Origin of the sequence: Embleya sp. NPDC050493, from assembly GCF_044458105.1 — a bacterium.
In the GTDB taxonomy this organism is placed as follows: Bacteria; Actinomycetota; Actinomycetes; order Streptomycetales; family Streptomycetaceae; genus Embleya.
Genome location: NZ_JBITHP010000001.1, coordinates 262,789 through 320,459, shown reverse-complemented (window position 1 = coordinate 320,459; position 57,671 = coordinate 262,789). Strand labels below are relative to the sequence as shown.

General features: G+C 70.7%; 44 protein-coding genes, 5 tRNA genes and 1 pseudogene (2 of these 50 only partly in view). 22 read left to right on the top strand and 28 right to left on the bottom strand.

All coding sequences use genetic code 11. From position 1 onward, the window contains the following. Together pafA and ACIBM5_RS01170 are read right to left on the bottom strand one after the other, a co-directional pair. Positions 1–1,048: the 5' portion of a Pup--protein ligase gene (pafA, locus tag ACIBM5_RS01175; protein WP_360306344.1), read on the bottom strand. It extends 314 nt beyond the left edge of the window; 1,048 of the gene's 1,362 nt are visible here — the first part of the coding sequence; it begins with the start codon at positions 1,046–1,048; its stop codon lies off the left edge, out of view. 9 nt (positions 1,049–1,057) lie between these two features. Beyond that, positions 1,058–2,287 (bottom strand): MFS transporter, encoded by a 1,230-nt coding sequence (locus ACIBM5_RS01170; RefSeq protein WP_396004778.1) that lies wholly within the window; start codon positions 2,285–2,287, stop codon positions 1,058–1,060. A gap of 155 nt (positions 2,288–2,442) precedes the next feature. Between ACIBM5_RS01170 and ACIBM5_RS01165 the strand changes: the two genes are divergently transcribed. Beyond that, on the top strand, positions 2,443–3,465 hold the full coding sequence (locus ACIBM5_RS01165; RefSeq protein ID WP_396004777.1) for a LacI family DNA-binding transcriptional regulator: 1,023 nt from the start codon (positions 2,443–2,445) through the stop codon (positions 3,463–3,465). Between the two features lie 76 nt (positions 3,466–3,541). On the opposite strand, the gene prcA is transcribed toward ACIBM5_RS01165, so the two are convergent. The 6 genes from prcA to arc all read right to left on the bottom strand — a co-directional run bounded on the left by prcA (position 3,542) and on the right by arc (position 9,684). Continuing rightward, positions 3,542–4,330 carry a proteasome subunit alpha gene (gene prcA, locus ACIBM5_RS01160; RefSeq protein WP_391581973.1) on the bottom strand — a complete coding sequence of 263 codons (789 nt, stop codon included), beginning with the start codon at positions 4,328–4,330 and terminating at the stop codon, positions 3,542–3,544. Positions 4,331–4,394: 64 nt separating this feature from the next. Further along, positions 4,395–5,240, bottom strand: coding sequence for a proteasome subunit beta (gene prcB / locus ACIBM5_RS01155; protein WP_391581972.1), 846 nt, complete (start codon positions 5,238–5,240; stop codon positions 4,395–4,397). Beyond that, positions 5,192–5,797 carry an endonuclease VII domain-containing protein gene (locus ACIBM5_RS01150; protein WP_396004776.1) on the bottom strand — a complete coding sequence of 202 codons (606 nt, stop codon included), beginning with the start codon at positions 5,795–5,797 and terminating at the stop codon, positions 5,192–5,194. The genes prcB and ACIBM5_RS01150 overlap by 49 nt, the downstream gene beginning before the upstream one ends. Positions 5,798–5,803: 6 nt before the next feature. Next, positions 5,804–6,013, bottom strand: a complete 210-nt coding sequence (locus ACIBM5_RS01145; protein WP_391581970.1) for a ubiquitin-like protein Pup — start codon at positions 6,011–6,013, stop codon at positions 5,804–5,806. A gap of 175 nt (positions 6,014–6,188) precedes the next feature. Further along, positions 6,189–7,694 carry a depupylase/deamidase Dop gene (gene dop / locus ACIBM5_RS01140; RefSeq protein ID WP_391581969.1) on the bottom strand — a complete coding sequence of 502 codons (1,506 nt, stop codon included), beginning with the start codon at positions 7,692–7,694 and terminating at the stop codon, positions 6,189–6,191. A gap of 220 nt (positions 7,695–7,914) precedes the next feature. Then, a complete protein-coding gene (arc, locus tag ACIBM5_RS01135) occupies positions 7,915–9,684 on the bottom strand; it encodes a proteasome ATPase (protein WP_391581968.1) in 1,770 nt (589 codons plus the stop codon). Positions 9,685–9,908: 224 nt separating this feature from the next. On the opposite strand from arc, the gene ACIBM5_RS01130 reads away from it, so the two are divergent. Beyond that, a complete protein-coding gene (locus ACIBM5_RS01130) occupies positions 9,909–10,196 on the top strand; it encodes a ferredoxin (RefSeq protein ID WP_396004775.1) in 288 nt (95 codons plus the stop codon). A gap of 33 nt (positions 10,197–10,229) precedes the next feature. Here the strand turns inward: ACIBM5_RS01130 and ACIBM5_RS01125 are convergent, their stop codons facing one another. Together ACIBM5_RS01125 and ACIBM5_RS01120 are read right to left on the bottom strand one after the other, a co-directional pair. Beyond that, positions 10,230–10,994, bottom strand: coding sequence for a hypothetical protein (locus tag ACIBM5_RS01125; RefSeq protein WP_396004774.1), 765 nt, complete (start codon positions 10,992–10,994; stop codon positions 10,230–10,232). 80 nt (positions 10,995–11,074) lie between these two features. After that, on the bottom strand, positions 11,075–11,983 hold the full coding sequence (locus ACIBM5_RS01120; protein WP_391581965.1) for a tRNA (adenine-N1)-methyltransferase: 909 nt from the start codon (positions 11,981–11,983) through the stop codon (positions 11,075–11,077). 94 nt (positions 11,984–12,077) lie between these two features. Between ACIBM5_RS01120 and ACIBM5_RS01115 the strand changes: the two genes are divergently transcribed. Then, the gene (locus ACIBM5_RS01115) at positions 12,078–13,253 is read left to right on the top strand and encodes a M50 family metallopeptidase (protein WP_396004773.1); all 1,176 of its coding nucleotides are present in this window, start codon (positions 12,078–12,080) and stop codon (positions 13,251–13,253) included. A 92-nt stretch (positions 13,254–13,345) separates the two neighbouring features. Here ACIBM5_RS01115 and ACIBM5_RS01110 read toward each other — a convergent pair whose 3' ends face one another. After that, positions 13,346–14,782, bottom strand: coding sequence for a cellulase family glycosylhydrolase (locus ACIBM5_RS01110; protein WP_396004772.1), 1,437 nt, complete (start codon positions 14,780–14,782; stop codon positions 13,346–13,348). Positions 14,783–14,920: 138 nt separating this feature from the next. On the opposite strand from ACIBM5_RS01110, the gene ACIBM5_RS01105 reads away from it, so the two are divergent. Next, the gene (locus ACIBM5_RS01105) at positions 14,921–15,835 is read left to right on the top strand and encodes a RecB family exonuclease (protein WP_396004771.1); all 915 of its coding nucleotides are present in this window, start codon (positions 14,921–14,923) and stop codon (positions 15,833–15,835) included. Between the two features lie 39 nt (positions 15,836–15,874). Here the strand turns inward: ACIBM5_RS01105 and ACIBM5_RS01100 are convergent, their stop codons facing one another. The 5 genes from ACIBM5_RS01100 to metH form a co-directional block, all read right to left on the bottom strand. Continuing rightward, the gene (locus ACIBM5_RS01100) at positions 15,875–16,552 is read right to left on the bottom strand and encodes a response regulator transcription factor (RefSeq protein ID WP_020552051.1); all 678 of its coding nucleotides are present in this window, start codon (positions 16,550–16,552) and stop codon (positions 15,875–15,877) included. Then, positions 16,549–17,922 carry a sensor histidine kinase gene (locus ACIBM5_RS01095; RefSeq protein ID WP_391581961.1) on the bottom strand — a complete coding sequence of 458 codons (1,374 nt, stop codon included), beginning with the start codon at positions 17,920–17,922 and terminating at the stop codon, positions 16,549–16,551. Before ACIBM5_RS01095 ends, ACIBM5_RS01100 begins: the two co-directional genes overlap by 4 nt. 558 nt (positions 17,923–18,480) lie before the next feature. Next, positions 18,481–19,185, bottom strand: coding sequence for an HAD family hydrolase (locus ACIBM5_RS01090; RefSeq protein ID WP_396004770.1), 705 nt, complete (start codon positions 19,183–19,185; stop codon positions 18,481–18,483). A 129-nt stretch (positions 19,186–19,314) separates the two neighbouring features. Next, the gene (locus ACIBM5_RS01085) at positions 19,315–20,163 is read right to left on the bottom strand and encodes a putative RNA methyltransferase (RefSeq protein WP_396004769.1); all 849 of its coding nucleotides are present in this window, start codon (positions 20,161–20,163) and stop codon (positions 19,315–19,317) included. Positions 20,164–20,239: 76 nt separating this feature from the next. Then, positions 20,240–23,716, bottom strand: coding sequence for a methionine synthase (metH, locus tag ACIBM5_RS01080; protein ID WP_396004768.1), 3,477 nt, complete (start codon positions 23,714–23,716; stop codon positions 20,240–20,242). Between the two features lie 347 nt (positions 23,717–24,063). Between metH and ACIBM5_RS01075 the strand changes: the two genes are divergently transcribed. Continuing rightward, positions 24,064–24,915, top strand: a complete 852-nt coding sequence (locus tag ACIBM5_RS01075) for a PAC2 family protein (protein ID WP_391581957.1) — start codon at positions 24,064–24,066, stop codon at positions 24,913–24,915. Positions 24,916–25,036: 121 nt separating this feature from the next. On the opposite strand, the gene ACIBM5_RS01070 is transcribed toward ACIBM5_RS01075, so the two are convergent. The 4 genes from ACIBM5_RS01070 to ACIBM5_RS01055 form a co-directional block, all read right to left on the bottom strand. Then, a complete protein-coding gene (locus tag ACIBM5_RS01070; RefSeq protein ID WP_396004767.1) occupies positions 25,037–25,576 on the bottom strand; it encodes a group III truncated hemoglobin in 540 nt (179 codons plus the stop codon). A gap of 264 nt (positions 25,577–25,840) precedes the next feature. Beyond that, complete coding sequence (locus ACIBM5_RS01065) at positions 25,841–27,631, bottom strand: glycosyl hydrolase family 18 protein (protein WP_396005104.1); 1,791 nt, start codon at positions 27,629–27,631, stop codon at positions 25,841–25,843. Between the two features lie 311 nt (positions 27,632–27,942). Continuing rightward, positions 27,943–28,563 carry a hypothetical protein gene (locus ACIBM5_RS01060; protein WP_020552059.1) on the bottom strand — a complete coding sequence of 207 codons (621 nt, stop codon included), beginning with the start codon at positions 28,561–28,563 and terminating at the stop codon, positions 27,943–27,945. A 45-nt stretch (positions 28,564–28,608) separates the two neighbouring features. Beyond that, complete coding sequence (locus ACIBM5_RS01055) at positions 28,609–28,938, bottom strand: hypothetical protein (protein ID WP_391581955.1); 330 nt, start codon at positions 28,936–28,938, stop codon at positions 28,609–28,611. 200 nt (positions 28,939–29,138) lie between these two features. Here ACIBM5_RS01055 and ACIBM5_RS01050 point away from each other — a divergent pair, with 200 nt between their 5' ends. From ACIBM5_RS01050 to ACIBM5_RS01020, 7 genes are all read left to right on the top strand, one after another. Continuing rightward, the gene (locus tag ACIBM5_RS01050) at positions 29,139–30,119 is read left to right on the top strand and encodes an NAD(P)/FAD-dependent oxidoreductase (protein WP_396004766.1); all 981 of its coding nucleotides are present in this window, start codon (positions 29,139–29,141) and stop codon (positions 30,117–30,119) included. Between the two features lie 878 nt (positions 30,120–30,997). Continuing rightward, the gene (locus ACIBM5_RS01045; protein ID WP_396004765.1) at positions 30,998–32,644 is read left to right on the top strand and encodes an ABC transporter substrate-binding protein; all 1,647 of its coding nucleotides are present in this window, start codon (positions 30,998–31,000) and stop codon (positions 32,642–32,644) included. Beyond that, complete coding sequence (locus ACIBM5_RS01040) at positions 32,644–33,576, top strand: ABC transporter permease (protein ID WP_396005103.1); 933 nt, start codon at positions 32,644–32,646, stop codon at positions 33,574–33,576. The genes ACIBM5_RS01045 and ACIBM5_RS01040 overlap by 1 nt, the downstream gene beginning before the upstream one ends. Before the next feature lie 2 nt (positions 33,577–33,578). After that, positions 33,579–34,439 (top strand): ABC transporter permease, encoded by an 861-nt coding sequence (locus ACIBM5_RS01035; RefSeq protein WP_396004764.1) that lies wholly within the window; start codon positions 33,579–33,581, stop codon positions 34,437–34,439. Positions 34,440–34,576: 137 nt separating this feature from the next. Further along, on the top strand, positions 34,577–36,265 hold the full coding sequence (locus tag ACIBM5_RS01030; RefSeq protein WP_396004762.1) for a dipeptide ABC transporter ATP-binding protein: 1,689 nt from the start codon (positions 34,577–34,579) through the stop codon (positions 36,263–36,265). Further along, positions 36,262–37,317 carry an LLM class flavin-dependent oxidoreductase gene (locus ACIBM5_RS01025; protein ID WP_396004761.1) on the top strand — a complete coding sequence of 352 codons (1,056 nt, stop codon included), beginning with the start codon at positions 36,262–36,264 and terminating at the stop codon, positions 37,315–37,317. The genes ACIBM5_RS01030 and ACIBM5_RS01025 overlap by 4 nt, the downstream gene beginning before the upstream one ends. 553 nt (positions 37,318–37,870) lie before the next feature. Continuing rightward, positions 37,871–38,815, top strand: coding sequence for a glutathione S-transferase C-terminal domain-containing protein (locus ACIBM5_RS01020; protein ID WP_396004760.1), 945 nt, complete (start codon positions 37,871–37,873; stop codon positions 38,813–38,815). 57 nt (positions 38,816–38,872) lie between these two features. On the opposite strand, the gene ACIBM5_RS01015 is transcribed toward ACIBM5_RS01020, so the two are convergent. From ACIBM5_RS01015 to ssuE, 3 genes are all read right to left on the bottom strand, one after another. Beyond that, positions 38,873–40,339 (bottom strand): NtaA/DmoA family FMN-dependent monooxygenase, encoded by a 1,467-nt coding sequence (locus ACIBM5_RS01015; protein WP_396004759.1) that lies wholly within the window; start codon positions 40,337–40,339, stop codon positions 38,873–38,875. A gap of 13 nt (positions 40,340–40,352) precedes the next feature. Beyond that, complete coding sequence (locus ACIBM5_RS01010) at positions 40,353–41,480, bottom strand: LLM class flavin-dependent oxidoreductase (protein WP_396004758.1); 1,128 nt, start codon at positions 41,478–41,480, stop codon at positions 40,353–40,355. Between the two features lie 72 nt (positions 41,481–41,552). After that, complete coding sequence (ssuE, locus tag ACIBM5_RS01005; protein ID WP_396004757.1) at positions 41,553–42,197, bottom strand: NADPH-dependent FMN reductase; 645 nt, start codon at positions 42,195–42,197, stop codon at positions 41,553–41,555. Between the two features lie 1,448 nt (positions 42,198–43,645). Between ssuE and ACIBM5_RS01000 the strand changes: the two genes are divergently transcribed. From ACIBM5_RS01000 to ACIBM5_RS00970, 7 genes are all read left to right on the top strand, one after another. Beyond that, a complete protein-coding gene (locus ACIBM5_RS01000; RefSeq protein WP_396004756.1) occupies positions 43,646–45,544 on the top strand; it encodes an FAD/NAD(P)-binding protein in 1,899 nt (632 codons plus the stop codon). Further along, complete coding sequence (locus ACIBM5_RS00995) at positions 45,541–46,440, top strand: glutathione S-transferase C-terminal domain-containing protein (RefSeq protein ID WP_396004755.1); 900 nt, start codon at positions 45,541–45,543, stop codon at positions 46,438–46,440. The genes ACIBM5_RS01000 and ACIBM5_RS00995 overlap by 4 nt, the downstream gene beginning before the upstream one ends. A gap of 220 nt (positions 46,441–46,660) precedes the next feature. Beyond that, positions 46,661–46,731 (top strand) — tRNA-Cys (locus tag ACIBM5_RS00990). Positions 46,732–46,820: 89 nt separating this feature from the next. Continuing rightward, positions 46,821–46,891: transfer RNA gene (locus tag ACIBM5_RS00985), tRNA-Cys, on the top strand. Positions 46,892–46,980: 89 nt separating this feature from the next. Further along, positions 46,981–47,051 (top strand) — tRNA-Cys (locus tag ACIBM5_RS00980). Between the two features lie 92 nt (positions 47,052–47,143). Then, positions 47,144–47,214, top strand: a tRNA-Cys gene (locus ACIBM5_RS00975). A gap of 341 nt (positions 47,215–47,555) precedes the next feature. Continuing rightward, positions 47,556–49,997 carry an endonuclease/exonuclease/phosphatase family protein gene (locus ACIBM5_RS00970; RefSeq protein WP_396004754.1) on the top strand — a complete coding sequence of 814 codons (2,442 nt, stop codon included), beginning with the start codon at positions 47,556–47,558 and terminating at the stop codon, positions 49,995–49,997. Between the two features lie 255 nt (positions 49,998–50,252). On the opposite strand, the gene ACIBM5_RS00965 is transcribed toward ACIBM5_RS00970, so the two are convergent. The 4 genes from ACIBM5_RS00965 to ACIBM5_RS00950 form a co-directional block, all read right to left on the bottom strand. Next, on the bottom strand, positions 50,253–51,536 hold the full coding sequence (locus ACIBM5_RS00965; protein ID WP_396004753.1) for a M28 family peptidase: 1,284 nt from the start codon (positions 51,534–51,536) through the stop codon (positions 50,253–50,255). A gap of 524 nt (positions 51,537–52,060) precedes the next feature. After that, positions 52,061–52,981 (bottom strand): DMT family transporter, encoded by a 921-nt coding sequence (locus tag ACIBM5_RS00960; RefSeq protein WP_396004752.1) that lies wholly within the window; start codon positions 52,979–52,981, stop codon positions 52,061–52,063. A 37-nt stretch (positions 52,982–53,018) separates the two neighbouring features. After that, a complete protein-coding gene (locus ACIBM5_RS00955) occupies positions 53,019–53,804 on the bottom strand; it encodes a helix-turn-helix domain-containing protein (protein ID WP_396004751.1) in 786 nt (261 codons plus the stop codon). 265 nt (positions 53,805–54,069) lie between these two features. Further along, positions 54,070–55,044 (bottom strand): hypothetical protein, encoded by a 975-nt coding sequence (locus ACIBM5_RS00950; RefSeq protein WP_396004750.1) that lies wholly within the window; start codon positions 55,042–55,044, stop codon positions 54,070–54,072. Positions 55,045–55,157: 113 nt separating this feature from the next. Here ACIBM5_RS00950 and ACIBM5_RS00945 point away from each other — a divergent pair. After that, positions 55,158–55,231, top strand: a tRNA-Pro gene (locus ACIBM5_RS00945). Positions 55,232–55,660: 429 nt separating this feature from the next. Beyond that, positions 55,661–55,984: pseudogene (locus ACIBM5_RS00940) on the top strand (SDR family NAD(P)-dependent oxidoreductase); the annotation flags it as partial. 432 nt (positions 55,985–56,416) lie between these two features. On the opposite strand, the gene ACIBM5_RS00935 reads toward ACIBM5_RS00940, so the two are convergent. Next, entirely contained in the window at positions 56,417–57,301 is an 885-nt protein-coding gene (locus ACIBM5_RS00935) for a helix-turn-helix domain-containing protein (RefSeq protein ID WP_396004749.1), read from the bottom strand. A 207-nt stretch (positions 57,302–57,508) separates the two neighbouring features. Here ACIBM5_RS00935 and ACIBM5_RS00930 point away from each other — a divergent pair, with 207 nt between their 5' ends. Then, positions 57,509–57,671: the beginning of an aldo/keto reductase gene (locus ACIBM5_RS00930; protein WP_396004747.1), read on the top strand. Its footprint extends 818 nt past the window's final position; the window shows 163 of its 981 coding nt (coding positions 1–163); the start codon lies at positions 57,509–57,511; its stop codon lies beyond the right edge, outside the window.

The following is a 57,671-nucleotide window of genomic DNA, read 5'->3' as shown; positions in this document are numbered from 1 at the left end:
TCGGCGAGGACATGGGCAGGTTGTGCTTGGCCCGATACCGCTCGATCAGCTGGTACTTGATCACCCAGTCGATCTCGCGCCCGACCAGGTCCAGGTTGCCGGAGTCGATCGCGTCGAGCGTGCGCTCCCACAGGTCGAGCACCTTCTCCACGGTGCCGGTGCGGATGCCCCGGCGGTCCGCGAACTCCTGGGCCTTGGTCAGGTATTCCCGCTGGATGTCCAGCGCGCTGGCCTCGCGGCCGTTGGCGAGCCGGACCTTGCGCGAGCCGGTCATATCGTGACTGACCTCGCGGATCGCCCGGATCGGGTTCTCCAGGGTCAGGTCCCGCATGACGATCCCGGCCTCGATCATCCGCAACACCAGGTCGGTGGAACCGACCTTGAGCAGCGTGGTGGGCTCGGCCATGTTGGAGTCGCCGACGATCACATGCAGCCGCCGATAGCGCTCGGCGTCGGCATGCGGTTCGTCGCGCGTGTTGATTATCGGACGGGAACGGGTCGTGGCCGAACTGACGCCTTCCCAAATGTGCTCGGCACGCTGGCTGACGCAGTACACCGCACCACGCGGCGTCTGCAGCACCTTGCCCGCGCCGCACAACATCTGACGGGTCACCAGGAACGGGATGAGCACATCGGCGAGCCGGGAGAATTCCCCGTGCCGCGCCACCAGATAGTTCTCGTGGCAACCGTAGGAGTTGCCGGCGGAATCGGTGTTGTTCTTGAAGAGATACACGTCACCCGCGATGCCCTCTTCGTGCAGCCGCCGTTCGGCGTCGACGAGGAGGCCCTCGAGAATGCGCTCACCGGCCTTGTCGTGCACGACAAGTTCCGGCACCGAGTCGCACTCGGGCGTCGCGTATTCGGGGTGGCTGCCCACGTCGAGATACAGCCGGGCCCCATTGCGTAGGAAGACATTGCTGCTTCGGCCCCACGAAACGACTCGGCGGAAGAGGTAGCGCGCCACCTCGTCCGGGGAGAGCCTGCGCTGCCCCCGGAACGTGCAGGTGACGCCGTACTCGTTCTCCAGCCCGAAGATGCGGCGGTCCATGCGGCAACATTACGCCGACGACGTGCCGTTCCGGGACAACTCCGCGTCGGTGGTTTCCACCAAATGGATCACGTTTGAAATCAGCCGGCCCCGACCGGCCAGCAATACCAGCAATCCGAGCCCCGCGCCGACGCTCGCGACCGCGAACGCGCCCCGCGCGCCGGCCACTTCACCGGCCCAGCCGGCCAGCCCCATGCCCAGCGCCGAACCGGCCCCGATCGCCGCCACCAGCCACGCGAACGCCTCGGTCACCGTGCCGCGCGGCGCCAGCTCGTCGATCAGGGTGAACACGCAGGCGATCGCCGGCGCCAGGAACACCCCGGAGAGCACCGCGAGCGGCACCATCACCCACGGCCCGGGCACCGCCATCAGGGGCAGGTAACACACCGTCAGCCACCCCATGAACCACAACAACCGCCGGGCCGGCGGGGTCCGCCAGGCCCGCACCCCGTGCACCAGACCACCCAGCAGCGCCCCGAAGGACATCGCCGCCAGGAACACCCCGGACAGCGCGCCGGAGTCCTCGTGATCCGCGTAGGCCACGGCCGCGACGCTGAGCACACCCAGCGCGATGCCCGCCAGCGTGAATGCGACCAGGACCACGCGCAGGCCCGCCGAGCGCAGCGCGCCCGCCCAGTGCGGGGTGTGCTGCTCGCCGCGCCAGACCCGGGACGGCCGCGCGGTGGCCACGATCACGGTGCCCGCAACCCCGATCAGCCCGGTCAGCAGCACGGCCAGCTGCGCCGAGGCCACCTGCACCACGACCACCACGATCAGCGGCCCCACGGTGAACAGGACCTCCTGCGCGGCGGCGTCCAGGGCGTACGCCGCCTGCACCCGCTCGGGAGTGAGCACCGAGGGCCACAACGCGCGCAGCCCCGCCTCCAGGGGCGGCGTGGTGAAGCCCGCGACCAGCACCGAGGCCACCGCGAGCGGCAGCGGATACGCACCCACCAGCGCGAAGACCGCGTACGCCAGCGCCGAGACCACCGCCGAGCCCAGCAACACGCCGGTCTGTCCACGACGATCCATCCACCGGCCCAGCACCGGTTGCCCGGCCGCACTGGCCAGGCCGTAGACCGCGGACAGCGCGCCCGCGAGCCCGTAGCCGCCGCCGTCCGCGCGCACCAGCAACAGCACCGCCAACGCACCCATGCCGTTGGGCAATCGGCCGAACAGCGTGCCACCGAGCAACCGCGCCGCGTACGGCACCCGAAGCAGGTCCAGATAGGTCCGCATCCGCGGTACCGCCCTCCCGTGCCGCGGCCGGCACACTCTCAGCACCCCAAGTCATACGTATGACTCCCGAAGACCACTGTGCCGCCGAGCCGACACGATGGCAAGCGGGTTCTACGCTTGGCCCGCACCGTCCGCCGACACCGCCCGAGGTCCCCTTGCCGTCGCCCCAGCCCCCCGCCGGTCGCCCGACCAGCAAGGACGTCGCCAAACACGCCGGCGTGTCGCAGTCCACCGTGTCCCTGGTGCTCGCCGAGAAATGGCGCGGCCGGGTCTCCCCCGCCACCGTCGAGGCGGTCCGCGACGCGGTCGCGGCGCTCGGCTACCGGCCCAACAGCTCGGCCCGCTCGCTGCGCCTGGGCCGCACCCACACCGTGATGCTCGTCGTGCCCGTGCTCACCTCGCCGTTCTTCGGCGCCGTGCACACCGGGGCCGCGCAGGTCGCGGCCGAGCGCGACTTCGGCGTGGTGGTCTACCCCACCCGCGACGGCGTCGACCTGGCCCCGAACCCGTTCTCCTCGGCCGCCATCGACGGCGTGCTGGCCTCCTCGATGGCCGCCGAGCCGCTGGACGTACTGCGCTCGGCCGGACCCGGCACCGAGGACCTGCCGCTGGTGATGCTGGACAGCGAACCCGGGCGCGGCGTGCCGACCGTGAACGACGACGTCGCCGAGGGCATGCGCACTCTCGCCGAATACTTGGTCGGCCTGGGCCACCGCCGGGTCGCCCGACTGTGCTCCGCCGTGCAGACCTGGACCTTCCGGGCCCGGGACGCCGCCTTCCGCGCCGCACTCGGGCCCGCCGAGGTGGTCGCCGAGGCCACCGCGCCACTGACCCTGGACGGCGGGCGCGCGGCCGCCCTGACGCTGCTCGCCTCGCCCGCCCGGCCCACGGTGCTGGTGTGCGACGACGACCTCCAGGCGGCCGGCGCCTACAAGGCGGCCCGCGCGCTCGGTCGCCGGGTGCCCCGGGACGTCTCCGTCACCGGCTTCGGCGACCTGCGCTACGCACGCGTGGTCGAGCCGGAGCTGACCACCGTGCGCCTGCCCGCCGTCGAACTGGGCGCACGCGGCATGACCGCGCTGCTCGACCTGCTGGACACCGGCGACGCGGGCCCGGACGTGGTGCTGCCCGGCGAGCTGCTGGTCCGCGGCTCGACCGCACCCCCGGCGTGCGGCTGAACCCGCCGCCGGGGCCCGACACGCGTCAGGGCCCGCGTACCGACGCGGTACGCGGGCCCTGTGACGTGCGCGGGACCTACTCCTCGCCGGTCTCCGGCGTGGCCTCGGGCGCGGTCTCGGCCGCTCCCTCCTCGACGACCTCGACGGCCCCCTCGCCCGCCGGCTCCGCCTCGCCGAGCAGGCGGGTCAGCTGACCGCCCACCAGGCGCTTGAACTTGCGCTGCTGGGGCCGGGTCCGGTCCAGCGTGGCGACCTCCAACTGCGAGGCCGTGATCGAGCGCTTCTCACCGACGCCGTCGCGCGAGAGCGCGTCGACCGCGACCTTGAGCGCGGCTTCGAGGGTGAGCCCCTCGCGGTGGTGGCGCTTGAGCTGCTCGGTGATCTGCTCGACGTTGCCGCCCATGGCGACATAGTTGTGCTCGTCGGCCACCGAGCCGTCGTAGGTGAGCCGATAGATCTGGTCGTCCTCGGGGGCGCTGCCGACCTCGGCGACGATCAGCTCCACCTCGTACGGCTTCTCGCCGCCGCTGGAGAAGATCGTGCCCAGCGTCTGCGCGTACACGTTCGCCAATCCGCGGGCGGTGACGTCGTTGCGCGCGTACGAGTAGCCGCGGATGTCGGCGTAGCGCACGCCGCCGATCCGCAGGTTCTCGAACTCGTTGTACTTGCCGACCGCGGCGAACGCGATGCGGTCGTAGATCTCGCTGATCTTGTGCAGGGCGCGAGAGTAGTTCTCCGCCACGAACAGGATGCCGTCCGCGTAGGTCAGCACGACCACACTGCGGCCGCGGGCGATGCCCTTGCGGGCATAGTCGGCCCGGTCCGCCATGGCCTGCTGCGGCGACACATAGAAGGGCGTCGTCACCGTGGAGTCCTTTTCGTCGGAGCCGGTCTCGAAGGGTCGGCTGGTCGGGTCCTCGACATCGGGGTCACGTCAGCGGCGAGGTCGGGCCGTTGGGGTTGTCCATCCGGGCGTCGACCACGGTGCGGACGATCCGGCCGACTTCCTCCGAGGAGAGCCGGCGGATGCCGTCCTCGGTCACCAGGGTCACCACCGGGAAGATCCGCCGGGTCAGGTCCGGCCCGCCGGTGGCCGAGTCGTCGTCGGCCGCGTCGTAGAGCGCCTGGATGCACACCGTCACGATGCCGTCGGCGTCCAGGCCGGGGCGGTACAGCTTCTTCAGCGCGCCCCGGGCGAACAGCGAGCCCGAACCCACCGAGTGGAAGCCGTGCTCCTCGGATCGGCCACCGGTGATGTCGTAGCTGAAGATCCGCCCGATTCCGCCGTCCACGTCGAAGCCGGCGAACAGCGGCACCACCGCGAGACCCTGCATGGCCATCCCGAGGTTGCCGCGGATCATCTGCGACAGCCGGTTGGCCTTGCCCTCGAGGGACAGCGTGGTGCCCTCGATCTTCTCGTAGTGCTCCAGCTCGACCTGGAACAGCCGAACCATCTCGACCGCGAGGCCGGCGGTGCCGGCGATGCCCACGACCGAGTACTCGTCGGCCGGGAACACCTTCTCGATGTCCCGCTGTGCGATCAGGTTCCCCATCGTGGCCCGCCGGTCGCCGGCCATCACCACGCCACCGTCGAACGTCGCGGTCACGATCGTCGTGCCGTGCGGCGCCTCGATCGTCACGGGCTGCACCGGAGGCGTCCTACGCGCGGGCAACAGTTCGGGCCGGTAGGCGTCGAGAAATTCGGCGAACGAGGACGACCCGGGGGTCAGGAAGGCAGCCGGTAGACGCCCGGTGCCACGAGTGTTGGCTTCCACACGATCCCTTCCACATAGGTTGCGGCCCGGCGCAACGCGTCGGGTCGATCCTTGAACATGCCCAGTGCGGCATTGCAGTTGAAGCAGAGTACGGCTCGGACCTTACCGGTTTCGTGATCATGATCGACGTGTTCGGGCCTGGTGGCCACACAGATCGGACATACGCCCATTTGGTCGGTGAGCATGCGCTGCAGGTCGGCCTCGGTGAGGCCGTATTTGCGCATGAAGTATCCGGCTCGGCCGTCGACTTTACGACAGGATTTACAGCGTGCCGCGAGGCCGTCCCATTGTCGCGAACTTTTATGCCACTCGGAATGCGGTTTAATCTGTTCACACTTCGGACAGCGCTTGTGGCCGTCCGGCACATCGATCTTGGGACGCACCTTGTGTCCCGCGCGCTCGCGCCGGACACGATAAGAATCCGCGTCGCGCTTACGAAAGCACTCACGGCAATACCATGAAAGCCCGTCAGGATTCCTCGCGCTGCGCCTGAAATCCTGAGCAGGCTTCCACGCCTTGCAATCAGGGCATTCCTTGCCCGATTCCAAATCGGACATTTAGTGCTATTCCCCACCTTTCTGGACAAATCCCCTCACGAATTCCTCCGCATTCTCCTCGAGCACCTCGTCGATTTCGTCCAATACCGAGTCGACGTCATCCGTCAACTTCTCGTGGCGTTCCTGCACGTCGGACTGAGTCTCGGCAGTGGTCTCCTCGACCTCTTCCGAGCGCTTAGTCGCGCGCTGTTGACCGCCGCTGTCCTTAGTGGCCATGACACTCACCCCACCTTGTGATCATTTCCTTGAACCGGTGCCTATCCATTCCTCGGAGCATCCACACCCCCGATCCCGAAGGATCGGGGGTGTAAGTGCCAACGAGTGTCGGATGCCAGGTGTTCCGGAACGGGATTTATCCGTTCATTCGCTTTGTTCCCGCGAACGAACGAGGTCACCCACCCGTGAGGGCGCGGACCAGATCCTCGGCCGTGCGGCAGCGGTCGAGCAGGTCCTTCACGTGAGCCTTCGTCCCGCGCAGCGGTTCCAGGGTGGGTACCCGCTGGAGCGAGTCGTGACCCGCGACGTCGAAGATCACCGAGTCCCACGACGCGGCCGCGACCTCGTCGGCGTACTGCTCCAGACATCGACCGCGGAAGTAGGCCCGGGTGTCCTCCGGCGGCAGGTGCACGGCGCGCTGCACCTCGGCCTCGCCGGCGATCCGCTCGAAGCGGTCCTCCAGCTTGTTGTACAGGCCCTTGTCCGGCCGTACGTCGGCGTACTGGAGGTCGACCAGGTGCAGCCTCGGCGCGTCCCAGTCCAGCGCGTCGCGCTGGCGGTAGCCCTCCAGGAGCTGGAGCTTGGCCACCCAGTCCAGCTCGCGCGCGAGCGACATCGGATCGGTCTCCAGCCGGGCGAGCACCGATTCCCAGCGGTCGAGCACGTCGGTGGTGTCCTCGTCGACGTCCTTGCCGAACCGGTTCTCGACGTACTTGCGGGCCAACTCCAGGTATTCGAGCTGGAGCTGGATCGCGGTCAGTTTGCGACCGCTGCGCAGCGTGATCAGCTGCTTGAGAGTGGGGTCGTGGGAGACCTCGTGCAGCGTGCGCACGGGCTGGTCCACGGTCAGGTCGTTGCCGAGGAAACGATCCTCGATCATCGACAGGACCAGCGCGGTGGTACCGAGCTTGAGGTAGGTGGACACCTCGGAGAGGTTGGCGTCACCGATGATCACGTGCAGGCGCCGATACTTCTCGGCGTCCGCGTGCGGCTCGTCGCGGGTGTTGATGATCGGCCGCTTGAGCGTGGTCTCCAGGCCCACCTCGACCTCGAAGTAGTCCGCTCGCTGGCTGATCTGGAAGCCGTGCGCGGAGCCGTCCTGGCCGATGCCCACCCGGCCCGCGCCGCAGATCACCTGCCGGGAGACGAAGAACGGGGTCAGGTGTCGCACGATGTCGGCGAACGGCGTGGCGCGCTGCATGAGGTAGTTCTCGTGCGTGCCGTAGGACGCGCCCTTGTTGTCGGTGTTGTTCTTGTACAGCAGGATCTGCTGCCCGCCGGGCAGCTCGCCGGCCCGCCGTGCGGCCTCGGCCATGATGCGTTCGCCGGCCTTGTCCCAGATCACCGCGTCGCGGGGATTGGTGGTTTCGGGCGCGCTGTACTCCGGGTGGGCGTGGTCGACGTAGAGCCGAGCACCGTTGGTCAGGATCACGTTGGCGAGACCGACGTCCTCGTCGGTCAGCTGGCTGGAGTCGGCCAGCTCGCGCGCGAGGTCGAACCCGCGCGCGTCGCGCAGCGGATTCTCTTCCTCGAAGTCCCAGCGGGCCCGGCGGGCCCGCTGCATCGCTGCGGCGTACGCGTTCACGATCTGGGAAGACGTCAACATCGCGTTGGCGTTCGGATGTCCGGGTACGGAGATCCCGTACTCGGTTTCAATGCCCATCACACGCCGGACGGTCATGCGACCCCCTCGTCCCTCACCCGGCCGGTACCCGATCCACACTCACCGTGATCCGGGTACACCCTGGTCATGCTGCCGAGCCTATTGCCGTCGGATTGCCTTGGGGATACGGCCGGAACTATTGCCCTGTGCGGAAATGTCGTCCCGGCACGGCGCCGCGGCCCGTGTTCGACCTGAACACGGGCCGCGGCATCGGTGGTCAATCGGTACTCGATCGGGATCAGAGGTACTGACCGGTGTTGGCCACGGTGTCGATGGAGCGCCCGGCCTCGTCGCCCTGCTTGCCCGAGACCAGAGTGCGGATGTAGACGATCCGCTCGCCCTTCTTGCCCGAGATCCGCGCCCAGTCGTCGGGGTTGGTGGTGTTGGGCAGGTCCTCGTTCTCCTTGAACTCGTCGACGCACGCGGCGAGCAGGTGGGCCACCCGGATGCCCTTCTGGCGGTGTTCCAGGAAGTCCTTGATCGCCATCTTCTTCGCGCGGCCCACGATGTTCTCGATCATCGCGCCGGAGTTGAAGTCCTTGAAGTACAGGGTCTCCTTGTCACCGTTGGCGTAGGTGACCTCCAGGAAGCGGTTCTCGTCGTTCTCGGAGTACATCCGCTCCACGGCGACCTGGATCATGCCGGTGACGGTGGCGGCCCGGTTGCCGCCGTGTTCCACCAGGTCGTCGTCGTGCAGGGGCAGCGAGACCTTGAGGTACTTGGCGAAGATGTCCTTGGCCGCCTCGGCGTCCGGACGCTCGATCTTGATCTTCACGTCGAGCCGACCCGGTCGCAGGATGGCCGGGTCGATCATGTCCTCACGGTTGGAGGCGCCGATCACGATGACGTTCTCCAGGCCCTCCACGCCGTCGATCTCGGACAGCAGCTGGGGGACGATGGTGTTCTCCACGTCCGAGCTGACGCCCGATCCTCGGGTGCGGAAGAGCGAGTCCATCTCGTCGAAGAAGACGATGACGGGTGTGCCCTCGCTGGCCTTCTCGCGGGCCCGCTGGAAGACCAGGCGGATGTGCCGCTCGGTCTCGCCGACGTACTTGTTGAGCAGCTCGGGGCCCTTGATGTTGAGGAAGTAGCTCTTGCCCTGTTCGTTGCCCTGGGCCTCGGCGACCTTCTTCGCGAGCGAGTTGGCCACCGCCTTGGCGATCAACGTCTTGCCGCAGCCGGGAGGGCCGTAGAGCAGGATGCCCTTGGGCGGGCGGAGCTCGTGCTCCTTGAACAGGTCGGGGTGCAGGTAGGGCAGCTCGACCGCGTCCCGGATCATCTCGATCTGGTTCCGCAGACCGCCGATCTTGGTGTAGTCGATGTCCGGGACCTCTTCGAGGACCAGCTCCTCGACCTCGCTCTTGGGGACCCGTTCGTAGACGTAGCCCGATCGCGAGTCGAGCAGCAGCGAGTCCCCCGCACGCAGCGGGGAGTCCAGGAGCGGTTCGGCGAGGCGCACCACGCGCTCCTCGTCGGTGTGCCCGATGACCAGCGCTCGTTCGCCGTCCTCCAGCAGCTCCTTGAGCATCACCACGTCGCCGACGCGCTCGAACTCCATCGCGTCGACCACGTTCATGGCCTCGTTGAGCATGACCTCTTGGCCACGCCGGAGTTCGTCGAGTTCGATGTTGGGGCTGACGTTCACCCGGAGCTTGCGCCCACCGGTGAAGATGTCCGCCGTGCCGTCCTCGTTGGCCTGTAGGAACACGCCGAACCCCGAGGGGGGTTGGGCGAGTCGGTCCACTTCCTCCTTGAGGGCCACGATCTGGTCGCGGGCCTCCCTCAAGGTCGCGACCAATCGCTCGTTCTGTGTGGTCATGCCGGCCAAGGACGTCTGGAGATCGACGACCCGCTCCTCGAGCAAACGGCTCTGGCGCGGTGAGTCGGCGAGCTTGCGACGCAGGACGGCGACTTCCTGCTCTAGAAAAGAAACCTGGCTTACGAGGTCGTCCGTACCCCGAGCCGGCCTCCCACCACCACGGTTCATGTCGTCGTCGTGGACTGCCACGGCCCTCACCTCCTCCTGGGAGCTGCGACGTCTCCGACCCTACCTACGGCAGGAGGGGTTGAAACCCCTTGATCAGCAAGACTGTCCGGGCGTGTCCGATCTTCACCCGTGCGATTGCCCCCACGCTTGTGAGGATCAGATACCCACCTCATCACCTCGGGAAGCAGGCGCGAGTAGGGTCTGTCGAGCGCGTGTCGATACGAATCGGTGAAGAGTGAGGCCCCATGTCCGCAGAAAACGAACCCCTCGAGGTCTGGATCGATCAGGATCTCTGCACCGGGGACGGCATCTGCGTCCAATACGCGCGAGAGGTTTTCGAGCTGGACATCGACGGGCTGGCGTACGTCAAGGGTGCCGACGACGAGCTGCGCACCGAACCGGGAGCGGTGGTTCCGGTGCCCGGGTCGTTGCTCCTGGAAGTGATCGACGCCACACGCAAGTGCCCGGGCGAGTGCATCCACATGCGCCGGATTTCCGACGGCGTCGAGGTGTTTGGCCCGGACGTGGCCTGAATTCCGCTTCGTACACCGGTGTTTGGCGACGCGTCAGATTCGCTGGGCACCGAGCGGGGTCAGTCGCCAACGAAGCGTCGCGTCCAGATCGGGGCAACAGCGGGGCCCGTCGGGGACGGACCAGCCCTGGGTGCGGGCGGTGATCGTGTCGCCGCTGCGCGTGACATCGCTCACCAGGAGGCCCTCGTCGATGTCGAGCAGGGTGGCCACCAGTCGCGGTGGGCCGGTGTCCGCGTCGCCGTAGGCCAGCAGCGCCGCAGGCGGGCTGCCGGAGCCGGCCGCGCACTCGACCCGGACCACGGTGGGACCCGTGGGGTCGGTCAGCACGGTCTTGATCCGTGTGCCCACGCCCGGGCAGTCGAGCGGGAACGCGACATTCGCAAGCTCCGCCTCGGTGGGGCCGGCGGCGATTCGGCTGCGGCTGCCGGCGAGCGGCACGGTCTGCGCGGCTCCGGGGGCGGGGCCCACCGATCGGCCCTGGTCGGACGTTTCCGCGGTGTGCTCGCCCGGTTGGATGGTGCGCGGCGCGGCCGGTGGGTCCTGTGGGTTGGTGCGGTGCCTGGCCGGTGCGGTGACGCCGGGTATGCCACCGTCCAGCGAGGCCGCGGCCCAGATCACCAGGCCGGTGCCCACGATGAAGACGAACACGACGGCCGCGGCGGCGAAGGCGATGCCGTTGCGTACGTCGGGGACCTCGACGTGCCTGGGCGCGGAGGTGTCGGGTGGTGCGTCGGTGGTCACGAGCCCGCGGGTACTGTCGCCGCGCGCGGGCCGGGTCTCGAAGTGATCGTCCGCCACGGTGGACGACCCTATGCGGCGGGCCGGGCCCTGGTATAGAGTCCCGGCCCGCCTTGTCTCAACCATTGCCTGACGATGGGTCAGGATTCCAGCGGGGCTCCGGCTTCCGCGCCCGGGCCGGCGTAGTCGTCGCCGTAGGAGCCCTTGGAGGGGCGGCGCCGGCGCAGCGGCGGCTCGACGCCGTCGGCGAGGCGTCGGGCGGTGACCAGGAAGCCGGTGTGGCCGATCATCCGGTGGTCGGGGCGGACCGCGAGGCCTTCGACGTGCCAGGAGCGGACCATCGACTCGAACGGCTGCGGCTCGGTGAAGCAGTTCATCACGCGCATGGTCTCCACGGTGCGCGAGAGCTGCGTGGTGGTGGCCACGTAGCAGCACACCAGGCCGCCGGGGGCGAGTGCCTTGTAGACCGCGTCCAGGCATTCCCAGGGGGCGAGCATGTCGAGGATGACCCGGTCGACGTCGGTCTCCACGAGGTTGTCCTGGAGGTCGCCGACGGTGAGCTTCCACGCGGGGTGCGGGGCGCCGAAGTAGCGCTCGACGTTCTTGCGGGCGATGTCCGCGAAGTCCTGTCGACGTTCGTAGGAGGCGAGCTGCCCGGTGTCGCCGATGGCGCGGAGCAGGAAGGTGCTCAGCGCGCCGGAGCCGACGCCGGCCTCGACGACGCGGGCGCCGGCGAAGATGTCGGCCATCGCGAGGATCTGGCCGGCGTCCTTCGGGTAGATCACCGCGGCACCGCGGGGCATGGACAGGACGAAGTCGGGGAGCAGAGGTCGCAGCGCCAGATAGTCGGTGTTCCCGGTGGACCGTACGACGGTCCCTTCGGGAGCGCCGATCAGCGCGTCGTGTTGAAACGAGCCCTTGTGGGTGTGGAACGCCTTGCCCGCTTCGAGCGTGAAGGTGTGGTGGCGGCCCTTGGGATCGGTCAGCTGAACCTGGTCCCCGACCTGGAAGGGTCCGCGCCTGCGCGCGGCACCGGTCGGTTCGGACATGGGGGTCAGCCTAGTCGGTCGGGGGCGACGCTCCGACGCGTGGGTGCGGGCCCGTGGGGGTCAAACCCGGACTCGGTTGCATAGCATCTTGGACGTGACTGATTCGAGCAGGCCGCAGGGACGCAGGATGCGGCAGGGCGAGGCCCCGCGCCGGGAACCGAGGCGTGGCCTGCTCATGGGGCGCCCCTTCGGGGTGCCGGTCTATGTCGCGCCGACGTGGTTCGTGATCGCCGCGGTGATCACGGTGTTGTTCGCGCCGACGTTCGAGAGCCTGTTCCCGGATCTGGGTCCGTGGCGGTTCGTGTTGTCGTTCGGCTTCGCGGTGCTGTTGTACGTGTCGGTGCTGGTGCACGAGTTGGCGCACGCGGTGACGGCGCTGCGGCTGGGCCTGCCGGTGCGGCGGATCACCATCCAGTTCCTGGGCGGGGTGTCCGAGATCGACAAGCCGGAGACGGCCCGGCACGAGTTCCTGGTGTCGGCGGCGGGTCCGGCGCTCTCGCTTGCGCTCGGTGGCGGGTTCTGGGTGATCGGCCTGGCCCTGGACGTGGACACGTTGGCGGGGCGCATGGTCGCGTTGCTGGCGGTGTCCAATCTGCTGGTGGCGGCGTTCAATCTGCTGCCCGGGTTGCCGTTGGACGGTGGCCGGATGTTGCGGGCGGTGGTGTGGCGGGTCAGCGGGCGGCCGTTGGCCGGCACGATCGCCGCGTCCTGGGCCGGGCGGGTACTGGCCGTGGTGGTGCTGATCTCGTCGGTGCTGTGGTCGCTGGGTGCGGACGCGGGGGCGCGCACGTACACGTTGATCTTCGGTGCTCTGGTGGCCGGATTCATGTGGGCGGGCGCGGTGCAGTCGCTGCGCGCGGAGCGGCTTCGGGAGCGGTTGCCGGAGTTGCGGGTGCGGTTGTTGACCCGGCGGGCGATTCCGGTGGCGGCGGATGTGCCGTTGTCGGAGGCGCTGCGGCGGGCGCACGAGGAGGGCGCGCGCGGGTTGGTGGTGGTGGACCGCGGTGGGGATCCGGTGGCCCTGGTGCGCGAGTCCGCGGTGCTGGCGACGCCGGAGCATCGCCGACCGTGGGTGGCGGTGGGGCCGTTGGCGCGGGATCTGGTGCCGGGGATGAAGGTGGGCGCGGATCTGGCCGGGGAGGACCTGCTGGTGGCGATGCGGGCGGCGCCTGCGAGTGAGTACCTGGTGGTGGAGCCGGACGGCGGGGTGTACGGGGTGCTTTCCCGGACGGATGTCGAGCATGCGTTTTTGGCCATGATGCGGGGTTGAGGGCGGGACTCTCGGCCTCATTCGCCGGCCGGGCTGAGGGGTTTGCCCGGCCGGGCTCGGTGGTGTGTTCGGTAGAGGCTCGGCGCCGGGGGTCAGGGGGTTGGGGTGATGGTGAGGATGTAGCGGCCCGCTTTCGTGGTGGTGATGCGGGCCGTGTTGTTGCGGGTGTCGGTGCGGGTGTGGCCGGGGCCGGTGACGTGGACGGTGGGGGGCTTGGCGTAGACGTCCTCGGGGAGGACGATCTCGGTGGGGCCGTCGGCGTCCCGGCGGGTGGTGAAGGTCAGCGTGTAGGTGCGGGTGTCCGGGTCGTAGCGGTAGCTCTCCGGGTTGCCGGCCACGGCGCGCGCGTAGGGCTGTACCAAAAGTTTGTTGTTGGGCTTCATTCGGCCGGCGGCGTCCAGGGTGCAGTAGCCGCCGCCGTTGCACCATTGCCAGCCGGCCCAGCCGCTGCCGAATCGGTCCATGGCCGCGGTCATCCGCTTGTAGAACAGCGGGATGTTGGGCAGCGACTGGTCGGGCGGGCCCCACTCCCCCACGATCACCGGGAGTTTGTTCGCCTTCGGGTAGGCGCTGATCGCGGCCTCGTAGTTCTCGATGAAGCCGCCGTCGGGGTCGTAGTCGGCTCCGGTCTCCATCGCGCTCTCGTAGAAGTGCGGGGCGTAGGCGACCTTGTCGTCGGTGATCGGGCCGAGCGCGGTGGGCAGGCCGAGGCCGACCACGGGGGTGGGTTCGACGAGGATCCAGTTGCGTTGGTCGACCAGGCGGATGGCGTCGGTGAGCCGGTTCCACGTGTCGGTGATCTGCGTCGATTCGAGCCGGGCGGCGGCGGTGGGGATGTCCTCGCCGTCACGGAAGCGGCCCATCGGTTCGTTCATCAGGTCGTAGCCGAGCACGGCGGGGTGTCGGCCGAAGGCCGCGGCGACCTTGATCCACATCGCGGCGTGCGCGCGCTGGAGGTCGCGGTCCGCGTAGAGGTGGTCGAACGCGGCCTGCACGCCGGGTGTGTAGTACTCGGCGAACCAGTCGCCGGGGACCGGCTCGTACGGCAGGCCCTCGTCGCGGGTGGTCCATTCCGGGTTGCCCCGGTGGTCGTTGAAGTACGGCCCGTAGATGTCCTGGTGGGCGTCCAGGACGACCTTGATCCGGTATTTGTCGGCCCAGCCCAGGATCCGCTCGATCCGGGCCAGGTAGTCGCGGCTGTACCGGCCCGGGCGCGGTTCCAGGTCGTCCCAGAAGAACAGCACGCGGGCCAGGTTGAAGCCGCGTTCGGACAGTTCGCGGAACTGGGTCTCGGTGACGTTCTTGAACGCGTCCGCGCCGCGGTGGTCCTTGTCGCCGATGTTGAAGCCGCGCCACTGGGTCGCCCGGCCGTGCTCGTCGGCGATGAAGGTGCGGTCGCCGACGGTGACCTTGTCCGGTGTGCGGCCGTGCCGGTCGCCGTGCGCGTATGCGGGCGCGGGCAGGCTCGCCAGGAGCAGGCCGGCGGCGATCGCGGCGGCGTGTGTGCGGGGGCGGGTGAGGACGCGCATGGGGCCTCCGTCGAGGTGCGGAAGGGGGTGCCTGGGACTCGCGGTGCCGGGACTCTACTGAGCGGTAGCAGCGATTGACAGGGGTGCGCGGCCCCTCGGGTGCACAGGGTGTCGCCCCACGCGCTTAGGGTGGTCGGCATGAGCGTCAGCCCCTCCGAAACCACCTCCGCCGAGGAATCCTCCGTCGTCGGGCCCGCGGTCGAGACCACGAGTGTCGTGGTGCCCGCTCCGGCCGGCGAGCGGGCGCCGCGGCCGCCGGTGTCGTTGTCGCCGTCCCGGGCCGCGGACTTCATGCAGTGTCCGCTGCTGTATCGGCTGCGGGTGATCGACAAGCTGCCGGAGAAGCCGAGTGCGGCGGCCACCCGCGGCACGGTGGTGCACACGGTGCTGGAGCGCCTGTTCGACCTGCCCAGCGGCGAGCGCACCCCGGAGCGGGCGTTGGCGATGGTGCGGCCGGCGTGGGACGAGTTGTTGGCCGAGCGGCCGGAGCTGGCGGAGTTGTTCGGCGCGGACGCCGCGAGCCTGGGCACGTGGTTGCAGGACGCGGACAAGCTGGTCGAGCGCTATTTCACGCTGGAGGATCCCAACCGGCTGGAGCCGGCCCGGCGGGAGCTGTATGTGGAGACGACGCTGGACGACGGCCTGGTGCTGCGCGGGATCGTGGACCGGCTCGACGTGGCGCCGGCGGGCGATCTGCGGGTGGTGGACTACAAGACGGGCAAGGCGCCGTCGCCGATGTTCCAGGACAAGCCGCTGTTCCAGATGAAGTTCTACGCGCTGGTGTTGTGGCGGCAACACGGGCGGGTGCCGCGTCGGTTGCAGCTGGTCTATCTGGGCAGCGGCGACGTGATCACCTACGACCCGGACGAGGGCGAGTTGTTGGCGGTGGAGCGCAAGTTGCGGGCGCTGTGGCAGGCGATCGACCTGGCCACCCGGACGGGTGAGTGGCTGCCTCGGAAGTCCAAGCTGTGCGGGTGGTGCGATCACCGGGAGGTGTGCCCCGAGTTCGGTGGCACACCCCCGGTGTATCCGCTGCCGGTGGTGCCGGCGTAGGTCCCCTGCGCCGCTCCCCCGCCGGCGGCCCGGCGGGGGTCAGATCGCGCCGGGGCGGACCAGGCCGCTCTCGTAGGCGTAGACGGCGGCCTGGACCCGGTCGCGCAGGCCCAGTTTGGTCAGGACGTGGCCGACGTGGGTCTTGACCGTGGTCTCGCTGACGTAGAGTTCGGCGGCGATCTCGGCGTTGGACATGCCGCGGGCGACCAGCCGCAGCACCTCCACCTCGCGTTCGGTGAGCATCGCGAGCGTGTCGGGGGTGGGGTCCTCGGCGGAGGGCAGGCGCGCGGCGTACATGTCCAGGAGCCGCCGGGTGATGCTGGGCGCGAGCAGCGCCTCGCCCTCGGCGATCACCCGGATCGCGGTGACCAGGTCGTCGGCGGGCACGTCCTTGAGCAGGAAGCCGCTCGCTCCCGCGCGCAGCGCCTCGACCACGTACTCGTCCAGGTCGAACGTGGTGAGCACGAGCACGCGTGCGGTGTTCTCCCCGTCCCGGCCGGAGCCGGCGATCCGCCGGGTGGCCTCGACGCCGTCCATGCGGGGCATGCGGATGTCCATCAGCACGACGTCGGGCTGTAGGGCGCGGACCTGTTCGACGGCCTGTTCGCCGTCGGCGGCCTCGCCGACGACGGCGATGTCGGGCTCGGCCTCCAGGATCATCCGGAAGCCGGTGCGCAGCAGTGGCTGATCGTCGACCAGGATGACGCGGATCGTCATGGGCGGGTCTGCTCCAGTCGGTCGGGGGCGGCACCGTCCGGCGGGGCGGCGGTGTCGGCGGTGTTCGTGGTGGACAGGGGGATGCGCGCGAGGACCTCGAAGCCGTCCTGGGCCCGTGGTCCCGCGTACAGGCGTCCACCGTAGAGGGAGACCCTCTCACGCATGCCGAGCAGGCCGTGTCCGGTGCGGTCGCCGGTGGCCACGGTGCTGCCGCCCCGGCCGTCGTCGGCGACGCGCACGAGCAGTTCGCTGCGGCTGTAGCGCAGCAGTACCCGGGCCTCGGCGGGGCCGGCGTGCTTGAGCGTGTTCGTGAGCGCTTCCTGGACGATCCGGTAGGCCGCCAGGTCGATGCCCGGTGGGAGTGCGCAGGGGGCGCCTTCCAGGGACAGTTCGACCGGGAGCCCGGCCTCGCGGACCTGGGTGACCAGCGTGTCGAGCTGGTCCAGGCCCGGCTGGGGCGCGTTGTGGCCTTCGTTGGGGCCGCCCACCGCGTCGGTGGTGTCGCGCAGGATGCCGACCAGGCGGCGCATCTCGACCAGGGCACCCCGGCCGGTCTGTTCGACCGCGGCCATCGCCTCCTTGGCCCGGTCCGGGTTGCGCGCGACCATGCGCTGCGCGGCGGAGGCCTGCACGGTCATCACCGAGACGTGGTGCGCGACGACGTCGTGCAGCTCGCGGGCTATGCGGCCGCGTTCCTCGGCGATCGCGGCCCGGGTGTCCGCCTCGCGGGTGCGCTCCAGGCGGTCGGCGCGGGCTTCCAGCTCGGCGGTGTAGGCGCGTCGGAAGCCGACGCTGCGGGCGAAGGCCCAGACCGCGAACATCGCGGCCAGGTTGGCGACCAGGTCGAGGAAGACGATGTCGCTGTTGCGCATCAGCAGCCACACGACGGTGGCGCTCTCGGTGAAGGCCAGTGCCACCGCGGCGGGCACGCGGGAGCGGCCGACCGCGACCGCGTACAGCGCGACGATCTGGCCGAGCCCGGCGCCGGCGGATTCGTAGTGCGAGCCGGCCAGGATCAGCCCGGCGACGCTGACCCAGATCAGCACGCGCAGCGAGTGGGCACTGCGCCACAACAGCGGGAAGGCGGTGAGCAGCGCGAGCAGGACGCCCCACACGTCCGGTTCGCGGACGTCGCGCATGCCCAGTTCGTGGAAGTACAGGCCGCCCACGGCGAAGACCGCCAGGAGCAGCACCAGGGCCACGTCGAGCACGGTGGGGCGCGGCCACGGTTGGCGTGCGTCGCGGCCGAGTTCCCGGACGATGTCGGCGAGGCAGGCGCGTGCTCGGGCGAGCCCGGGCAGGCATTCGCCGGCTGCGGGTGGGGCTGGGGTCCCGGCGGGGGTGTCCGGGTCGGGGGTCACTGCGCGCACACCCTTACGGTAGGGCCCCCGGCCGGGGGTTTTGACCCCCTGGGGGCCCGGTCTCGTCCCCTGGGAGGAGCGGTGGGCCGATCTCCTCCTGCGGGCGGAGCCGCGGTCCGTACTCAACGGTCTGGCGGGAGGGGCGAGGGGGTGCGGAGAACACGAGGGACTTCCCTGAAGCCCTGGTCTTCCCGATCGCCAACACTGGACAACACACGGGGAACCCGGAAACGGGAATCCCGGGGATGTACTACGGGGGTAGTACGGGGGTCCGAGCCCTTCGGGGTTCGGGCGGAGCACGGCCGACCTCTCGGCGGTCACGGGGACGGGGGAAACCGCCGCCGGGAGGTCGAGCAGGACCGACGGGGATGCAGTACGGGTCGGAGCACGGGGGCTCCGGCACGGGGGAAACGCAGTACACGGGGAAAACGCAGTAACGCAATACACGGGGAAAACGCAGTACGGGGGAAGCACGGGGATGTGGGAGCGGGCGGGCCTTCGGGCCCGTCCGCTCCCGCCCGTTTGTGCCGGTCGACCGGCGGCGGGTGGCCCCCGGGGGGCGCGGGCTCAGCGTGCCACGCGGGCCCGGACCAGGTCGCCCAGGAAGTCCAGGTCGACCTCTTCGAGGGATTCCACGACGGTGCGCGTCGGCGCGGCCGGGATCGGCGTCATGCTGGGCACCGCGAGTACGGCGCAGCCGGCCGCCTCGCCGGAGGCGATGCCGGTGGGCGAGTCCTCGACGACCACGCAGGCCCACGGCTGGGCGCCGAGCCGGCGGGCCGCGGTCAGGTACGGGTCGGGGTGCGGCTTGGTACGGGCGATCTCGTCGCCGGCCAGGGTGAAGCGGAAGTGGTGGGCGCCGATGGAGGGCAGCACCGCGTCCACGATCACTCGCTGGGAGGCGGTGACCAGTGCGCAGGGCACGCCTGCCTCGTCGACCTCGGCGAGCAGCCGCTTGGCGCCGGGGCGCAGGTCCACGCCGTCGCGCAGCGCGGCGACCATGCCGGCGTTGATCCGGCGTTCGAGTTCGGCGGGGGCGACGTCGAGGCCGGAGACCGAGAGCAGGTAGGCGACGGCGGGCTCCATCGGGCTGCCGAGCAGGTGTTCGGCGTGCTGCGCGGTGAGGGTGAAGCCGAGGTCGGCCATGACGGCGGTCTCGGTGGCGAACCAGTTGCGTTCGGTGTCGACCAGGGTGCCGTCCATGTCGAACAGGACCGCCGCGAGGCCGTGGCCCGGGCGTGATCCGGTCGTGGTCGTGAGCGCTGCCGTCATCGTGTGGCCGCCTCTCCCCCGGTACGGGAAATCGTGGTGTGGATGGGGTGGGTGAATCTCCTCACGCGGGTTCTCCATGGGGTCGGATCCGCCGGTTGGCTCCGGCGGGTCCTCGATTGTGCGGCGCCGTCAGGGATTGGGCAACCGCCGAACGGGGTCGTATGCGGAAACGGTGACCGAAGCGGTCACGGCGAGTGGGTCGGCCAGGTCCGCGATGGCGGAGCGCAGCCGGGCGGGGTCGGTGTGCCAGGCGCTGGGGCCCATCGCCACCACGCCGGCGATCGCGGTGTGGTCGAGCGCCATGGTGAAGGTGACGCTCTGCCGTGCGCGCACGGTGAACCACGGCGCGAGCTTGGCGTCGATGCGTGTCTGCTTGTCGGCGTCGACCTGGAGCAGGTCGAGTGCGGGCACCAGCTCGGCCAGGTGGCCCGCGGTGGGTGCGGCGACCACGAGGGTGCCTTCGGGGGCCAGGATCCGATGCAGTTCGGGCGGGTTGCGCGGGGCGAACACGTTGAGCACTCGGGCTGCGGCGCCGGTGCGCACCGGCAGGGGGCGCCACGCGTCGCATACGGCGGCGCCCATCCGCGGGTGGGCGCGGGCGGCCCGGCGCAGCGCGTATTTGGAGATGTCCAGGGCCAGTCCGTATCGGCCCGGTAGTGCGTCGAGCACGCGCGCGAGGTGGTGTCCGGTACCGGCGCCGACGTCGACGAGGGTTCCGGGGGCGGCGTCGGCGCAGGCGGCGGTCAGCGCGTCGGCGATCGGGTCGTAGTGGCCCGCGCCGAGGAAGTCGACGCGGGCGGCGACCATGGCGGCGGTGTCGGCGGTGCCCACCGAGCCCGTCCCGGTGAGCAGGTTGACGTAGCCCTGTCGGGCGATGTCGAAGGTGTGTCCGGCGGCGCAGCGCAGGCCGGCTGTGTCTCCCGCCAGGTCCGCGCCGCAGTGCGGGCAGGCGAGGGTTTCCACGACGTCGCCGAGCATGTGCCTCGTTCGTGCCGCCGGTGCGGCCGGGGCGGGTGTGGCCCCGGCCGTGGCCGGTTCGGATGGGTGGGGTGGGTCAGCGGGCGTTGAAGTAGTTCGCCTCGGGGTGGTGCAACACGATCGCGTCGGTGGATTGTTCCGGGTGCAGCTGGAACTCCTCGGACAGCTCGACGCCGATCCGCTCCGGCTTCAGCAGCTCGGTGATCTTGGCCCGGTCCTCCAGGTCGGGACAGGCGCCGTAGCCGAGCGAGAAGCGCGCGCCGCGGTAGTGCAGCTTGAGCATGCCGTCCAGGTCGTTCGGGTCCTCGCCGGCGAAGCCGAGTTCGGCGCGTACCCGGGCGTGCCAGTATTCGGCCAGTGCTTCGGCGAGTTGCACGGACAGGCCGTGCAGTTCGAGGTAGTCGCGGTAGGCGTTGTCGGCGAAGAGCTTGGCGGTGGCGTCGGACAGGCGCGGGCCCATGGTGGCGATCTGGAAGCCGACCACGTCGATCTCGCCGGATTCCTCCGGGCGGAAGAAGTCGGCGAGGCACAGGTGCCGGTCGCGGCGCTGGCGCGGGAAGCTGAAGCGGGTGCGCTCGTTGCCGGCGTCGTCGAGCACGATCAGGTCGTCGCCCTTGGACACGCACGGGAAGTAGCCGTAGACCACGCCGGCGTCGAGCAGGTTGTCGGTGACGATCCGGTCCAGCCAGTAGCGCAGCCGCGGGCGGCCCTCGGTCTCGACGAGTTCTTCGTAGGAGGGTCCGTCGCCGCCTCGGGTGGGCTTGAGGCCCCACTGGCCCATGAAGGTGGCGCGTTCGTCGAGCCAGGAGGCGTAGTCGTGGAGCTGGATGCCCTTGACGACGCGGTCGCCCCAGAACGGCGGGGTGGGCACGGGGTTGTCGATCGCCACGTCCGAGCGGGCGGGCATTTCCTCGGGTTCGGTTTCGATCACCTTGGCGGCGGCCACCTTGCGCCGGCGCAGCGCGGGCAGTTCCGCGCCGGGTACGCCGCGCTTGACGCCCATCAGGGCGTCCATCAGGCGCAGGCCCTCGAAGGCGTCGCGGGCGTAGCGGACCTCGCCGGCGTAGATGTCGTAGAGGTCCTCTTCGACGTAGGCGCGGGTGAGGGCGGCGCCGCCGAGGATGACCGGGTAGCCGGCGGCCAGGCCGCGGGTGTTCAGTTCCTGGAGGTTTTCCTTCATGATCACGGTGGACTTGACCAGGAGGCCGGACATCCCGATCACGTCGGCGCGGTGTTCCTCGGCGGCTTCCAGGATGGCCGAGACCGGCTGCTTGATGCCGATGTTGACCACGTTGTAGCCGTTGTTGGACAGGATGATGTCGACCAGGTTCTTGCCGATGTCGTGCACGTCGCCCTTGACGGTGGCCAGCACGATGGTGCCCTTGCCGTCCTCGCCCTCGACCTTTTCGATGTGCGGTTCCAGGTGGGCGACGGCGGACTTCATCACTTCGGCGGACTGGAGTACGAAGGGCAGCTGCATCTGGCCGGAGCCGAACAGTTCGCCGACGACCTTCATGCCGGCCAGGAGCGTGTCGTTGATGATCACCAGGGCGCTGCGCTCGCGCAGTGCCTCGTCCAGGTCTTCTTCGAGGCCGGCTCGCTCGCCGTCGATGATCCGGCGTTCCAGCCGCTCGTTCAGCGGCAGCGCGGCGAGTTCCTGGGCGCGGGTGGCGCGCACCGACTTGGCGTCGACGCCCTCGAACAGTTCCAGGAAGCGCTGGAGCGGGTCGTAGCCCTCGCGGCGGCGGTCGTAGACCATGTCGAGGGCGACCTCGCGCTGTTCCTCGGGGATGCGCGCCATCGGCAGGATCTTGCTGGCGTGCACGATCGCCGAGTCCAGGCCGGCTTCGATGCATTCGTTGAGGAAGACCGAGTTGAGCACGATGCGCGCGGCCGGGTTGAGGCCGAAGGAGACGTTGGACAGGCCCAGGGTGGTCTGTACGTCGGGGTGGCGGCGCTTGATCTCGCGGATCGCCTCGATGGTCTCGATGCCGTCGCGCCGGGTCTCCTCCTGGCCGGTGCCGATCGGGAAGGTGAGCGCGTCGATGATGATGTCGGAGACCTTGATCCCCCACTCGCCGGTGAGGGCGGTGATCAGCCGTTCGGCGACTCGGACCTTCCATTCGGCGGTGCGGGCCTGGCCCTCCTCGTCGATGGTCAGCGCGACGACGGCGGCGCCGTGTTCCTTGACCAGCGGCATGATCCGGCGGAACCGCGAGGTGGGTCCGTCGCCGTCCTCGTAGTTGACCGAGTTGACGACGGCGCGTCCGCCGAGCAGCTCCAGGCCGGCTTCGAGCACTTCGGGCTCGGTGGAGTCGAGCATGATCGGCAGCGTGGAGGCGGTGGCCAGGCGGCCGGCCAGGGCCTTCATGTCGGCGACGCCGTCCCGGCCGACGTAGTCGATGTTCAGGTCGAGCATGTGTGCGCCGTCGCGGGTCTGGTCGCGGGCGATGTCGAGGCAGTCGTCGTAGCGGCCTTCGAGCATGGCCTCGCGGAACGCCTTGGAGCCGTTGGCGTTGGTGCGCTCGCCGATGGAGAGGTAGGACAGGTCCTGGCGGAAGGGCACCGACTGGTAGAGCGATGCGGCGGCGGGTTCGTGCCGGGGGTTGCGGGGGGTGAGTTCGCGGCCGTGCACGCGCTCGACCACGGCCTTCAGGTGCGCGGGTGTGGTGCCGCAGCAGCCGCCGACCAGGGCGAGGCCGTATTCGCGAGTGAAGCTGTCGTGCGCGTCGGCGAGTTCCTCGGGGCTGAGCGGGTAGTGCGCGCCGTCCTTGGTCAGGATCGGCAGGCCGGCGTTGGGCATCGCGGTGACGCCGATGCCGGCGTGCTTGGCCAGGTGGCGCAGGTGCTCGCTCATCTCGACCGGGCCGGTGGCGCAGTTGAGTCCGATGAAGTCGATGCCCAGCGGTTCCAGGGCGGTCAGCGCGGCGCCGATCTCGGAGCCCATCAGCATCGCGCCGGTGGTCTCGACGGTGACCTGGGCGAAGATCGGCAGGTCGACGCCGGCCTTCTTGAGCGCGCGCTGTGAGCCGATGATCGAGGCCTTGGTCTGCAGCAGGTCCTGGCTGGTCTCGATGAGCAGGGCGTGTGCGCCGCCGTCGATCAGGCCGGCCGCGTTGACCTCGAAGGCGTCGCGCAGGGTGGCGAAGGGCACGTGGCCCAGGCTGGGCAGCTTGGTGCCGGGGCCGATCGAGCCGAGCACCCAGCGCGGGCGGTCGGGGGTGGAGTAGCCGTCGGCCACTTCACGGGCGATCCGCGCGCCGGCTTCGGCGAGCTCGTAGATGCGGTCCTGGATGTCGTACTCGCCCAGGTTGCCGAGGTTGGCGCCGAAGGTGTTGGTTTCGACGCAGTCGACGCCGACGTCGAAGTATTCCTTGTGCACGTTGCGCACGATGTCGGGACGCGTGACGTTGAGGATTTCGTTGCAGCCTTCGTGGCCCTGGAAGTCGTCCAGGCTCGGGTCCTGAGCCTGGAGCATGGTTCCCATTGCTCCATCGGCGACGACGACGCGGGTGGCGAGTGCTTCGCGAAGCTGCTGCGGGGTGGCTGTCATGAGAATGCGTCTCCGATGGGTGCGACGGCTGTCGGCTTGCCCGGGGCCGCCGAGACGGCTCGGGCCAGAGCGCCAGCTTAATGCGATTCGCGCGCGGAGCCCGGTGGCGCGCGGGTGACGTCGCCCACTGATCACGGAATGCTCACTCGTGCTCACCCGCGCGTTCGGGGTGTGTTTGCGGTTCGGTTGCCCGGCGGCGCCCGGATTTCACTGTGGGCGAAGTCGACGCGGGCGGGTCTGGCCGAGGGTGCCTCAACCCGTAATGTGGGGACCGTACAGCTCTCGCGGCCCCGGGGACGGGTGCCCGCGGCGCACGGATCCCGGCCCCGGCCGGAAGGAGGCACTGGGTGATCGAGCTCGACGACCTGCCCGAGCTGATCGACCCGGTCATGGTGGCCGCATTCGAGGGGTGGAACGACGCGGGCGATGCCGCTTCCGCCGCGATCGAGCACCTCGACCGGGTCTGGAAGGGCGAGGTGTTCGCGGCCCTGGATGCCGAGGACTACTACGACTTCCAGGTGAATCGTCCGACGATATGGCTGGATGGGGACACCCGGCGGATCACCTGGCCCACCACCCGGCTCTCGGTGGTCCGGCTGGCCGAGCCGCGCCGGGACCTGGTGCTGGTGCACGGCATCGAGCCGAATCTGCGCTGGCGCTCGTTCTGCAACGAACTGTTGGGCTTCGCGCACGAGTTGGGCGTGGAGACGGTGGTGGTGCTCGGCGCGATGCTGGGCGACGCGCCGCACTCGCGGCCGGTCCCGGTGAACGGCACCACGTCGGACCCGGTGGTGGCCGCGAACGTGGGCCTGGAGCAGTCCCGGTACGAGGGGCCCACGGGCATCGTGGGCGTTTTCCAGGAGGCCTGCGCGCATGCGGGGATGCCCGCGTTGACGTTCTGGGCGTCGGTGCCGCACTACGTGGCGCAGCCGCCCTCGCCGAAGGCCACGCTGGCGCTGTTGCGCAGGCTGGAGGACTTCCTGGACCTGACCGTGCCGATGGGCGAGCTGGCCGAGGACGCGCGGGCTTGGCAGGTGGGGGTGGATCAGCTCGCGGCCGAGGACACCGAGGTCGCCGAGTACGTGCGCTCGCTGGAGGCCGCGCGCGACACCGAGGACCTGCCCGAGGCGTCCGGCGATGCGATCGCGGCCGAGTTCGAGCGGTATCTCAAGCGCAAGGGTGATCAGCCGGAGGGCTGATCGGGCGCGGCGCGACAAGGCGCGGGGCGCCGGTCCGGTGGTCGCGGGCGGGGTGCGTGGGCCGTCGCCGGCCGGGCCTTCCCCTCCCCTGCCGGGCCTCGGGGCGCGGTCCCGCGGGTGTTCAGGCCGAGCGGCGGCGCAGTTCCAGCGTCGCGAGGGGGATGAAGCCGCCGGGGCCGGGCTCGGCGGGGGCGTCGGCGCCGGCGAGTCGGCGCAGCATGGCCAGGGCGATGCGTTCGCCCTGCCCCTTGGCGCGTTCGGCGCGTGGTCCGGCGTAGCCGCCGTCGACGCAGGCCCGCCAGAGCTGGACCCAGCGGCCGAAGTGTCGGGCGGTCAGCGGTTCGGCGCGGTGCAGTGCGTGGTGCACGGCGAACGCGTCGCCGCGGTAGTCGGCGGTGCGCAGCAGGGCGCGTTCCCAGAAGTCGGTGATCCGGGGCAGGTGTGCGTCCAGGTCGGTGCCGGCGATCTCGGTGAAGTAGGCGCCGATCACCGGGTCGGCGAAGGCCGCGCCGTAGAAGCGGCGGAGCAGGGCGTCGATGTCGGCGCGGGTTTCGATGTCGGCGCGGCCGACGGCCGGCTGCGCGGTGTGCGGGGGCGGCGCGTCCCGGTCGGGAGTGGTCCGCGGTGTGAGGTGCATCGGTGGTCGCCGGTCGCCGTCCATACCGCCAGCTTAGGGCGCGGGTGTCGGGGGCGGCTCGGGCCGAACGGCCCGGGCGGGGGGGGGGGGGGGGGGGCGCCGCCGCCGGCGGGGGGGGGGGGGGGCCCCCCCCCCCCCCCCCGCCCGGTCTGTGCCGGAACCGCCGTCCGCGCCGGTGGACGACGGGTCCGCTCGTGGTGTCGTGACCGGGCACCCCGGTGGGCCCGGTCACGACCTTGCGGTCACGAAGCGGTGAAGGCGGCCGCGTTCGTGGCCGCGTCCCGGGGGCTAGCCCAGGCCGCTGTGGATCGCGGCCGCGAGTTCGCCGTTGGTGGTGTCGCCGCTGAACTCCCAGAAGAACGCGCCGCGCAGGTTCTGCGCCTTGGCCCAGCTCATCTTGGAGGCGACGGTGGCCGGGGTGTCGTAGCTCCACCAGTTGCTGCCGCACTTGGCGTACGCGGTGCCCGCGATGGTGCCGGTGGTGGGGCAGCTGCTCTTGAGGACCTTGTAGTCCTCGATGCCGGCTTCGTAGGTGCCGGGGGCTGCGCCGGTGGCGGTGCCGCCGGGTTCGGCCTGGGTCACTCCGGTCCAGCCGCGGCCGTAGAAGCCGATGCCGAGCAGGAGCTTGCTCGCCGGGACGCCCTTGGTCTTGAGCTTGGCGATCGCGTCGGCGGAGTTGAAGCCGTCCTTGGGGATGCCGGTGTACGAGGTCAGCGGCGAGTGCGGGGCGGTCGGGCCCTTGGCGTCCCACGCGCCGAAGAAGTCGTACGTCATCACGTTGTACCAGTCGACGTACGCCGAGGCGCCGCCGTAGTCGGCCGCGTCGATCTTGCCCGCGGAGGACGCGTCGGCGGTGATCGCCGCGGTGACCAGGTTGTTCGTGCCGAACTTGGCCCGGGTGGCGGCGAGCAGCGTCTTGATCGAGGCGGCACCGCTGGTGTCGCAGGTCAGGCCGCACGCGTTGGGGTATTCCCAGTCCAGGTCGATGCCGTCGAACACGTCGGCCCAGCGCGGGTCCTCGACCAGGTTGTAGCAGGACTCGGCGAACGCGGCGGGGTTGGCCGCGGCCTGGCCGAAGCCGCCGGACCAGGTCCAGCCGCCGAAGGACCACAGGATCTTGATGTTGGGGTACTTGGCCTTGAGCTGGCGCAGCTGGTTGAAGTTGCCGCGCAGCGGCTGCTCCCAGTTGTCGGCCACGCCGCTGACGCTTTGATCGGCCGTGAACGCCTTGTCGTAGTCGGCGTAGGAGTCGCCGATGGTGCACTTGCCGCCCTGGACGTTGCCGAAGGCGTAGTTGATGTGGGTGATCTTGGCGGCCGAGCCGGACGTGACGATGTTCTTCACGTTGTAGTTGCGGCCGTAGATGCCCCAGTTGGTGAAGTAGCCGAGCTTGACGGCGCTGCCGCCGGGGTTGCCTCCGCCGCCGGTGGTGTGCACGGTGACCGCGGCACTGGCCGGGCCGGTCTGGTCGACGGTGTCCCGGGCGACCACGCTGTACGAGTAGTCGGTGCCCGCGGCCAGGCCGCTGTCGGTGTAGGTGGGCGTGGTGACGGTGGCGATCTTGCTGCCGCCGCGCAGCACGTCGTAGTTCTTGATGCCGTGGTCGTCGGTCGCCGCGGCCCAGGTCAGCTTGACGCCGTTGTCGGTGACGTTGCTCGCCACGGGCGTGCCGGGGGCCGAGGGCGGGTTGTCGCCGGGGTTCGTGGGTCCCCCGTCGCAGGAGCCGCCGTTGATCTTGCAGCCGGTGGGGTTGCCGGGGCCGGTGCCGTTGAAGCCGAACGTCACCGATGCGCCGGGTCCGACCGTGCCGTTCCAGCCGACGTTCTTGGCGGAGTAGTGGTCACCCGTGCGGGTGACGGTGGCGTCCCAGGACGAGCCGACGGCGGTGCCGGCCGGGAAGTCCCATTCCAGGGTCCACGAGGTGATCGCCGCGGTGCCGGTGTTCTTGATGGTCCAGCTGCCGCCGAAGCCGGAGCCCCAGTCGGAGGTCTTCACGAATGTGGCGGTGGTACCGGCGGCCTGTGCGGGGGACGCGAGGCCGACCATCGCTGCCAGGGGGAGCAGCAGGGCACTCATCATGGCGACAAGGGTGCGCCGGGACAGGGTGGTGCGTCGTTTGGTTCCTGTGCTCAAGGGTGCTCCTCGAGTGGGGCCAGACATGCGGGGACGTGGCACCTCCCGGTGGGGAAACGATTCGACTGCCACCCCACCGCGGGTCCCAGTGAGAGTAGGAAAGGTCTGGACCAGGGGTCAATGGTCTGTACCAAAATGGTCTGGACCAACCGCCGTGCCCGACGCCGGAAATGCCGCACGCGGGCCCCGAAGGGCCCGCGTGGTCAGGGGTTTTGCCGAACTTGCCGAAATTTTCCGCGGGTTCGGCGAATCCGAAGTCAGCGCCGAGCGGGGGCGTACGGCGCGCCGGGTGCCGGTGCGGTGCCGTCCACGGCGGCGCGCCAGCGGTCGTGCAGCCACATCTGGGTGCGCCGCCGGGCGGCCCGTTCGTCCCATTGCACGTCGCGCTCGTAGGTCAGCACGGACAGGTCGCCGGCGAGCACCGCCCACGTGTAGAGCCCGTTGATGTGACGCGCGTTGACCCGCATTCCGCTCACCGAGGCGGCTCGACCGGCCGCGGTGCCGATGGTCTCGTCGTGCTGCGCGACCCACTGCACGGTCAGCCCCTCGGCGTGCAGCGGGTCCACGTGGTGCCAGAACGCCTCGGCGGCGGCGTGTGCCTCCTCGGTGCCGGGCAGCGGGCCCGGGCGCGGGCCGTCCAGCCGGGTCCAGCCCAGCAGGGTGCCGTCGGCGCGGTCGACCACCACGCTGGCGTGCGGGCCGCCCGGGTGCGGGTGGGTGGCCGGTTGGTGGCGCACGACCACGACGGGGCGTTCGTCGTGCCAGGCGTAGTCGAGCGCCGTGAGTATCCAGGTGCGGGGTATCGACAGTCGGCACTTCGCCAGCAGAGCGGCGACGGCGGTGGTGACGTCGGTGTCCCTGCCGGGGAACAGGGTCATGGTGCATCCTCGCGGTCGTGCGGGACTCGAACGGGTCGGAGCGGATCAGGACGGTGCGGCGGCCACGGCGAACGCGGTGGGCTCGCGCACCGGGTCGGGACCGACGGGCCAGGAGAGGGCGTCGGCGCCGCTCGGAACCGCGAGCGCCGCCAGTTTGCCGCACACCTGTTCGGCGCCGCCGTCGAGGGTGAGTCGACCGGTCGGCGCGGGGGTGCTCCGGGCGGCGCGGTGGGGTGTCGGCGTCGGGGCGTCGCGGGCGTCGCCGGGGCGGGTCGACGCGTCGGGGGGCGGGGTCCGGGCGTGGCCTGGAGCCCTGGCGTCCGCGACCCGTGCCGGGGTGGCGGCCGAGGGAGGCGGCGCGCAGGAGTTCTCCATGAACCGGACCCTAACGATCGGCGGGCCGGATGAGAACAAGTTCCATCGCTTCCATACGCAACCGTACGGACATTTGCCCGTGGTTGGGCGAGCTCGTGCCCCGTCGGTGCTTCCGTTCGTGTGACGCGGGGCACGAACTCGAAGAAGCCTGTGTGCCGTTGGACTAGGGTCCGGTCAACCCCGCTCGGGAAGGAGCGCGCGTGTCCTCCACCGTCGACACCGATCTGCTCGTCATCGGTGCGGGCCCCACCGGCCTGTACGCCGCCTACTACGCGGGCTTCCGGGGCCTGCGCACCGCACTCCTGGACTCGTTGCCCGAACCCGGTGGGCAGATCTCCGCGATGTACCCGGAGAAGATGATCTACGACGTTGCGGGTTTCCCGGCGATCAAGGGTCAGGACCTGGTGGACGCGCTGGTCGAGCAGGCCGCGTCGTTCGAGCCGAGCTATCTGCTCGGCCACCGCGCCGAGCAGCTGGAACAGGACGACGACGGCGTCACCATCACCTGCGCGAGCGGCCTGGTGGTGCGCGCCAAGGTGGTGCTGATCAGCGGCGGGATCGGTACGTTCAGCCCCCGCCCGCTGCCCGCCGCCGACGCGTTCACCGGCGAGGGTGTGCGCTACTTCGTACCGCGCCTGGCCGATCTGGCCGGGCTGGACGTGCTGATCGTGGGTGGCGGCGACTCGGCGTTCGACTGGGCGACCAGCCTGGAGCCGGTCGCCAAGTCGATCACGCTGGTGCACCGCCGGGACAAGTTCCGCGCCCACGAGCACACCGTGCGCCGGGTCTTGGCCTCGACCACCGAGGTGATCACCTCGGCCGAGGTCACCGTGCTGCACGGCGACGGACAGGTCCGGGCCGCGGACGTGGTCGCCAAGGCCGACGGCGCGGTGCGCACCCTCCCGGTGCAGGCCGTGGTGGCCGCGCTGGGTTTCATCGCCGACCTGGGCCCGATGACGCACTGGGGCCTGGAGCAGCGCAAGCGGCACATCGTGGTGGACCAGGCGATGCGCACCAATCTGACGCGGGTCTTCGCGGCCGGTGACATCGTCGACTACGAGGGCAAGGTCAAGCTGATCGCCACCGGGTTCGGCGAGGCGGCCACCGCGGTCAACAACGCGATGACCGTGGTCGACCCGTCGGCGCACGTCTTCCCTGGGCATTCCTCGGACGTGCCGTAGGAGGACCCGGGCGGGCCCGGGAGCTGCGGGGCTGCCGGGCGGCGCCGCCGTGGGGCTCGGGGGCGGGCGCGGGGTCGGTCCGGTGCGGCGGGCGCGCTGCCGGGCCGATGGGGGGCGCTGCGGGGCCGGGTGTCGGGTATGGGCTGCGGCGGGCCGCTGTGGGGTCCCCAGATGCCTGATGTCGGGCGGCGAGTGCCTGGTGTGGAGTGTCTGGTGTCGAGTGCGGCCGGTTGCCGGCGCCGGATGTCGGATGCCGAATGCCGGGTGCCGGAGGCCCGTCCCGGGTGTCGAGTTCCGGAGGTCGGCCCGGTGATATTGCCCGGCGGGACGCTTTTGCCGAGTCGCGTGCCGGGGCAATTTCCGGCCGACCCGGCCGAAAAGCGGAATAGGCACTTGTTGTCTCGGCGGATGACTCGATAGGCTCACGCAGTCGCAGATATCGATCCATTGTTGTCGAAGGACGTCATGACGCTCGTGGTGCCGGTCACCGCCTCCACGCCCGGAGTCTCCTCCCGGCGGGTCGAGGCCGTCGCGCCCTGTGGCGCGGCCGTGCGCCGTCCGCGAACTCCCCTGTGTACCCGCCGGCATGTCGATTTCGGCCGCGTGCACAGCTCGGCCTGTCGCACCCGCTGACCCCCGCGGACCGGGCTGCTCCGCCGCCGGACGCTCGCCGGCGATCCCCCTGATCGCCGATCGGCCGTCCGCCCGCCGTTCCACGACCTGGCCCTCGATTCGCCGCGTCCCGCGCCGGCGCGATTTCCGACGCGCCGCGCTTTCCGTGCGCCGTTTCCGACGCCGCGCGTTCGCGCGAATCGACGGTTATCCCTGCTCGAAATCACGCGCGCCGCCGCGTGAATTCGCCATGCCCGGAGATTCCCATGCGCTTTTCGGCATTCGCCGCCTCCGCCCCTCCTCGAAGACTGCGCCGCACCGTCGGCGCCGTCGCCGCGACGGCTGCCCTCGCGCTGCTGGCCGGCGCCTGCGACGGCGCCGGCGACAAGGCCGCGAACTCCGCCGAGGTCGGCCCGCCGCGGGCCGGCGGCACGCTCACCTTCGCGCTGGCCGCCGACCCCACGTGCCTGGACCCGCAGCAGTTCGGCGCGAACGCGAGCCTGAACGTGGGCCGCCAGATCGTCGACTCGCTGACCGACCAGGACGACAGGACCGGCGAGATCAAGCCGTGGCTGGCCACCTCGTGGGAGGTGGACCCGCAGGCCACCCATTTCACCTTCCACCTGCGTCCGGGCGTCACCTTCGCGGACGGCACGCCGCTGGACGGCGCAGCGGTCAAGGCCAACCTCGACGCGGTGGTCGCGCTGGGTGCCAAGGCCACCATCGCGGGCAGCTACCTCACCGGGTACCGGGGCACCACCGTGCTGGACCCGGCCACCGTGCGGGTGGAATTCGCCGCGCCCAGCGCCCAGTTCCTCCAGGCCACTTCGACCATGTCGCTGGGGCTGCTCTCCCCCGCCACGTTGGCCAAGACCGCCGAGCAGCGCTGCCAGGGCGATCTGGTCGGCTCGGGGCCGTTCACGCTGCGCTCCTACAAGCCGAACCAGAGCGTGGAGTTGGTCAAGCGGACCGGCTACGCGTGGGGTTCGTCGCTGTTCGCCCACCCCGGCGAGGCGTACCTGGACAAGCTGGTGTTCAAGATCGTGCCCGAGTCCGGCGTGCGCGCCGGCAGCCTGGAGTCCGCCCAGGTGGACGCGATCAGCGACGTGCAGCCGCAGGACGAGGGCCGGTTCGCCTCCGGGTACACCGTGCCGACCCGGCCCAACCCGGGCGTCGTGTTCAATCTCCAGGCCAACGTCTCCCGGCCGATCCCGGCCGAGGAGGCAGTGCGCAGGGCGATCCAGAAGGCGGTGGACCGTCCCGAGTTGGCGCAGACCGTGCTCACCTCGAAGTACCGGGCCGCCACTTCGCCGCTGGCCTCGGTCACCCCCGGGTACGTGGACCTGTCCGCGCAGCTGGGCCACGACCCGGAGGGCGCCAAGCGGCTGTTGGAGGAGGCCGGTTGGAAGGTGGGTTCGGACGGTGTGCGGGTCAAGGACGGGCGCCGGCTCGTCGTGGACGTGATCTTCGCGCCGCTGTTCAACGCCAGCCAGTCCGTCCTGGAACTGGTCCAGCAGCAACTGCGCAAGGTCGGAGTGGACTTGCGGCTGCGCAAGCTCGCCGCCGGTGAGCAGAACCAGGTGCAGAACTCGGGCGACTACGACTTCGCGTACTACAACGTCACCCGCGCGGATCCGGACATCCTGCGCACGCTGTTCAGCACCAGGACGGGCAACCGGCTCAGGATCGCCCCGGGTGACCTGGACACCGTGCTGGACGACCAGGCGCAGAGTCTGGACCCGGTGCAGCGCAACGCCAAGGTCGCCCAGGCGCAGCGGATCGTCGCCGACCGGGCGTACGTGATCCCGCTGTTCGAGCTGTCCCAGGTGCATGCGCTCGGTCCCCGGGTGCACGGGTTGAGTTTCGAGGCGTCTTCGCGTCTGCAGTTCCACGACACGTGGGTGAGCGGCTGATGCGCGGCTATCTGGTGCGTCGGGTGCTTCAGGCGGTGGTGGTGCTGTGGGCGGCGTTCACCGTGTCGTTCGTCGTGTTGTATCTGCTGCCGGGCGATTCGTTGTCGATCAAGCTGGGCGGTCTGGAGGGCACCGCCACTCCGGCGCAGATCGACGCGGTACGCAGCGCGAACGGCCTCGACGACCCGGTCCATGTGCAGTACGCCCGTGCGCTGGGGGATGCGCTCACCGGTGATCTGGGCACGTCGGCGCAGACGGGGGCGCCGGTGGCGCGCACGATCGCGGACGCGCTGCCGCAGACGCTGGCGTTGACCGGTGCGGCGATGGTGTTGGCGGTGCTCGGCGGTGGTGGGGTGGCGTTGGCTGCGACGTTCACCCGGCTGCGGGCGCTGCGTCAGGTGTTGTTGTCGCTGCCGGCGATCGGGATCTCGATGCCGGGCTTTTGGGTGGGGTTGTTGCTGGTGCAGGTGGTGTCCTTCCAGTGGGGGCTGCTGCCGGCGATGGGCAACGAGGGCGTGCGGAGCCTGGTGTTGCCGGCGATCACGTTGGCGCTGCCGGCGGGTGCGCTGATCGCTCAGGTGCTGGCGAAGAGCATGACGACCGCGCTGGCCGAGCCGTACGTGGAGACCGCGCGGGCCAAGGGTGCGGGCCGGGTGCGGATCCATCTGCGGCATGCGCTGCGCAACGCGTCGTTGCCGGCGATCACGCTGGCGGCGGTGGTGTCGGGGAATGTGCTGGTGGAGTCGGTGGTGGTGGAGACGGTGTTCTCCCGGGCCGGGATCGGCCGGCTGACGGCTGCCGCGGTGGACAACCAGGACGTGGCGATGGTGCAGGGCGTGGTGTTGCTCGCGGCGCTGGTGTTCGTGCTGGTGGCGCTGGCGGTGGACCTGCTGTATCCGGTGCTGGATCCGCGCGTGGGAAGGACGGTGTGACGATGGCGGCCGGTTTCGCGACGGAGGTGTTGCCCGCCGCGCGTGGGCATGCGCGGTTCGTGCTGCGCCGTCCCGGGTTGTTGTTGTCGCTGGTGGTGTCCGCGCTCGTGCTGCTCGCGGCGCTGTTTCCGGGGCTGTTCACCGACGGCGATCCGCTGGTGGGCACGCCGCGGGAGAAGTTGCGGGGGCCGAGTGCGGAGCATCTGTTCGGTACGGATCAGCTCGGGCGGGATGTGTTCACCCGGGTGGTGCACGCGAGTTCGTTGTCGTTGCGGGCGACGTTCGTGGCGGTGGCGGTGGCGCTCGTGGTGGGCGGGGCGCTCGGGTTGGCGGCCGGGTTCTTCGGCGGGTGGTTGGACGACGTGGTGATGCGGGTGGTCGACGTGTTGCAGGCGATTCCGCGGTTGTTGTTGTCGTTGGCGCTGGTCGGCGCGTTGGGCTTCGGTACCACGAAGGTGGCGATCGCGGTGGGGGTGGCGGGCGTCGCGGGCTTCGCCCGGGTGATGCGGGCCGAGGTGTTGCGGGTGTGCTCGTCGGTGTACGTGGAGGCGGCGCGGGCGAGCGGGGTGCGCTCGGGCGGGATTTTGGTCCGGCACGTGTTGCCGAATGCGTCCGGGCCGGTGTCGGTGATGGCGGCGTTGGAGTTCGGTATCGCGATCCTGTCCGTGTCGGCGTTGAGCTTCCTGGGTTTCGGTGCGCCGCCGCCGACGCCGGAGTGGGGCGTGCTGGTCGCCGACGGGCGCAATTTCGTGGCGACCGCGTGGTGGTTGACGACATTTCCCGGTCTGGTGATCGCGGCGACGGTGTTGTCCGCGAATCGCATCTCGCGGGCCTTGGACGGAGAGCGGAGGCAGGATCGATGAGCGGGACGGTGCGGGGGCCGGCCGGGGGCCGGCAAGGGGGCGGGGTCGGGGGCGAAGTCGGGTCGGTGGGTGCGGGTCGGGGGGCGGACTCGGGTCGTGGTCCCGATGCGGGTGGCGCGGTTGGTGTGGAGCGGGGGGTGGGCGTCGGTCGGGTGGCGGGGGCGTTGTCGGTGGTGGAGGCCGCGGGTGCCCCGTTGTTGGACATCCGGGGGCTGCGGGTGTCCTATCGGACCTCGAGCGGGCCGGTGGACGCGGTGACCGCCGCGGATCTGACCGTGAACGCGGGCGAAGTGGTGGCCGTGGTGGGCGAGTCGGGCTCGGGCAAGAGCACCACCGCGCATGCGGTCGTGGGCCTGTTGCCGACCGGCGGCCGGGTCGGCGCGGGGCGGGTGTTGTTCGAGGGCCGTGATCTGCTGACGCTGCGTGAGCGTGAACTGCGCGAGGTGCGCGGTCGGTCGATCGGGTTGATCCCGCAGGATCCGATGCTTTCGCTCAACCCGGTACGGCGGATCGGCGATCAGGTGGCCGAGGCGCTGATCGTGCACGGCCTGGCGGGCGGCAAGGAGGCGGCCGAGCGCGCGGTGGCCGCGCTCGGCGAGGCGGGCCTGCCCGAACCCGCCACTCGGGCCCGGCAGTTCCCGCACGAGTTGTCCGGCGGCATGCGGCAGCGGGTGTTGATCGCGATCGCGCTGGCCTGCCGGCCCCGGCTGGTCATCGCGGACGAGCCCACCAGTGCGCTCGATGTCACCGTGCAGCGGCGGATCCTGGACCACATCGACGAGCTCACCCACGCGCACGGCACCGCGATGTTGCTGATCACCCACGACCTGGGCGTGGCCGCCGACCGCGCCGCGCGGGTGGTGGTGATGTCCCGGGGCACGGTGGTCGAGCAGGGGCCTGCGGCGCGGATCCTGAGCGAGCCCGAACACCCGTACACCCGGCAGTTGATCGCCGCCGCGCCGAGCCTGGCCAAGCGTCGCGCGCGGCCGCGCCCGGTGCGGGAACCGGTGCCGCGGACCGAGCCGTTGCTCACCGTGACCGGGCTGGTCAAGGAGTTCGCGCTGCCGAAGACCAAGGGGGTTGCGCGCACGTTGCGCGCGGTGGACGACGTCTCGTTCACGGTGCGCCGCGGTGAGACGTTCGCGCTGGTCGGCGAGTCCGGGTCGGGCAAGTCGACCACGGTGCGGATGATCCTGGGCCTGGAGGTGCCCAGTGCGGGCCGGATCCTGATCGAGGGGCGGGAGGCGACCCGGTCCGGGCGCGGCGAGTTGCGCGCCCTGCGCCGGCGCATGCAGTTGATCTACCAGAACCCCTACGCCTCGCTGGATCCGCGCTTCACGGTGTCCGAGATCGTCGAGGAGCCGCTGCGCGCGTACCGGGTCGGCAGCCGGGCGCAGCAGCGGGCCCGGGCGGCGGCGTTGATCGATCAGGTGGCGCTGCCGGCGGGTGTGTTGCGCCGTAAACCGGCGGAGTTGTCCGGTGGGCAGCGGCAACGGGTGGCGATCGCGCGGGCGTTGGCGTTGGAGCCGGATCTGGTGGTGTGCGACGAGCCGGTGTCCGCGTTGGACGTCTCGGTCCAGGCGCAGATCCTGGAGTTGCTGAGCGGGCTCCAGGACGAGTTGGGGGTCGCCTATCTGTTCATTTCGCACGACCTCGCGGTGGTGCGCCGGATCGCCGACCGGGTGGGTGTGATGAAGGCCGGTCGGCTGGTGGAGAAGGGTGGTTGCGAGCAGGTGCTCTCGACGCCCACGCACCCGTACACGCGCGAGCTGATCGCGGCCATCCCCGGGCGCCGGCGCCCGCAACCGTTGGGAGCGGTGTCATGAGGTTCGCGGTGTTCACTCTGGGTGCCAATGCCCCGCATGCGATCACCGGGCGGCGTGCGCCGGCGCACGAGCAGTTGGCGGAGCTGGTCGAAACGGCGGCGTTGGCCGAGGAGTTGGGTTTCGATGCGTTCGGGGTGGGCGAGCGGCACGGCGAGCCGTTCCTGTCCTCGGCGCCGCCGGTGATCCTGGCGGCGGTCGCGCAGCGCACCTCGCGCATTCGGCTGTTGACCACGCTGACGGTGATCAGCGTGCTGGATCCGGTCCGGGTCGCCGAGGATTACGCGACGCTGGACCAGTTGTCCCGGGGCCGGCTGGATCTGATGGTCGGCAAGGGCAACGATCCGCGGCACTTCGGGTTGTTCGGGCTCTCCGAGGACGACCAGTGGGAGTTGCAGGAGGAAAAGTTCGAGTTGTTGCGCCGGTTGTGGAGCGAGGAGAAGGTCACCTGGTCCGGGCGTTTTCGCAGTCCGCTGCACGAGGTGACGACCCATCCGCGGCCGTTCCCGCGTCCGCGGGGGCGGCCTCCGGTGATCTGGCACGGCAGCGCGACCAGCCGGGCGTCCACGGAGTTGGCGGCGAAGTGGGGTGATCCGCTGTTCACCGCGAACGGCTTCCATCCGATGGCCAAGTATGCCGATTTGATCGAGCACTATCGCGAGCGTTGGGCGGCGTACGGGCGCGACCCGGCGGACGCGGTGGTGGGCTCGGGCGCGGGTGGCTGTTATGTGGCGCCCACGTCGCAGGAGGCGCTGGCGCGGTATCGGCCCTACTACGACGCGTTCGCCGGGTCGGCTGCGGCGCGGCACAATCGTTCGCCGTTCACGTCGTTGGAGGACAACATCGCCAACGGCCCGGCGCTGGTGGGTAGTCCGGCGCAGATCGTGGACAAGATCGGGCGCTACCACGCGGCCTACGGGCACCAGGTGCAGGCGATCGGGACGGAGGGGCTGGACCGGGCGGAGCGGCGGGCGGTCCTGGAGTTGTTCGCGGGCGAGGTGGCACCGGTGCTGCGGGCCGCGCTTCCCTCGCGGGTTTGGGAGCAGGTGGCCTGAACTCGGCGTTGAAGGCGGGGGTTTGGAGGCGGGGGGCGGGGCGATCTCGGCGCGGCCGCGGGTGTCTCCGGCCGGGGCGGCGAGTATCCGGGCCGGGTGGGTGGGGCCTTGCCGGGTCGGCCGGGTGTGGTGGGGTCGGGGCGGGTCGGGCCGGGTGCGGGCGGCGGCGGGCGGTGGCGTCCGGGCGGGTCGCGTCCGGTTGGTCGGGGCTGCTCGGCCGGAGTGGGGTCGGTCGGGTCCGGTCCGGGTCGGTCGGTGGGGTGTGTGGATCGGTGTAAGGCTCTTGCGGGGAGGTGTCCCGAGCGCGAATAATCCGAACCATGGACGGCTGCGTGTGTCACGCGGGCCCCCGCCCGGGACTGCCGAGGGCGCGGGTCCTGATCGCCGTCCATCTCCTGATTCGCCGACACATCGACTTCCTGCGCGTGTGCAGCGCGAGTTGTCGCTCGGTCTGAGTTCCACGCCACCGGTCCGCCCGCATCGGGGTCGGATCGCGCCGTGCCGTGCCGCCTCGACCGTTGCCACACTCATGACCTGCGCGAGGGAGACCCGTATGTCCACGACACCCCCGAAGGCCGCCGGACCGATCGACTTCCGCACCCACGGGCGCTACCGCGTCCGTCACTCCGGATCCCCGCTGCCGGGCCTGGAGACCATCCGCCCGCCGATGCAGCGCTTCCGCGGCCGGATCGGCGCCGGTTTCCGTCCCGAGGCCAACCGCTACCACCTCTACCTGTGCCTGGCCTGCCCGCGTTCGCTGCGGGTGGCCATCACGCGCGACCTCGCGGGGCTGGGCGAAGTGGTGGGCACGTCGCTGGTGGATCCGGTCCGGGACGGGCGCGGCTGGGCGTTTCGGGACGGGGACGGCCACGGCCTGGACCCCAACGGCGGGTTCGCGTTCCTGCGTGAGGCGTACGAGGCGACCGAGTACCACTACGACGGCCCGGTGAGTGTGCCGGTGTTGTGGGATCGGTGGAGCGGACGCATCGTCAGCAACCACGCGCCGCACATCCTGCGCGACCTGGCGACCGGGTTCGGCACCGGCAACGCGTTGTATCCGGCGGAACGGGCCGAGGAACTGTGCGCGTTGGACACCCTGTTCGAGGAGGATGTCACCGATGCCGCACAGCGGGCCGGGCGGGCGTCGGCGGGCCCGCGTCGGGCCGAGGCGATGAGCATCGTCACGGCGACCCTGGCGGTGGCCGAACGGCGGCTCGCGGCCCGGCCGTTCCTTCTCGGTGACACGCTCACCGCGGCGGACGTGCAGTTGTGGACCACGCTCGTGCACCTGGACGCGGTGCACAAGCGGCACCTGGCCGCCGAGGACGTGCACCGGCTCGCGGCGCATCCGCATCTGTGGGCGTACGCGCGGCGGTTGAATCGCATCCCGGCGTTCCGCGACAACCTGCGGCTGGACCACATCGCCCGAAACCACCGGAGCCACTGTCGTGGCCCGGCGGCGTCGGGGGTCTCGATCGCGCTCAACGACTGGAGCTGATCCGGCCGGCTCGGCGGTGTGGGGCCGGGAGTGCAGGCACGCTCCGGTGTTCGGTGCTCACACCGCCACGTCGGCGCGCTGTGCGCCGGCCGGGCGCGGCTCCGGCAGGCGCAGGTGTTCGCGCAGGGTGGTGCCCTCGTATTCGCCGCGGAAGACGCCGCGTTCCTGGAGGATCGGCACCACGTGGTCGACGAACTCGTCCAGGCCGGCTGGGGTCAGGTGCGGGACCAGGATGAAGCCGTCGCTCGCGCCGTCGCGCACGTGCACCTCCATCCGGTCGGCGACGTGTTCGGCGGTGCCGATGAACGTCTGTCGGGCGGAGACTTCCACGACCACCTCGCGCAGGCTCAGCCCGCCCTTGGCCGCCGCGAGTTCGCGCCAGGTGCGGGCCAGTTCCAGCGGGTCTCCCCCGGTGCGGACCCGGCCCCGGGCGATCGAGGTGCCGTCGGTGACCGGGTCGAAGTCCGGGAGCGGGCCATCCGGGTCCAGGTCGGACAGGTCTCGGCCCCACACCTGTTCGACGAACTGGATCGCGTTCTGTGGGCTGACCTGCTGTCGACGGATCCAGGCGGCCTTTTCCCGGGCCTCCTCGGCGGTCGTGCCGATCACCGCGGTGACCGCGGGCAGGATCTTCAGCTCGTCCGGGCTGCGCCCGTGCCGGGCCGCGCGGCCCTTCATGTCCGCGTAGAAGGCCCGGCCGGCGTCGTATTCGGCGTGCCGGGAAAAGATCACGTCCGCGTGCGCGGCGCCGAATTCGCGGCCGTCCTCGGAGTCGCCGGCCTGGATCAGCACCGGCCGCCCCTGCGGGCCGCGCGGCACGGTGAAGCGGCCTTCGATGGCGAAGTGCCGTCCGTGGTAGTCGAATCGTCCCGCGTCGGGCGCGGCGAACACGCCCTTCTCGGCGTCCGCGACGTGCGCGTCCGGGGCCCAGCTGTCCCACAGCGTGCGGGCCGCCTCGACGAACTCGATGGCCCGCTCGTAGCGTTCCTCGCGCGGGAGGAAGCCGCCGCGGCGGAAGTTTTCCCCGGTCCAGGCGTCCGGTGAGGTGACCACGTTCCAGGCCGCGCGGCCGGCGCTGAGGTGGTCCAGCGAGGCGATCTTGCGGGCGAGTTCGTACGGCTCGTTGTAGGTGGCGGTGGCGGTTGCGGCCAGTCCGATCCGGTCGGTGACCGCGGCCAGTGCGGACAGCACGGTGAGTGCGTCGGGGCGGCCGGCGACGTCCAATTCGAAGATGCGGCCGTGGTGTTCGCGCAGGCGTTGTCCCTCGGCCAGGAAGAAGAAGTCGAACCTGCCGCGCTCGGCGGTGCGCGCGAGGTGCTCGAAGGAGTCGAAGTCGATCTGGCTGCCCGAGCGTGGATCGCTCCACACGGTGGTGCTGTTGACGCCGGGGAAGTGCGCGGCGAGGTGGATGCGGGTGCGGTGCTGCCGGGGGGCGCGGGACGAGGGGCTGCCGGGGTGCGGGCTGCGGGACGGGGTGCCGCGCCGGTGGTCGCGGGGCGGCTGCGGGTTGCCGGGTCGGGGCATCGGTGGCCTCTCCTCAGGTCCGGGCGTAGCGGTTGGCGGGCAGCGACAGGCCGAGGTGTCCGCGCAGGGTGTCGGCGGTGTACGCCTCTCGGGCCAGGCCGCGTTCGCGCAGGATCGGCACCAGGTCCTCGACGATCCGGTCGAGGTCGTAGGGCAGTACGCCCGGGATCAGTGTGAAGCCGTCGACCGCGCCGCCGACGTACCAGCCGGCCAGGCGGTCCGCGAGGGCCTCGGGGGTGCCGGTGAAGCCGAGCCCGCCGGGGACCGGCACGTCGGATCGTGCGTCCAGGAGGCTGCGTTCGCGACGCGCATCCGAGTCGGTGGCGGCCAGGTACACGGTGATCTCGGCGAGTACCCGCAGTTCGCCGGGGTCGCGGTCGTTGCCTTCGGCGATGGCGTGCGCGCGCTCGCGCAGTCGGCGGGCCTCGTCCGGCCCGGACGCGTCGACGAAGAGCACGTCGGCGAAGCGGGCGGCGATCTCCAGCGTGTCGGGGCCGTCCACGGTGATCCCGATCACCGGCCGGCCCTGCGGTGGGCGCGGTGTGATGGAGGGGCCGCGGACGTCGAAGTAGGTGCCCTCGAAGTCCACGTAGTGCAGCTTGTTCCGGTCCAGGAATCGGCTCGTGGCCACGTCGCGGATGATCGCGTCGTCTTCCCAGCTGTCCCACAGCCGGCCGACCACGTCGACGAATTCGGCCTGTTCGTCGGCGAGTTCACCGGCGGGGGCAACCGGTTTGCGGCCGAAGTGCCGGGCCTCGGCGGCGGTACGGGAGGGCTGCGGCCACCAGCCGGCGCGGCCTCGGCTGACGTGGTCGAGGGTGGCGATCGAGGTGGATACGTGGAACGGCTCGGTGTGGGTGGTGGTCGCGGCGGGGATCAGGCCGATCGAGCCGGTCGCCGGGGCGAGCCGCGCGGCCACCGAGACCGCGTCGAGGCGGCCCGGTATCCGGGCCGACGGTGGGCCGAGCGAGTCGTCGAGTCGGACGAAGTCGAGCAGGCCGCGTTCGGCGGTGCGGGCCAGCTCGACCCAGTAGCGCGGATCGAACAACTCTGCGGGACGGGCGTGCGGCGAGCGCCACGCGGCGGGGTGGCGGCCGGCGCCGTCGAGCGCGACACCGAGGTGGAGGTGGCCGGTGGTCATGCGAACTCCCTTGTCGTACGGGTGGGTCGGCCCCCGGCCGGGTCGGCGGGCGGGTGCGCCGACCGGCGCGGGTCAGGCGACGGCGGCCAGGCGGCGCAGCCGCGCGGAGAACGCGTCGGCGAGCTCGTCCAGCGGCGCGATGCCTTCGGCTTCGATCCCGCCCAGGGCTTTGATCCCGACCTGGGCGGCCGTGATCCCGACCTGGGCCGTGATCCCATCCTGGGCATCGGGCCCGCCCTGGGCATCGATTCCGTTCCGGGCTTCGATCCCGCCTTCGACGGAGACGAACCGCTCGTGGACGAACCAGCCCTGTGCGACGTGGTCGGCGCCGAGCGAGGTGAGCACCGGGCGCAGCGCGTAGTCGAGTGCCAGGACATGCGCGGGGGTGCCGCCGGTGAGCACCGGCAGGATCTCCTTGCCGCGCAGCGCGAACTGCGGGAGCACGTCCAGGAACGTCTTGAGCACGCCGCTGTAGGCGGCCTTGTACACCGGGCTGGCGATCACCAGGGCGTCGGCCTCGGCGACCCGGGCCAGTGCGGCGCGCAGGTGGGGATCGGCGAAGTCGGCGTGCAGCAGTGCCTGCGCGGGCAGGTCGCGCACGGCGAGGGTGGATACGTCGTGTCCGTCGGCGGCCAACCGGGCGGCAACGTGGCGGGCGACGACGCCGGTGCGGGAGGTCGCGGAGGGGCTGCCCCATACGGTCAGGACGGTTGCCATGGGTTACCTCGGTTCGGGGGTGGTTCGGGTGGTGGTTCTGTCGGTGCTGCGGGTTCTGCTGTTTGCCGGTTCTGCGGGTTGCGCCGGGTTCTGCCGGTTCTGGGGATGCGTCGGGTTCTGCTGGGGTTCTCCGCGGGCCCTTCCTGGGGTTGCGGCAGGCTCTTCGGGGGTTCGTACGGGCCCTTCTGGGGTTTCGAGGGGCACTTCGAGGGTTCGTACGGGTCCTATTGGGGTTGGTGCGGGCTCGATTGGGTTTGGTGCGGGCTCGATTGGGGTTTCCGTGGGTCCAACTGCGGTTTCGGTGGAGTGATCAGGGGTTGTTCAGGGGTTGCCTAGGGGTGGTGTCATCGGTGACAAGCTGGTAATGCCGAGTGGGCCGATGGCGCCGGTAGGTCGTGTGGGTCGTGTGGGTCGTGTGGGTCGTGTGGGTCGTGTGGGTCGTGTGGGTCGTGTGGTTTGCGTGCAGCGCAGGGTTGCCGGGGCGATCGGCCGCGAAGGGAGGCGACTTCGACGGGAGGTCTCCCCCTCCTCACCGCCGTCGGCTCGGCTCGGCCTCCTCGATCTCCTCGGGCCCGTCGATCCCGGCGGCGAATTCAGGCCAATGGAGGGCCGTCCACGACGATCGGGCGGGCGTGATCGGGGCGTTCGAGGGGGGCCCGCTCGACGGGGAGATCGCTCCCACCGGCCGCTCCCACCGGCCTAGCGGTCGGATGCGGCAGGCGGTCGGCGAACGGTCGGTCCGGGTGCGGTGACGTACCGGGTACGCGTGGCATGGCCGGGCTCGGCGGTTCGGCCCCGATCGAGGGAACGCCGACGGCGCGGCCTGGGCCGCGCGCTTGGGTCAGCTACAACAGGCGGCGCTGGTGACGCGGCCGAGATCGATGTGGAGGCGGGCGGACAGCAGCCAACCGGCGGCGGACATGACCGCCCCGTCGCTGTGTCGCGCGTGCTGCGCCACCGGGATCCCCTCGCTGGGCCGTGGCGGAGCGCCACGGCGAGATGTTCCGGAACCTAACCCGCCGGGCGGTGCTCGGTCAATTGCTCGAAGACGACCGCGTCGGTTCGACGTTGACAACTCGTCAGGCGGCTCCGTAGCGTCGACGTCGTGAGCCCCGACCTCTTCCTCGTGTCGTGCCGCCCCATCGACCTGTGTCGTGTGGCCGGCGGGCTGTGTCGTACCCGCGGCTGATCTCGCCGCCGCGCCCCCCGGTCCCGTACGTCGATCCGGTTTTCCGCGTCGACCCGCGCACCGGGGAATCCCGGACTTCCGTCCGGATCGCGCACCCGGCCTTGTGGCGTAAGGCCCTTTCCACCCGCTGAACCATCATCTCGGCGTATCTGTGTACGTGTCCGCATCCGCATATGAATGCGAATGCGAATGCGAATGCGCATCCGGACGCCGGGTGATCGGTTCGCGTCTTCCGCCGTACCCCCACGAGGGGAGAGCCATGCCCGACCATCCGTCCGGCCGCCTCCGCCCCGTCGCCGTCTGCATCGTCGGCGCGGGACCCGGCGGCGCGTCCGTCCTCGAACGCCTCCTGGCCAACGTGCCCGAGTTGCTCGGTGACCGTCCGCTGCACGTACACGTCGTCGACCCCTACCCGCCGGGTGCGGGTCGGGTGTGGCGGCGGGCCCAGTCGTCGCTGCTGTGGGCCAACTCCTCGGCCGCCGACATCACGCTGTTCACCGACGAGGTGTCCACGATCGAGGGGCCGATCCGGCCGGGGCCCTCGCTGGCCGAGTGGGCCGCGGCGCGCGCCCACGAGCTGCGCGAGGGTCGGGGCGTCGCGGAACTGGAGCCGTTTGCGGCGGAGTTGGCCGCGTGTGGACCGACCTCGTTCCCGTCCCGGCCGTTGCTCAGCGCCTATCTGGCCTGGTTCTTCCGCACCGCAGTCGAAGGGGCGCCGGCCAACGTGCGGGTGATCGTGCATCAGACGACAGTCGTGGACATCTCCGACGGGCCGCGCCGGCAGCGGGTGCAGTTGGCCGGGCGGCGGCCACCGCTCCAGGTGGACGCGGTGATTCTGGCTCAGGGGCACCTGGACGCCGAGCCGACACCGAAGGAACGCGAGCAGATCAGGTTCGCCCGCCGGCACGGGCTCGCGTACATCCCGACCGGGTACACCGCAGACCTGGATCTGGATGTGCTGCGCCCTGGAGAGCCGGTGCTGGTGCGCGGTATCGGGTTGGCGTTCGTCGACCTGATGGTGCGGTTGAGCCACGGTCGCGGGGGCACGTTCGAGCGGGACGCGGCGGGGGTGCTGCGCTATCGGGCCTCCGGGCGCGAGCCGCTGCTGCTGGCGGCCTCGCGTCGCGGTGTCCCCTACCGCTCCAAGACGGGGTACCCGTGGACGGGTGAACGGCCGCCACTGCCACGGCACTTCACGGTCGAGGCAGCGCGTGCGGCGGTGGATGTCTGGCCGTTGATCGGCAAGGAGTTGGCCGGTGCGCACTATCACCGGCTGTTCACCGCGCACCGCGAGCGCACCACGATGGAATGGGCCGAGTTCGACGCGGAGTTCGCGGCAGCCGCCGATCCGAGCGAGTTGGTCGCACGCGCGGTGCCGGATCCGGCCGACCGGTTCGATCGGGCGCTGTTGGACCGGCCGGTGCAGGGGCGGCCGTTCGCCGACCAGGAGGCGCTCCAGGAGTGGATGCACGCCCACATCGAGGCCGACCTGACTCGCCGGCACGATCCCGCGTACAGCCAGGATCTGGCGGTGATACACGCGCTGTTGAGCGTGTACGGGGTGGTGCTTCGGCTTCAGGACGCGGGTGATCCGGTTCCGGACCCGGCCCGGCTGCTGGGCTTCTTCAGCTATCTGGCCAGTGGGCCGCCGGGGCCGCGCCTGGAGGAGTTGCTCGCGTTGGCCCGGGCCGGGGTGATCCGGTTCCTCGGTGAGGACGTCGAGATAGTCGGCGACGACGAGGTGGGCGACTGGCGGGCGAGCAGTCCGAGTCTGCCGGGCGTACGGGTGCATGCCCGCGCGCTGGTGGAGGCCCGGCTGCCCGATCCGTCGCTGGAGCGCACCCGGGACGCGCTGTTGCGCCGGCTGGCCGCGCGCGGCGAGGCGGGCACGGATTCGGCGGGACGGCTGAACTCGCGTCCGGGCGACCGTCGGGTGCTGGACGTGCACGGCGCAGCGCATCCGAGCCGGTTCGCGGTCGGCCACGGTGTGGCGGGCGGCGCCGGGAGCGCGGGGTTCTCCCGGCCCCGCTTCGACGCGCCCGCGTTCCGGGTCAACGACGCGTTGGTGCGGAGCGTGCTGAATCATCTGCGGGACATTGCACCCGCTGCCGATCGTGCTCTCGATCGGCCGGAACTTGTGACAGGAGCCACCCGGTGACCATTCAGCTCGGCTACGCGAGCCCCGTCGATGTCGACACGTACGGTCCGTATGCCGTCACCGATCCGCAGTATCCGTTCACCGGTCTGATCGGTGACCCCGAATTCCCGGAGGAGGCCGGGCGATACCACCTGTATCTGTCGCACGGCTGCCCGTGGGCGCACATCACGGCGATCGTGCGACATGCGCGCGGTCTCACCGACATCGTCGGCGCGTCGTATGTGGACGAGGAACGCGATGCCCGGGGTTGGGCGTTCCGGGAGCGGTTCGGCCCGGACCCGGTGAACGGGTTCACCCTGCTGCGGGAGGCGTACGAGGCGACGGAGCCGGGGTATGCGGGGCACATTTCGGTGCCGACCCTGTGGGATCGCTCCGGCGGTCGCATCGTGTCGAACGCGTTCGACGCCATCGCGAACAATTTGGCCACGAGCTTTGCCGAAGCGGTCGGCGAGCACGCACCGGACCTGTATCCCGAGGACCTGCGCGAGGCGATCGACATCACCGACACGGACTTCGCGACCGCCGCGCGCAAGGGCGGCCTGTGGACGTCCGAGGAGGGCGAGACGATCAATACGCTGGAGCGCTCGGATGCGCATCTGGCCGACAAGCGCTACCTGTTCGGGGATCGGCTGACGATCTCGGACATCCGGTTCTGGGTGAAGCTGCTGCGTTTCCCGCAGATCTACCGGGCCGCGATCACCCAGGACGGTCGCACTCTGGTGGACTACCCCAACCTGTGGGCGTACGCGCGAGACCTGTACTCGCGACCGGAGTTCCGCGAGACCACCGATCTCGCGGTGCAGGCGGAGAACGGGCTGCGTCGGTTCCCCGAGTCGCCGGCCTCCCCGACCGCAGAGCAGTGGGCGGCGCCGCAGGACCGGGCGGCGCTCGGCTGATCCTCGGCCCGCCGATCCGACGCGGGGTCGGGTCGGCGTCGGTCCTGCGGGATGCGCCGCACGTTGGGACGCGTGCGCGCGCCGGGGATCCCGGGGTGCGGGACCGGAGAGGGGGGTGCGCCGCCGGGCGGAGGGGGCCCGCGGCGCATCCCCGCGGGGGCAGGGACGTACCGCCGAACACGAGCGGATGGATGGACCGACCGGGCTTACGGCCCGGCTTGGTGGAGTGGCCGAGAGGCGAGGCAACGGCCTGCAAAGCCGTTCACGCGGGTTCGAATCCCGTCTCCACCTCGAAGGGGGAAGCAACGCGGGCCACCGGTCGCGTCGTGCGAGGGCAGGCAACGCCTCGCGCAAGCGACCGGCGGGACGCGGCAAGGCAGGGTGGAGTGGCCGAGAGGCGAGGCAACGGCCTGCAAAGCCGTTCACGCGGGTTCGAATCCCGTCTCCACCTCGAAGGGGGAAGCAACGCGGGCCACCGGTCGCGTCGTGCGAGGGCAGGCAACGCCTCGCGCAAGCGACCGGCGGGACGCGGCAGGACAGGGTGGAGTGGCCGAGAGGCGAGGCAACGGCCTGCAAAGCCGTTCACGCGGGTTCGAATCCCGTCTCCACCTCGAAGGGGGAAGCACGGCGCGAACCGTTGGCCGGTGGCTCGGAGTTCCCGACTCCGGGTCGATCGGCGGGCGGGATGCGGGTGGTGGGATGCGATGGAGTGGCCGAGAGGCGAGGCAGCGGTCCGCAAAACCGTGTACGCGGGTTCGAATCCCGCCTCCATCTCCGAGTTGGCGCAGGGCAGGGCGGGCGCGTATGGCGATGCCGGCCGTACGCGCCCGCCCGCTGGGGCTCTTGCGCGTGGGCGCGGGGATGCGTGGGCGCGGCGGTGTGTGGACGCGGGATGCGTGGGCGCGGGATGCGTGGGCGCGCCCGGGAAAAGATTCGGGCGCCGGGTGAACCTTGGTCCCCTTCGGGCCGCCCAAAGGATGGACGCCGTTCACCCGTAGTCCCGAGAATGTCCCGAACCTGTCCCTTTCGCTTTTCGGAGGCCCTGGGTGACATTCCGTCAGCAATCGTCTCGACGACGATCCGTGCCGAGTACGCGGCGGCGACGGATCGGTGTCGTGGCCACGACCGTGGCCGGCGCCCTCGCCGGCGGCGCGCTCGTCATCGCGCCCGCTCCCGCCGTTGCGGCGCCCGCCGTGGACGTATTGCTCGCCGAGGTGTACGGCGGCGGCGGCAACAGCGGCGCGAGCCTGACCAACGACTTCATCGAGTTGGCGAACAAGGGTTCGGCCGCCGTCGCGGTCGACGGTTGGAGCGTGCAGTACCTCCCGGCCGCGCCCAAGCCGACCTCGACCTGGCAGGTCACCGCGCTGACCGGCGCGGTTGCGCCCGGCGGCCGGTACCTGATCGGCGAGGCCAAGGGCGCCGGCGGCACCCTCGCACTGCCCGCACCGGACGCGCAGGGTGCGATCAACATGTCCGGCACCGGCGGCACCGTCGCGCTGGTCCGCGGCACCGCGCCGCTCACGTGCCTGACCGCGGCGGACTGCCTGGCCGACGGCCGCGTCGTGGACATCGCGGGTTACGGCGACGCGGTGGTCCGCGAGGGCAGCCCGGCGTCCGGAGCGTCGAACTCCGCTTCGGTGGCTCGGCTTTCGTCGCTCGCGGACACCGACGACAACGCCGCGGACTTCGCGGCGGGCGCGCCGACGCCGCTCAACGCGCGTGGACAGGGTCCGACCGACCCGGGTCCGGGCGAGCCGGAGCCGACCAACGCGCGCATCCACGAAATCCAGGGCAGCACTCGGATATCACCGAAGAACGGCACCCGGGTGACCGGCGTACCGGGTGTGGTGACCGGTGTGCGCGGCTTCGGCAGCGCACGCGGCTTCTGGTTCCAGGACAGCCGTCCGGACGACGATCCCCGCACGTCCGAGGGGCTGTTCGTGTTCACCGGCGCGGTCACCCCGCAGGTCGCGGTCGGCGACGCGGTCAAGGTGACCGGCAAGGTCGAGGAGTTCTACCCGGGCGGCGAGACCATCGGCGGGCAGTCGCTGACCCAGGTCACCGGCGCCACGTGGGTGATCGAAGCATCCGGCCAGGCGCTGCCCGCACCGGTGTTGCTCGACGCGGCCACCCTGCCGGACGCGTACGCACCCACCGGGACGCCGTCGATCGAGGCGCTCGCGCTGGAGCCGACGAAGTATGCGCTGGACCTGTACGAGTCGCTCGAAGGCCAGTTGACGCGCGTAGGCGAATCGCGCGTGGTCGGCCCGAGCACCTCGCACGGCGAGTTGTGGGTCACCCTGGAGCCGACGCAGAACCCGACCGCGCAGGGCGGCACGCTGTACAGCGGGTACGACGCGCAGAACGGCGGCCGGCTCAAGGTGGCGTCGCTGATCCCGTTCTCCCAGGAGCCGTTCCCGCAGGCGAACGTCGGCGACACGCTCACCGGCGAGACCCTCGGCCCGCTCACGTACGACCAGTTCGGCGGGTACTCGCTGGCCGCGACCACGCTGGGCAAGGTGGTCAAGGGCACGCTGACCCCGGAGACGACGCGGGACCAGAAGAACAGCGAACTCGCGGTCGCCACGTACAACGTGGAGAACCTCTCCCCCAAGGACACCCAGGCCAAGTTCGACCGGCTCGCGAAGGGCATCGTCACCAGCCTGTCCACGCCGGACGTGGTAGCCCTGGAGGAGATCCAGGACAACAGCGGACCGACCAACGACGGTGTGGTCGCGGCCGATCAGACGCTGGACAAATTGGTCGCGGCGATCAAGGCGGCCGGTGGACCGGCCTATTCGTGGCGCTCGATCGAGCCGGTCGACGGCAAGGACGGCGGTCAGCCGGGCGGCAATATCCGTAACGCGTTCCTGTTCGACGCTACGCGCGTCGAGTTCGTGGACCGTCCCGGCGGCGGTCCCACCAGCGCGGTGGGTGTGCGCAAGGACTGGCTGGGGCGTACCCGACTGACCCAGTCCCCGGGCCGGGTCTCCCCCGCGGACCCGGCGTGGGAGAACAGCCGCAAGCCGCTCGCGGCGGAGTTCCGCTTCCGCGGCAAGACGGTGTTCGTGATCGCGAACCACTTCGCCTCCAAGGGCGGCGACCAGGCGCTGGACAGCCGATTCCAGCCGCCGACGCGCAGTTCGGAGGTGCAGCGGCTGGCGCAGGCCAAGGTGCTGCGCGCTTTCGTGGACGAACTGCTGAAGTCCGACCCGAGGGCGAACCTGGTGGTGCTCGGCGACCTGAACGACTTCGCGTTCTCGCCGACGCTCCAGACGCTCACCGACGGCGGGGCGCTGCGCACCATGGTCGACACGTTGCCCGCGAACGAGCGTTGGGGGTACGTGTTCAACGGCAACAGCCAGATGCTCGACCACATCCTGACCAGCCCGCGGATCAGCCGTTTCGAGTACGACATCGTGCACGTGAACGCGGCGTTCGCGGACCAGGCGAGCGATCACGATCCGCAGGTGCTGCGCGTGCACCCGAGCACGGGCAACGACTTCCTGGATCTGCTGGAGCGGCTGTGGGAGGAGTTGATGGAGCGGGCCTGAGGGGGAACTTTGTCTCGGCCTTGACTTCGGTTCCCGGGCCTTGACCTTGACCTTGCCCTTGACTTCGGTCTTGCCCTTGACTTCGGTCTCGGCTCGGACTCGGATTTGACGTAGCGTCACTTCGCGCCCGGCATCGGATTCGGTGTCGGGCGCGAAGGTCGTTCGGGCAGTTTGGGTGGGGTCGGCCGGGCCAGGTTGGCCGGGCCGGGTTGGTCGGGCCGGGCCGCGTTGGTAGGGCCGGGCCCTCGCTGCGAACTACCTGTTAGTGGTGGGTCGTTCGGCCTGGGCCAGGGCCCGTGCGGCGGCCTCGGCGAGGGCGCAGGCGTCGGCGACGCAGTCGTAGTCGACGTGTTCGGGCAGGTCGGTGTGCAGGTGGTAGTGCGGGATCAGCTTCTGGTCGTCGATCGAGACCAGGGTCGCCGTCGGGTAGCCGTGCCGGTTGGGCACCACGCCGTCGGTGGAGCTGCGTGAGCGCAGGCCGGTCAGCACCGCGATGTCGTTGCGGGTGGCGCACTCGGAGAGCAGGTTGTTGAACGGGACGTCATAGGGCTCCATGCGCAGCGGTCCCTCGGCCTCCAGCAGGACCAGATTGCCGGATCCGACCGTGTCCACGTTGAGGAACCACGTGCGTTCGCGGTCGAGTTCGGGGAAGTGGCGACGGGCGAAGCCCCGAATGCCCTCCTGGAGCGCCTCCTCGGCACCGGCCGAGACGAGCAACACCCGCACACCGTCCACGGGTTCGTCGCGCAGGGTGGTGGCGAGCGCGACCAGCACGGCGACCCCGGACAGGTTGTCGTTGGCGCCCGGGACCGCGCGGCTGCGGCCGATCTGGGTGAACGCGGCCGTACTCGCCGCGGCGAGGCCGATCCCGACGCGGCGCACGCCCCTGGACCCGGTGGCCGCGCCGAGTGCGATCAGGGCGGGGCCGGCGACCACCGGCCACCACAGCGGCGGGTTCTCGCTCGCCTTGTCCAGCAGGTGCGGGTAGCGGGTGGCCAACCAACGCGCGGCCCGCTCGTCGAACACCGCTCCCGTGGGCGCCGCGTCGTGATGCGCCGTCACCACGAGGGTGCGCGCCGCGTCCGGGTCGCCGACGGAGGCGACCACGTTGTACGCGCTGCGCCGCCGGCCGCCGAGGGCGCGGCGGGCGTACTGGCCGCGATAGGAGATGTCGTCGGCGATGCCGAGGGTGGCGGCGGTGGCAACGAGCGTTGCCGCGACCCGCGAACGCCTGGCGAGCAGGCCGGCCACCGTCGCGATCGCGGTGAGCGTACCGATCGGGCGGGCGTACGAGGCGTAGGCCGGCTCCTCCTCGACCACGGCGTCCTTGGCCCCGAGTTCGCGTAACATCTCCGCGATCCGCTGCGCCGCCTCCCGCTCGCCGGCCGAGGTGGGCAGCCGCTCGATCCGGGCCAACGGCTCGATCACGGCCCGCAGTTCGGCCTCGGACGGTCGGCGCGACCGCTTCCCGCGGCCGCTCCCCCGATGCGCGTCGTCGTGTGTGTCGTCGTGTGCGCCGTGTCCCCCGCGACTCGTCATCTCGCCACGATGCCACGCCCACCGCCGCCGTGTCCGCCCTGCCGCACCCGTTTGTTACCGGCGTAGTCGGGTTGGGGGTCGGGCTTGGGCGTCGGGCTCGTGGCGGTTGGCCTGGGTGGTGGGTCGGGGTGCGTTGGTCTCGTGGCGGTGGGCCGGGGGCGCGGTGCGGCGCGCCGGCCTCGGGGCTCGCTGGGCTGGGCGCGTTGTGGGTTGGGGCCACGGTCGGCCCGGGGCACGGTCGGCCCGGGGCACGTCTGCTCGGGGCACGGTTTGCTCGGGGCGCGCCGGGTCGGGGCACGCAGGGCTCGGCGCGTCGTGAGTCGGGGCCGGGCGCAGCCTTTAGGCCTCCTGGCTTCAATCCCGCGTCGGGCTCGGCGGCGTCCGGTGCCGTGCATCGGCGTACCGGAAGAACACTCGCATAGTGGTTCTCTTCGGGTGGTTCGCCTGGGGCGGCGAGGTGCAGTGCCGAGCGTCGCGATACGGAGCCGGGCGTCGCGGTACTCGGTGCGGGATTGAAGACAGCTCTAGCAACGCTCGGGTGCGTCGACCGCCCCCGGCAGGTCCGTGACCTCGTCGACCACCGCGACCGGGGTCGCGTTCCTGCGCGTGGCCAGTACCGCACCGCCCAGGATCAGCACGAACGACGCCCCGATCGCGAGCGTGAAGTTCTCGTCCAGGATCAATACCCCCGCCGCCACCGCGACCGCCGGGTTGACGTACGTGATCACCGTCGCCCGCGCCGCACCCACCTCGCGCACCAATTCGAAGAAGATCACCATCGCGATCGCGGTGCACACCAGCGCCAGGACACCCATCGCGCCGAGCGCCTTTCCGCCCGGCACGTGCGAAGGCCACTGCACGGCGGCCAGCGGTATGTACACCAGCGCGGTGAAGCCCAGACACACCACCGTCATCGGCAGACTCGGCACGTCCTTGAGCCTGCGCTCCGCCACCAGCGCCGCCCCCGCGTAGCACAGGGCCGTCGCGAGCACCTCGAGCGCCGCCCACGGATCTCCGCCGCCGAGCGTGGGCCCGGCCAGCACCGCAACCCCACCGAACCCGATCGCCAGCCCGACCCAGCGCACCGCACCCATGCGTTCGCTACCGCCGGTCAGGTACACGAGCACCGCCCCGAAGATCGGCACCGACGCGATCAACAACCCCGTCGTCGAACTCGACAACCGCCGCTCGGCATCCGAGAGCATCCACCACGGCCCCACGAACTCGGTCACCGCGAACACCAGCAGCGGCCACTTGTACGGCCCCAACCCGCGCAGGCCCGCACCCCGCAACGCGAACGGCAACAGCAGCAGGGCCCCCAGCCCGGTACGCACGAACACCAGCACACCCGGCGACACCTCGTCCACCGCGACCTTGATCAGCAGGTACGGGATGCCCCAGATCACACACATGCACGCGAACAACAACGCCCCACGACGACTCACGGCCGTGTCCCCTCAATCTCTTGATCGAAGAGGATGATCAGTCACGCGAGGCCGATCGGTCTAGAACGTTGTTGCGCAGCACGCTGCTGCGGTAGCCGGCGGGGGTCACCCCCAGCACGCGGCGAAACCATCGCCCCAGATGCGCCTGATCCGCGAACCCGACCGCGAGCGCCGCCTCGGCCGGCGTCATCCCCGCGGCGAGCAGCACCTTGGCGCGGGCGACCCGGTACTGGGCGAGCCAGGCGTACGGGGGCAGCCCGACCGCGTCGCGGAACGCACGCAGCGTCTGGTAGCGGGACAGCCCGATCCCGGCCGACAACTCGCTCAGCGAGGGCGGGCTCACGAGTTGGTCGGCGAGCCGTTCGCGAACCGCGCGGGCCACCCGGGCTGCGTCCGGCGAGCCGTGCCGCTCGGCCCTGGCCCGTACCGCGTACCGCCCGACGAGCGCCCGCAGCACCTCCACGACACGGGACTCGCCCTCGAACGCGTCGCCGCCTGCGGTCAGGTGCATGTGTACGGCGACCATCTCGGCGGCGAGCCCCGGGTCGGCCACGAGCAGCGACGGGAAGTGCGGGGCGAGGCCGGGCAGGTCCTCGCCGACCAAGGCGGCGGAGGGGTAGAAGACCCGGTAGGCGTACCCCTCGGGGATACCGGGCCCGCCGGTGTGCGTCTCGCCCGGCTCGGCGACCACGATGGTCCCGGGCCCGGACCGATGCACCGCGCCGCGGTAGCCGATCTGCTCGACCCCCTCGACACACACCCCGATCGCGTACTCCTCGTGCGCGTGCGGCGCATACCGATGCCGCCGAAACCGCGCGGTCATCAGATCGAGAGGCGTGTCCTCGACCCCATACACACGCGTCCAAACAGCGGACTCACCACGCCCACGATCGGGCCGCGCCCGGAGGTCGGCGCGGGGAGCTTGACGCCCACTCGACCCACTCGACCCACCTGGACCACTTGCGCCCACTGGGCCACATGCGCCACCCCTGCCACCCACCGCGCCCGTGCCACCCCATGCACCCGCGCCATCCGTACCACCGACCGCGCCGGTGCCACCCAACGCACCCGCGCCACCCGGCGCAACCTCACCACTCATGTCGATGCGCTCTCAAATAACCATGCACCGGCCGCCCCGGCACGATCGGCTCGAACCACTCCTCCGGCCCGGGGTCCGACAACCGCAACTCCACCGACTCCGGATCGTCCGACGCCGCATCGCTGAACGTCACGAACGCCGCCTCGACATCGTCGTCGTACAACCCGTGCCGCTCCAACAGCGACGCCGCCTGATCCACCAACAACCGCAAGGCCATCTCCTCCGCAAAGCACGCGGGCGGCGCCCACTCGTTCCCACCGAGCCGCCCGGTGACCGTGACGGCAGCCACCACGAACCGCCGGACGAACCCCTCCTCCAGAATCGGCAACGCATCCAACACGAAAAACGAGGCCCCGTCCGCCTCACGAAGATTCACCAGATCCGTGAACAGCAGATCCACGAGCACCCCGACCGAGCCCGCCACGGCCCCCGCCGCCAGCCGGGCCTTCTCCTCGGGCACGTCCGGCTGCGCGGTGTCCGGCTCACACCCGAACGCATCCAGCCCGAACGCCCGCACCCCCGCGGCTTGCCGCTCGATCCGCAATCGCTCCTCGGGCATCGGCCGCCGCGCCCGCAACGCCGGATCCCCCGCCGGAGCGTCCGGCCCGTCCGCCGCCAGCAAACTCTCGTACACCAACTCCTCGTGCAACTGCACCTCGCTGCGCACCACCCGCCAATCCGCGAGCAACACACTGGCCTCCAGCACCGCCAGCACCATCTGCCGCGCCGTCCGCTCGGCCGCCTCCAACGTCGGCGCATCCACCGACATCAACACCGCAGCCCCATCCGACCGAGGCGTGACCCGATAGTCCACCAGGTCCACCCCGACCCCATCCGCCTCCTCGAACCCCTCCACGGACTCGAGCCCATCACTCAGCAACGCCCCGACCCCGAGCCGCTGGAGTTCATCCAGATCGGGATAGGTCTCGAGCGGCACGACATCGACATTCACCGGATAAGCCACCCCAAGATCTTCCCGGACCCACCCCCCTCCCCACGCCCGACACCACCGAACAACCACGTGGCGGACCACCCCCCGAAGTGCGATATGGTTTCCGTGTTCGGCCAGCCGAACACCGGGACGTGGCGCAGCTTGGTAGCGCACTTGACTGGGGGTCAAGGGGTCGCAGGTTCAAATCCTGTCGTCCCGACGGTGTTTACGCAGGTCAGGGTCGGTATCTCTCGCGAGATACCGGCCCTGACTCGTTCTGCGTGTCTAACTGCGTGACTACGGCTCCCGAGTGACCCCGAAGATGTCGTCCATCGCCACGGCGCCGGTCTGGACCACGGGGCGAATCTGAGGCACGGCTGCGGCCGTGGATCACTCGTATCCAGCGGTTCGGGCAGGGCAACGGAATAACCGTGACGCCGCGTACCCCGGCCGGAATCGCGTTCCGGCGCGGCGTGCCTGCCCTCCAGGAACGGCTGCCGCTTGGCGGTCTGCTGCTGCGCGACCGGATCCGCATCTCGAACGGCTTCGTCCTGCCCGACTACACCTCTTACGAAGGCGCCCGGCGGTCATCGAGCACGTCGATCTCTCCACGCCGGCCTACCGACACCGCAGAACACAAGAGCACGACATGAACATGAATGCGAAGACGTGGTTCGTCACCGGCGCGTCCAAGGGCTTCGACCGGCAGTGGACCGAGGCCGCGCTGGAGCGGGGCGATCGGGTCGCGGCGACGAGCCGGACCCTCGACGCGTTCGATGAGCTGGTCGAGATCCATGGCGACAACCTGCTGCCGATCCGGCTGGACGTCACCGACCGCGCGGCCGTCGACGCCGCGGTACGACAGGCCGTCGACCGCTTCGGGCGCCTCTACGTCGTGGTCAACAACGCCGGCGACGGCCTGTTCGGCATGGTCGAGGAGATCGGCGAGGAACTGGCCCGGGCGCAGATCGAGGTGAATCTGTTCGGTCCGCTGTGGGTCACCCGGGCGGCGCTGCCGCATCCGCGGGCGCAGGCGGCGGACACAACGTCCAGGTCTCGTCGATCGGGGGGCCTTCTCGCTGCCGGGCCTCGGCGTCTACCACGCCTCGAAGTTCGCTTTGGAGGGATTAACCGCGAGCCTCGCCATGGAGGTCGCGGACTTCGGTATCAGGGTCACCCTGGTCGAACCCGCCGGATACGCCACCGAGTGGGCGGGGCCGTCCGCCGTGCATGCCGAACGGCTGCCCGCCTACGGCGAGTTCCACGCCGCCATGCTCGCCCACCGCGACGGCGGCCGACTGGTCGCGGGCACGTTCGCCGGCACCGGCAACATTCGTCAACGCGAAGCGTTCGCGCCTGTCGCCTCGGCCGAGGCGAGGCCCGCGTCCCCAAGCGCGGCGCATGTTCATGTTGTCGGGTTGATGTGCCGTTGGTTGTCGGCGTTCCAACTGGCCAGGAGGCGGATCGCGTCGGCTTCGGGGGTGCCTGGTTGGGGTGTGTGGACGGTGAGGATCCGGCTGGAGGCGGCGTCGATGTGCAGGGTCTCGTAGGGCAGTGTGATCTCGCCGATGAGTGGGTGTCGGAAGGTTTTTGTGCCGGCGCGGTGGATTCGCACGTCGTTGCTTGCCCAGCGCGTCCGAAATTGCGGGCTGCGGGTGGCGAGTTGCCCGATCATGGCGGTCAGGTCGGGGTCGTCGGGATGGCGGCCGGCCTCGATGCGCAGCATCGCCACCGTGTCGGCTGTGATCCGGTCCCACTCGGGGAACAGGTCCCGGGCCCTGGGCTCTTCGAGGAACAGGAAGCGGGCGCAGTTCGGCTGTTCGTGCAGGTCGTACATCGGTGCGAGGAGTGCGCGCCCCAGTGTGTTGGCCGCGAGGATGTCGAACCGACCGTTGAAGACCATCGCGGGTAGGTGGTCCATCGAGTCGAGCAGCAGCCGGATCCCCGGGGTGACCAGGTCCTTCCCCACACGGCGGCGCCGTTTGCGGGCCGCGGGGGTCAGGGCGGCGAGCAGCCGGTCGAGGTGGGCGCGTTCGTCCTTGTCCAGGCGCAGGACGCCGGCGACGGCGTCGACGACGCCGGCGGAGGGCCCGGTCGCCTGGCCGCGTTCGAGCCGCACGTAGTACTCCGGGCTGACCCCGGCGAGCAGCGCGACCTCCTCCCTGCGCAGGCCCTTCACCCGACGGCGGGTGCCCTGCGGAGGAAGGCCGGCGTCGGTGGGGGTGACCCGGGCACGGCGGGTGGTCAGGAACTCGCGGACCGCGGACCGGGCGGCCTCCTGTTCGTCCATGGATCGAGGGTAGGCCCGGCCCACGCGCCGGAAGGGGTCCCTGCGAGTACCCCTTTCAGCCGTGCCTGTCGGGATGTGGTGAACCGATGTTGGCTGGTCGTCGGCGGGGATCGGGAAACGCCCGGACAGCACGGATGCCCGTCCTCGCCGCTTACCCCTGACGCACCTTCCTGCGCCACTCCCCCTCCACGAGAAAAGAGTCCTTCGATGCGGAACGCGATGCTCGGGAGCCTGCGGGTTTCCCGGATCGGCCTGGGCACCATGACCATGGCCGGCACCTACATCTCCGGCGGCGGCCTGGACGACGCCGAATCCGTCCGCGCCGTCCATCGCGCGCTCGACCTCGGCGTCACCCACATCGACACTGCGG

What these genes read in the sequence shown, in the direction of transcription:
- ACIBM5_RS01170 (WP_396004778.1), bottom strand. Translation starts at nt 2,287, where the DNA reads ATGCGGACCTATCTGGACCTGCTTCGGGTGCCGTACGCGGCGCGGTTG.
- ACIBM5_RS01150 (WP_396004776.1), bottom strand. Translation starts at nt 5,797, where the DNA reads ATGTCCGATTTGGAATCGGGCAAGGAATGCCCTGATTGCAAGGCGTGG.
- ACIBM5_RS01145 (WP_391581970.1), bottom strand. Translation starts at nt 6,013, where the DNA reads ATGGCCACTAAGGACAGCGGCGGTCAACAGCGCGCGACTAAGCGCTCG.
- dop (WP_391581969.1), bottom strand. Translation starts at nt 7,694, where the DNA reads ATGACCGTCCGGCGTGTGATGGGCATTGAAACCGAGTACGGGATCTCC.
- ACIBM5_RS01130 (WP_396004775.1), top strand. Translation starts at nt 9,909, where the DNA reads ATGTCCGCAGAAAACGAACCCCTCGAGGTCTGGATCGATCAGGATCTC.
- ACIBM5_RS01120 (WP_391581965.1), bottom strand. Translation starts at nt 11,983, where the DNA reads ATGTCCGAACCGACCGGTGCCGCGCGCAGGCGCGGACCCTTCCAGGTC.
- ACIBM5_RS01110 (WP_396004772.1), bottom strand. Translation starts at nt 14,782, where the DNA reads ATGCGCGTCCTCACCCGCCCCCGCACACACGCCGCCGCGATCGCCGCC.
- ACIBM5_RS01105 (WP_396004771.1), top strand. Translation starts at nt 14,921, where the DNA reads ATGAGCGTCAGCCCCTCCGAAACCACCTCCGCCGAGGAATCCTCCGTC.
- ACIBM5_RS01100 (WP_020552051.1), bottom strand. Translation starts at nt 16,552, where the DNA reads ATGACGATCCGCGTCATCCTGGTCGACGATCAGCCACTGCTGCGCACC.
- ACIBM5_RS01090 (WP_396004770.1), bottom strand. Translation starts at nt 19,185, where the DNA reads ATGACGGCAGCGCTCACGACCACGACCGGATCACGCCCGGGCCACGGC.
- ACIBM5_RS01085 (WP_396004769.1), bottom strand. Translation starts at nt 20,163, where the DNA reads ATGCTCGGCGACGTCGTGGAAACCCTCGCCTGCCCGCACTGCGGCGCG.
- metH (WP_396004768.1), bottom strand. Translation starts at nt 23,716, where the DNA reads ATGACAGCCACCCCGCAGCAGCTTCGCGAAGCACTCGCCACCCGCGTC.
- ACIBM5_RS01070 (WP_396004767.1), bottom strand. Translation starts at nt 25,576, where the DNA reads ATGGACGGCGACCGGCGACCACCGATGCACCTCACACCGCGGACCACT.
- ACIBM5_RS01065 (WP_396005104.1), bottom strand. Translation starts at nt 27,631, where the DNA reads ATGATGAGTGCCCTGCTGCTCCCCCTGGCAGCGATGGTCGGCCTCGCG.
- ACIBM5_RS01060 (WP_020552059.1), bottom strand. Translation starts at nt 28,563, where the DNA reads ATGACCCTGTTCCCCGGCAGGGACACCGACGTCACCACCGCCGTCGCC.
- ACIBM5_RS01055 (WP_391581955.1), bottom strand. Translation starts at nt 28,938, where the DNA reads ATGGAGAACTCCTGCGCGCCGCCTCCCTCGGCCGCCACCCCGGCACGG.
- ACIBM5_RS01045 (WP_396004765.1), top strand. Translation starts at nt 30,998, where the DNA reads ATGCGCTTTTCGGCATTCGCCGCCTCCGCCCCTCCTCGAAGACTGCGC.
- ACIBM5_RS01040 (WP_396005103.1), top strand. Translation starts at nt 32,644, where the DNA reads ATGCGCGGCTATCTGGTGCGTCGGGTGCTTCAGGCGGTGGTGGTGCTG.
- ACIBM5_RS01035 (WP_396004764.1), top strand. Translation starts at nt 33,579, where the DNA reads ATGGCGGCCGGTTTCGCGACGGAGGTGTTGCCCGCCGCGCGTGGGCAT.
- ACIBM5_RS01025 (WP_396004761.1), top strand. Translation starts at nt 36,262, where the DNA reads ATGAGGTTCGCGGTGTTCACTCTGGGTGCCAATGCCCCGCATGCGATC.
- ACIBM5_RS01020 (WP_396004760.1), top strand. Translation starts at nt 37,871, where the DNA reads ATGTCCACGACACCCCCGAAGGCCGCCGGACCGATCGACTTCCGCACC.
- ACIBM5_RS01015 (WP_396004759.1), bottom strand. Translation starts at nt 40,339, where the DNA reads ATGCCCCGACCCGGCAACCCGCAGCCGCCCCGCGACCACCGGCGCGGC.
- ACIBM5_RS01010 (WP_396004758.1), bottom strand. Translation starts at nt 41,480, where the DNA reads ATGACCACCGGCCACCTCCACCTCGGTGTCGCGCTCGACGGCGCCGGC.
- ssuE (WP_396004757.1), bottom strand. Translation starts at nt 42,197, where the DNA reads ATGGCAACCGTCCTGACCGTATGGGGCAGCCCCTCCGCGACCTCCCGC.
- ACIBM5_RS01000 (WP_396004756.1), top strand. Translation starts at nt 43,646, where the DNA reads ATGCCCGACCATCCGTCCGGCCGCCTCCGCCCCGTCGCCGTCTGCATC.
- ACIBM5_RS00965 (WP_396004753.1), bottom strand. Translation starts at nt 51,536, where the DNA reads ATGACGAGTCGCGGGGGACACGGCGCACACGACGACACACACGACGAC.
- ACIBM5_RS00955 (WP_396004751.1), bottom strand. Translation starts at nt 53,804, where the DNA reads ATGACCGCGCGGTTTCGGCGGCATCGGTATGCGCCGCACGCGCACGAG.
- ACIBM5_RS00935 (WP_396004749.1), bottom strand. Translation starts at nt 57,301, where the DNA reads ATGGACGAACAGGAGGCCGCCCGGTCCGCGGTCCGCGAGTTCCTGACC.